Source organism: Actinopolyspora lacussalsi subsp. righensis (assembly GCF_900116555.1).
Lineage (GTDB): Bacteria > Actinomycetota > Actinomycetes > Mycobacteriales > Pseudonocardiaceae > Actinopolyspora > Actinopolyspora lacussalsi.
This window is the reverse complement of the sequence record NZ_FPAT01000011.1, coordinates 115344-173014: the sequence shown is the minus strand read 5'-3', so window position 1 is coordinate 173014 and position 57671 is coordinate 115344. Positions and strand designations below refer to the sequence as shown.

Sequence of the window (57671 nt, the reverse complement as noted above, 5' to 3'; positions counted from 1 at the left end):
ATGGGTGTCCTGGAATCCCTCGGGACCGGTACAGGCGTTGGCACCACCGGAATTGAGCACCACGGCACGCAACTTCCGCTCCCGCAACACCTGTTCGGACCACAGCACGGGAGCCGCTTTGACCTGGTTGGTGGTGAACACCCCGGCTGCCTGCTGCCCGGGACCGTCGTTGACGATCAGCGCGAGGTCGAGGGCGGTGCCGGACTTGATACCGGCGGCAACGCCGCAAGCCCGGAAACCACGCGGACCGGTGACACCGTATCGCCTGTCTGTGGTCGCGTCGTGCACGCCGACGTCGATCGGCTCGTCAGTCGTACTCAATGTTCTCCCTCGAAGTGCTCGACCACGGTGTGCCCGGCTCGGCGCAACGTGTCCACGGCGTCCGGAAGTGCGTTCGCCCCGACCAGGATCCAGTCGGTGTCGAAGGTCGACAACGTGAACACACTGATCTCGCGCTCCGCGAGCGGGGACAGCACAGCGGCCAGGACGCCGGTCAACGAGAAGTCCAGCGGGCCGGCTATCTCCAATGCCCGGAAGGGGCCCTGGACGCTCGACGAGTCGGAGAGCTCGGCGACATCCCGGTAGGCGAACACCAGCGTACGGTCGTTTCCGGTGACGAGCTCGGCGTTGACGGGGCCGGAAGCGGGCAGTTCTGGCTCGGTACCCGGTCCTGGCGTGGCCACGGCGAGGAGCTGTTCGTGCGCTCGCAGGGTCAGTGTCGTCACGGCGCCATCCCCGCTGTGGAAAGCCCCGCGGTCTCGGGAAGCCCCAGGGCGAGGTTCATGCACTGCACGGCACCGCCTGCCGTGCCCTTCGTGAGGTTGTCCTCGGCACCGACGGCGACCAGGCTTCCGGCGTCGTCATCGACGGCTACCTGCAGGTGTACGGTGTTGGCCCCGAGCGTGGCCGAAGTCTGTGGCCACTGCCCCTCCGGCAGCACCCGCACGAAGGGCTCCGCCTCGTAGGTACGCGTGTAGCTCTGCCGCACCCGAGCGGGATCGACCCCTTCCCGAAGTCGCGCGTTGCAGGTGGCCAGAATGCCTCGCGACATAGGGGCCAGCATCGGTGTGAACGAGACGCGGACAGCTTCACCGGCCGCCGCTCCCAGATTCTGGATCATCTCCGGGGTGTGTCGGTGTGCCCCACCGACGCCGTAGACACTGGCCGATCCCATGACTTCCGCCGAGAGCAGATGAGGTTTGAGCGCTCGCCCCGCCCCGGAGGTCCCGGTCGCTGCCACGACCACCAGGTCGGGCTCGACCAGCCCGTCGAGCAGGGCGGGCAGCAACGCGAGCGTGGTCACCGTCGGGAAACATCCGGGTACGGCTATCCGGTCCGCCTTGGTGATTCGTTCCCTCGCCCAGGGCAGTTCGGGCAGACCGTACGGCCAGCTGCCGGGGTGTTCCCCGCCGTACCAACGTTGCCAGGCCGCCGGATCCTCGAGTCGGTGATCCGCTCCGCAGTCGATCACCAGGGTGTCGTGGAGCTGATCGGCCAACACGTCGGAGTGCCCGTGCGGCAACGCGAGGAAGACCACGTCATGACCGGCGAGGACCTCGGCGTCGGTCTCACGGAGCGTCCTGTCGGACAGCTCGGTGAGGTTGGGGTGGTGTTCCCCGAGCGTACTGCCGACGTTTCCCCCCGCTGTGAGAGCGCCGATCTCGACCTGTGGATGTGCCAGCAACAGACGCAACAGCTCCCCGCCCGCATAGCCGCTGGCACCGGCGACCGCCACTCGTACAACCATGCGAATGATTATGCACTCTCATGCAAAATCAATCAACAGGGGGTCCCCCGAAGTACGAACGAGGGCGGAGAGACGAAAAGCTCGGGGTGGGTGGTCGCCGTAGCGACCACCCACCCCGAGCTGAGCCACAACCGGTCGTTCGAAGCCGATGCCGCGGGTATCTCCCGCGCCGAGGTGAACCGAGTCGACACGAGCCCGCTGTGGTTAACCGCGCAGCACCGCTCCGAACCGCTGGTCGGCGGCAGCCACCGCGGCGTCCCGGACCTCGGTCGCCTCCTCCTGGGTCAACGTTCGGTCGGAAGCACGCAGCCGCAACGCGAACGCCAGCGACTTCTTCTCGGCACCGAGCTTTTCACCGGTGAAAACATCGAACAACCGGATGTCCTCGATGAGCTCGCCACCGCCGTCGCGAAGCACTTCCCCGAGCTCGGCGGCCGGAACACCCTCGTCGACCACCAACGCCACGTCCAGCCGCACCGGTGGATAGGCCGAGATGCTCGGAGCGGGGCGCCTGTCCGTCACCGGCAGCGCGTCGAGGTCCAGCTCCATCGCACAGGTCCGTTTGGGCAGTTCGAAAGCCTCCACCACCTTGGGGTGCAACTCACCGGCATACCCGATGACCGTGCCGTCCACCTCGAGCGCGGCACAGCGCCCCGGATGCCACGGCGCCCTGTCCGCGGCGGAGACGGTCAGCGACACTCCGGCCGTCTCGGCGACGAGTCTGGCCGCCGCCACGGCGTCCGACCAGTCCGCCTCCCGGCCGGAACCCCACCAGCCGGAACGCTCCCGCTGTCCCGCGAGCACCACACCGACGTGCTGGGGTTGTGCGGGCAGCGCGGCGTGGAGCGCTGCCAATTGCTCGTCCGAGGGACGTTGCCGAACCCCGAGTTCGGGAACGGAAGGCTGATCCGGCTCGGGCAGCACCACCTGCCCGATGTGGAACAGCGCGAGATCACGCCTGCCGCGGGAAAGGTTGCGCTGCGACGCGTCGAGCAGCCCCGACAGCAGCGTGGTGCTGAGCAACGCACGATCCGATTCGAGGGCGTTGACGGCTCGCAGGGTACGTCGACGCGGATCGTCCTCGCCGATTCCCAGGGCGTCGAGGGTGCCCTCACCGGTGAACGGGAACGGCAGCACCTCGACGTAACCGTCGTGTGCCAGCGCACGCGAGACCGCGCGCCTGCGGCGCTGGGTAGCGCTCAGTCCGCTCCCGGTGGGCGCCGCGGGAACGACGGACGGGATGGTGTGGTACCCCTCAAGTCGGAGTACCTCTTCGACCAGATCTGCCGGCTGCGTGAGATCGGGGCGCCAGGTCGGCGGCAGTGCGGTCACCACACCGACACCGTCATCGGACGTACCCACCTCGATTCCGCAGCCGATCTGGTTGAGCCGCTTGGCGGTGACACCACGTCCGTAGCGGACACCGGCGACCTGGTCCGGCAGTGCCAGCGGCATCGTCACCGGTTGCGGTTGCGACGGTTCACCCACATCGGTGCGCCCAGCGCTGATGGTCGCTTCCCCGTACTCGACGAGCAGCCTGGCCGCGCGCTCCGCCGCCACGGCGGCCACAGCGGGGTCCACACCACGCTCGAAACGCTTGCCCGCCTCGCTGGGCAATCGATGTCTGCGGATCATGCGCGAGATCGCCGTGGGCTCCCAGTTCGCCGCCTCGAGCAGGACGTCATTGGTGTCCTGCCCGATCTCGGTGCTGGCACCCCCCATGACTCCGGCGAGGGAGACTGGGCCGGACTCGTCACAGATCACGATGTCGTCGGGATCGAGGTCACGCCGCACGTCGTCCAATGTGACGAGGGATTCCCCGGCCGCGGCTCGGCGCACGACGATGTCACCGGACAGCTTGGCGGTGTCCCAGGCGTGCAGCGGCTGGCCGAGCTCGAGCATCACGTAGTTGGTGATGTCCACCGGTAGGGAGATGGAACGAATGCCGGCCAGCGCCAGTCGTCGCTGCATCCACCACGGAGTCGGAGCGGTCGGATCGACCCCGGTCAGTCTGCGGAACACGAACCGGGAGCAGGCCGAGGCGTCCTCGATCCGCACCGTACGGGAGGGGCGGTCGTCATCCGGGATACCCCGGTTCGCGGGGTCCCCGAACGGCACGTCCAACGCGTTGGAGAGTTCCCGGGCGAGACCACGCACCGAGAAGCAGTAACCGCGATCGGGCGTGATCGCCAGCTCGATCACCGAATCGTCCAGGCCGACGATCTCGTTGGCCGGGCTTCCGGGATCGGCGGAGCCGGGAGGAAGTACCAGAATACCGTCGTGGTCCTCACCGATTCCCAGTTCCCTGGTCGAACAGATCATGCCCTCGCTGGTACGCCCGTAGGTCTTGCGAGCGCTGATCTCGAAATCACCGGGGAGAACCGTACCGGGCAGTGCCACCACCACCAGCGAGCCGGCGCTGAAGTTGGTGGCGCCGCACACGATGCCACGGGTCTGTTGCTCACCCGTCTCGGACTTTCCGACCTCGACCCGACAGTAGCGGATGGGTTTTTTGAACTCGGTCAGTTCCTCGATCTCGGCTACCCGTCCGACGACGAGTGGGCCGGTGATCGGGGTGAGTCGGGTGACCTCCTCGACTTCCAGCCCGATGTTGACGAACGCCTCGGCGAGTGTGTCTACGCTCGTGTCCTCGGACAGCTCAAGATGCTCGGCCAGCCAGGAAACCGGAATCCGCACTGGATCGCAGCCCTTCTCTCGATCATGTGGGGTCGGCGGTGCGGGCAAGAGCCCGGGCACCCGACCGGACTCAGTATTCGATGCCGAACGCCTCGGTGAACCGGACGTCCCCCTCGACCATGTCGCGCATGTCGGGTATGCCGGTGCGGAACTGCAGGGTACGTTCCACTCCCATGCCGAAGGCGAACCCGGTGTAGGTCTCGGGATCCACTCCGGAGGCGCGCAGCACGTTGGGGTGCACCATGCCGCAACCACCCCATTCGACCCAGCCGGCGCCCCCCTTCTTCTCCGGGAACCAGACATCCATCTCGGCCGACGGCTCGGTGAAGGGGAAGAAGTTGGGCCTGAACCGCGTCCAGGTGTCCGGTCCGAACATGGCGCGGGCGAACGCGTCCAGCGTGCCCTTGAGATGCGCCATGGTCAGTCCCTGGTCCACCGCGAGCCCTTCGATCTGATGGAACACCGGGGTATGGGTGGCATCGAGCGCATCCGTGCGGAACACCCTCCCGGGGGAAACGCGGTACACGGGCAGCTCGCTGGAGAGCAGGGCACGTACCTGGACGGGCGAGGTCTGGGTGCGTAGCACCAGTCCGGAGTCCTCCGGAGCGATGTGGAAGGTGTCCTGCATCGTGCGGGCCGGGTGGTCCTTGCCGAAGTTCAACGCGTCGAAGTTGAACCACTCGGCTTCCAGCTCCGGACCTTCCGAAACGTGCCAACCCATCGCCACGAAGTCGTCCGCGACGCGTTCCATGAGCTGAGTGATCGGGTGCCGTGCCCCCGAAGGAACGCGATCGGTCGGCAACGTGACGTCGACGGCCTCCTCCTGCAGCACCCGCTCGTCGCGTTCGGCGCGCAGTTGCTCGTGACGGGCGTCGAAAGCCTGTTGGATCGCCTGGCGCGTCTCGTTGACCCGCTTACCGGCATCGGCCTTCTCCTCCGCCGGCAACGATCCGATCTCGCGTCGCGCGGTCAACACCGGAGAGCGCTCGCCCAGGTGCGCTGGCTTGACCGCGGCGAGTTCATCGAGATCAGCGGCGCCGTCGAAGGCTTTGCGAGCGTCGTCGACCGCGTTTTGCAACGTCTCCGGCGCGAGCGCGACGACCTCCTTCGGGTCGTACGGGTCGTTGGCTCCAGACATTGTCGCTGTGTAACTCCCGTATCCGACGGCCCGCCTGAGCGAACCGGTCTTGGCGTGTGAACACTGACTCCCTCGGAGAACAGTGTATGTGATTGGGTTCGGCGGAATCGCGAAACGACCCGTACGGGTGTTCGGGGAAACACCGCGGAACCAACGAGCCCGACGAACTCAGGGGTGCCGCGAACTCCGGGGGACTGCCGAGCCGGGAGACGGCACGAGTGGCGGAACGGTCACTCGGGTCACTTGACGTCCGGGCGAATGCGACGGGCCGAGGCGTACAGACAGACGGCAGCGGCGGTCGCCAGGTTCAGGCTCTCCGCTCGACCGTAGATCGGCACGCGCAGCGTGACGTCCAACCGTTCACCGTACTCCCCGAGACCGTGCGCCTCACTGCCGAACACCCAGGCGGTCGGCACGTCCAGCCTGCCGCTCTCCTCAGCGGTGTGCAGATCGGAGTGGGCCGCACCATCGGCTCCGACCAGCAACAGTCCCGCTCCTCGACAGGCCGCCAGTACCGTGTCCGCATCACGTTCCCGAGCCACCGGAAGGTGGAAAAGGCTGCCGGTGGAGGCCCGAACGGCCTTCCCGTTGTAGGGGTCGACGGTCTCGCCCGCGAACAGCACGGCACCCGCACCGGCGGCATCCGCGACACGAAGCACCGTACCCGCGTTACCCGGATCGGCGATGTCGAGCAGCACCACCACCAGGGAGGGCCGGGGAGCCAGCACGGTCGCGGTGTCCGTCGCGGGCGCCTCGCAGACGGCGACCAGCCCTTGCGGGGTAACCGTTTCGGAGAGGCAGGCAGCCGCTCGTTCGGTGATGGTCCACAACGGCACTCCGCTCGCCGCGCAGCGCTCGGCGATCTCCGGAACCCGTCGCAGTCCTTCGGAAGTGGCCAACACCTCGCGAACCTCGGTGCGAGGCCGCTCCGCCGTCCGCGAGTCCAGCGACTCGAGGACGGCGTTGGCGCCTTCCGCCAGAAACATACCGGCACGTTCGCGCCCGGCACGCCGCGTGAGCTTACGAGCGGAAGCGACCCGTGCGGAACGTTCCGTCAACGGCGAACGAGCCGTATCGGGACTCGCCCGCCCTTCCGCGGAATCCGCACCGGTGTGCCGGGCGCCGGCTCGATCCAATCAGACCGTGCCTTCCGGGAGGCTGCTACGCGCCTTGTCACACAGCGCGGTAAAGGCCTGCGGATCGTTGACCGCCAGCTCGGCGAGCATCTTGCGGTCGACCTCGACCTCGGCGGCCTTCAGACCCTGCATGAACTTGTTGTAGCTCAGCCCGTTCTGCCTGCTGGCCGCGTTGATACGCATGATCCAGAGCTTGCGGAACTCGCCCTTGCGTGCCCGCCGGTCCCGATAGGAGTAGACCTGCGAGTGCAGCATCTGCTCCTTGGCCTTGCGGTAAAGGCGAGAACGCTGCCCGCGATAGCCCTTGGCGGACTCCAGAATCTTGCGGCGCTTCTTCTGCGCGTTCACCGATCGTTTGACACGTGCCATTGGTTCCGTCCTGATCGCATCGGGGGCGGAGCCCCGCCCCGGCGGATGAGGCTGTCACTGGTCCGAAGGGTGTGGCGGGCCAAGCTCCCGGCTACACCCGTGACTGAGCGAAGCTCAGCGTCCCAGCATCTTGTTGACCTGCCGGGTGTCGTTCGGCGACACCTCGTCAGTGCCCTTCAATCGACGCTTCACCCTGCTCGACTTCTTTTCCAGGATGTGCCTACGGCCGGCACGCTCGTGGCGCAATTTGCCCGATCCGGTGACCTTGAACCGCTTGGACGCGCCGCTGTGTGGCTTGTTCTTGGGCATTATCATCCTCTTTTCGTGCGAACGCCGGGCAGAATCCCGATGAGAATCCCGCCCGGCATGCGTTCCGGGTGATTCCACGACCTGATGCATTCGGTGGCCCCGGCACCCGATTGCCGCGCTACGGTTATGACGCGTTCGCCTTGCTCTTGTTGCCTTTACCGGTTTTGTGCGGAGCCAGCACCATGGTCATGTTGCGGCCGTCCTGCTTGGGTTTGGCCTCGATGAAGCCCTGCTCTGAGACATCGTCGGCCAGCCGCTGCAACAACCGGAACCCCAGCTCGGGGCGGGACTGCTCGCGGCCGCGGAACATGATCGTCACCTTGACCTTGTGACCCTGACCGAGAAAGCGCGAAACGTGACCCTTCTTGGTCTCGTAGTCGTGCGGGTCGATCTTGGGACGGAGCTTCTGCTCCTTGATGACGGTCTGCTGCTGATTACGGCGTGACTCGCGAGCCTTCTGCGCACTCTCGTACTTGAACTTGCCGTAGTCCATGAGTTTGCACACCGGCGGCTTGGCTTGCGGAGCGACCTCGACGAGATCCAACTCCGCTTCCTCCGCGAGCCGGAGTGCGTCCTCGATACGGACGATGCCGACCTGTTCACCGTTCGGTCCGACCAACCGGACCTCGGGCACACGGATGCGGTCGTTGATGCGCGTCTCGGAGCTGATGGGGTCTCCTCGGTTCGATGGCGTTTCTGTGCTGCACCGCGGCGTGAAGCTCGCCCCTAGAGCATGCAGCCGCCTCGCGGCATCCTGCCGGATCCGCGAGACCCTTTTACTCCAACCGATCGAACCGGTATGGCAATACCGCTTCATTCCGCCGTCGAACGGTGTTCTCGGCGGGATCGGGACCCGGCGGCCTGTGAACCGGCCACGCGGGTGGGAGCGGGGCTCCACTTTACCGCCCCCGAAAGGCCGAGGGCGTTGCGCGCATGTGAGAGTAACAGGCGTGACCGAGTCGCAGCCAACCGAGCCCCCCGAAACAGCCGCACCGCCGGACGGCGACCACTCCGGGGAGGGCCTCGATGCCACGGATACCCCGCACAACGTGCGCGAGTTGAGCAATGTTCCCAGCGTCGAGGTGATCAGCAGGGCCGCCGTGATGCTGATGTCGGCGGCGGCCGAGAAGCTGGGCCTGGCCGAGGAGGACCCGGACGACTCCCCGGTGCGTGACCTCGACGAGGCGCGCCGTCTGATCACCTCGCTGGCCGGCCTGATCACGGCCTCGGTGGAGTACCTCGGGCCCCATGCGGGAGCGCTGCGGGACGGGCTGCAGACACTGCAACGTGCTTTTCGGGAAGCGTCCTCGGAGCCGGATCCGCCCGGCCAGGGCCCGGGTGAGAAATACACCGGCCCCGTTCACTGAACGGCTGTCCGGTCGGTCACCCCGAAGCTCCCGAGCGGCACGCCCGGGATCAGCGCGGACCGCTCAACCGTGCAGCGTCGCCCGCACCGCGCGATGATCACTTCCCCTGGTGTCGACGACCTCCGCGTCGGCAACGCGCACACCCCTGGACAGCACGTGGTCGAGCCGTACGGCGGGAAACGCGTCCGGCCAGGTGAAACCGAAGCCTGCCGTGGCCTCACCGGCGACGTTCGGTAACCACCGGGTGAGCGAACGCAGCGCTCGGTCGGTGGTGGCGGTGTTGAGATCACCGAGCAGGACCACGTCCTCGACGGCCTCACCCGCCACCGCTGTGGCGAGTTTCCGCAGTCCTTGGTCCCGCCGCTCCACCGAATCCGGACGCAGCGAAGGCAGATGGGCGACATAGACCGCCAGCTCCCCCTGGGGAGCGTGCGCGACGGCTCGAACGGCACGGGTCCAGCCCAGGCCGAGGTCCACGGCTCGTACGTCCGACAGTCGGTAACGGCTCCAGAGACCGACGGTCCCCATCGTGACGTGGTGCGGATAGCGTTCCCGCAGTGCCTCGGTCGCCACCGAGCGGGTTCGCGATGTGATCTCCTGCAGCCCGACCAGGTCGGCATCGGCGCGGGAGAGGTCGCGCAGTGTGGCCTTCGGATCGCTGTTGCTCGCGTAGAGGTTCTGGGTGACGACTCCCACTCCCCCCGCCGCGTTCCGATCGTTCGCCGGAACGGCTGTTCCGAAGATGAGCCCCCAGATCAGTGCGGGCACGAGCAGCAGCACCGAGGCACGGCACCGCGACAGCAACGCGGGCAGCGCCACCAGCGGAACCGCCGCTCCCAGCCAGGGCGCGAAACTGTCCACGAGGGTTCCGATTCCCATGGGATTGGGCAGCAGACGATGGCACAGCAGCAGAGCACTGATTCCCGCGGCGAAGCACGCGACAACGGTGTCGCGTGCGCGCCAGGGCCGGAACAATGCGCTCAACGGTCCGGGCACGCTCGGAGCCGCACCACGTGAGTGCGTGGTGCGGTCCGCGTCAAGGGCGTGTCGTGCGGGTCGCCGTGCCATCCCGGACAGTCTGACGTGCCGAGCTTTGAAAAAGCTGAGAGCTCCCGGGAAACGACGCGGGGGAACGTCGTGCGGCCACATGGGAGCCCCACCACCGCGGTGAAAGCCGGTACCGGTGAACGGCACCACCGAATCACTGCCCGCGAACGGCCAGCGCGTCGATCTCGACGAGCAGATTCGCGGGCAACCCCACGTAGACCGTGGTTCGTGCCGGGTAGGGCTCCCCGACCACACGAGCGTAGGTCTCGTTCATCTCCGCGAAGTGAGCCACGTCGGTGAGGTAGACCCGCAGCATGAGCACGTCCTCAACTCCCGCCCCCGCCTCGGCCAGGATGGCGAAAACGTTGCGCAACGCCTGCTCGGTCTGCTCGGCCACGGATTCCGACACCGGTTTCCCGGTGGCGGGATCAACACCCGTCTGTCCCGAGACCTGCACCAGGTTGCCCTTGCACACGGCCTGCGACAGCGGAACTCCCGCGGGCGGGGTCGGGGCCTTCGGAGTGGTCACGACGGTTCTGGACATTGGTATCCACCTTTCGAGAGAAATCAGCTGTCCGGTGACTGCCAACCGAGTTCGACCGAGACGCGGTCGCAGACGCGGGACAGCTCACCGGTCGATCCGAGCAGTTCGTCGAAGTCGAACAACACCTTCGGCGCCGACAGCGAAACCGCGGCGACGATCTCGCCGCGGGGATCGCGCACTCCGGCGGCTATGCAGTGCACGAAGTCCTCGTGCTCACCGCGATCGACGGCATAGCCGGATCGTGATACCCGATCCAGTTCGTCCAGGAACCGCTCGGGGTCGGTGATGGTGTTGTCCGTCAGCGCGGGATAGTCCAGCGCGGCGGCGACCTCCCCGCGGGCGGACTCGTCGAGGCCGGAAAGCAGCACTTTTCCCACCGCCGTGCAGTGCAACGGCGCGCGGGCGCCGATGCGCGAGTACATCCGGACCGCATGGGTGCTGTCCACCTTGTCCACATAGACGACCTGATCGTCCTCGCGAACTGCCAGGTGCACGGTGTGCCCCGTGCTCTCCCCGAGTTCGAGCAGGTGGGAGCGGGCCGTGTCGCGCACGTCGATCCCGTCCAACGCGCGGTTGGCCAGTTCGAACAGTGCGCTTCCGAGCCGATAGCGGTACACATCGGAGCGTTTGACGAACCTGTCGGCCTCCAACGAGCGCAGCAGCCGCATGACGGTGGATTTGTGCACTCCCACCGCCTCCGCGAGCTGGTCGAGGTTGCGGGGCCCGTCGGCCAACTCGGTCAGCAGCGCGAGTCCACGCCGCAGGCTCTGGCTCATTCCGTGGTCCTTTTCACTGTCGTCAACCGTTCCACCAACCATCGGTGCCCTACCTCTTGGAGATCGCGCTGGGCATCCGGAAGAAGCTTCCGGCAGCGGTTCCGTTGACGGCCACCTTGCGAACTGCTAAACAACACTTTATCAATATATGCAATATCTGTTGCATTAGGCGCAATTGGAGATCCGGTGCGAGCAGCGACGATGGATCGGACCGCGGTAGGTGCCCTCCGGGAAGAACGGCTCGACTGGCGGTTCAAGGCTGTGCCGTCCGAAGCCTTCGGGAGCACGATCACGGAGTTCCTCCGAACGGAGCCGGAGATCACCGGAAGCGGATTCGTGGGTCCGCTGTTGCTGTTGGACCGTTCGGCGCTGGAACACAACTTGACGACGATGGCCGACTGGTGTGCCTCGCGAGAGGTGCTGCTGGCACCACACGGCAAGACGACCATGGCCCCGCAGCTGTTCCAACGACAGCTCGACCACGGCGCGTGGGCGATGACCGCCGCCACCGTCAGCCAACTCCGGGTATATCGCGCGTTCGGCATCAGTCGGGTGCTGCTGGCCAACCAGTTGGTCGACGAATCGGGACTGCGCTGGCTGTCGGGCGAACTCGACGACGATCCCGGTTTCTCGTTCGGCTGCTGGGTGGATTCGATGTCGAGCGTGCGACTGATGAGCGAGGTCCTGGCAGCGAAACGCGCGCGTCGGCGGGTCGACGTATTGGTGGAGCTCGGCGGTGAGCACGGCCGCACCGGGGCCAGAACCGTCGCGGAAACGGTGGAGGTGGCGCGGGCGGTGTCGGAGAGTCCGGTGTTGCGGCTCGTCGGCGTCAGTGGCTACGAGGGTGCGATCTCGCACGATCTCAGTGACGAGGATCTGACCGCGGTGGACTCCTATCTGGCTCGACTGCGGGAGTCGGTCACGCGGATAGCCGCGGCGGGGATGTTCGACCGAACGGAGGAAATCGTTGTCACCGCGGGCGGGAGTTCCTATTTCGACCAGGTGGCCGAGGCGCTCACGGCACCGTGGGAGTTAGACTCACCGGTACTTCCGGTGTTGCGGAGCGGTTCGTACATCACTCATGATCACGGCTTGTACCGCACCATGTCACCTTTCGGTCGGGCACACCGTCTCGCCGGACCGGAGCAGCCGTTCCGCGCCGCCATGCGAATCCTCGCTCAGGTGACCTCACGTCCGGAACCGGAGCTGGCGCTGCTCACGTTGGGCAGGCGGGACGCCTCGTTCGACCAGGCCCTGCCACAGCCGCGGACCCTGTGGGCGCGGGACGGCACCACGAGCTCTCTGACCGATTCGCACGTTACCGAACTGGCCGATCAGCACGCCTTCCTGTCGGTCCCGGCCAACTCGGAGATCTCCGTGGGCGACTGGGTCGAGTGCGGACTGTCGCACCCCTGCACGACGTTCGACAAGTGGCAGCTCATACCGCTCGTGGACAACGGGAAGGTCGTGGATCTGGTGCGTACTTTCTTCTGAACGACTCTCCGTGTTCCCGGAAGCCGAACAGGCTGCCGGCCCGGCGCGGCTTCCGACAGGCGCGGCAACGGTGTCGCTCGGGCGATCAGGGCGAACTTTCGCGGCGGTTCTTCCGCCGGGAAGCGGCACGGGACACATCACGTCGGTTATCCGCTCGACGGAAACCGAGAAGGTGTCGGGAACACACCGGAACGGAGGCGAGGATGGACGAGATCCTGATTCGGGGCGCGGTGGTGGTCGACGGCAGCGGAGCACCACCCTTCGAAGCCGACGTGACGATCGGCGCGGGTCGTATCTCGGCCGTCGACAGCCCCGGGAGTCTGCGCGGCAGACGCACCATAGCCGCTGACGGTATGGTCCTTTCCCCCGGATTCGTCGACATGCACGCGCACTCGGACCTGCTGCTGCTCACCGATCACCGGCACACCGCCAAGGTGGCACAAGGGGTGACCACGGAGGTGATCGGTCAGGACGGGCTTTCCTACGCTCCCGTCGACGATCGAACGCTGCGGAACCTGCGTACCCAGCTGGCGGGTTGGAACGGCGATCCAGCCGACTTCGACTGGAACTGGCGTGGTGTGGGCGAGTACCTGGATCGCATCGACCGAGGGGTCGCCACGAACACCGCGTACCTGGTTCCGCACGGCACGCTCCGGATGCTGTGTGTGGGCTCGGAAAACCGCCCCCCTTCGGAAACCGAACTGGCACGGATGCGCGAGGAACTGGCGCGGGGCATGTCCGAGGGGGCGTTCGGCATGTCCTCCGGACTGACCTACGCACCCGGCATGTACGCCACGACATCCGAACTCGCCTCGCTGTGCGAGGTGGTCGCCGAGTACGGCGGCTACCACTGCCCACACCACCGCAGCTACGGCGCCGGCGCCCTTGCCGGTTACGAGGAGATGATCCGGATCAGCCGGCAGTCCGGCTGCTCGTTGCACCTCGCACACGCGACGGTGAATTTCGACGTGAACCGGGGCCGCGCTCCCGAACTGCTGACGATGCTGGACGAGGCACTGGACTCGGGAGTCCGGATCACGATGGATTCCTACCCTTACCTGGCGGGGTGCACCTCGCTGCACGCCCTGCTTCCCAGCTGGATGTTCAGCGGTGGTGTCGAAGCAACGTTACGAAGGCTGTCCGATCCGGACAGCAGGAGCCGTGTGCTGCGTGAGATGGAGGTGGAAGGCTCCGACGGTGCGCACGGCGTACCGATCGACTGGAGCGCCATCGAGATCAACGGGGTACGGCACCCGGACAGAACCGGTCACCTGGTCGGACGCGACATCGCGACCGCGGCCGATGCCGAAGGGGTACCTCCGGGAGAGCTCTACCTGGACACCCTGCTGTCGGACGAACTGGGCAGTTCCTGCCTGATGCACGTCGGTCACGAGGAGAACGTGCGTGCCATCATGCGACACCGAATGCACACCGTCGGCAGCGACGGCCTGCTGCTCGGTGAACGGCCACATCCCCGCGGTTGGGGGACGTTCCCGCGTTATCTGGCGCGATACGTGCGGGAGCTCGGGTTGCTCGATCTCCCGGAGTGCATCCGCCACATGACCTCGACGCCGGCACTCCGACTCGGGCTGTCCGACAGAGGACTCGTACGGCGGGGCATGGTCGCGGATCTCGTGCTGTTCGACCCGGACGAGATCCGCGACAACGCGACGTTCGAACGACCGCGTGCGCGACCCAGCGGAATCAGCCACGTAATGGTCAACGGTGTTCCCGTGCTCGAGCACGGGAACCGCAACGACGCCACACCGGGACGAGCGCTGCGGCACGGCACCGGGGGAACCGCCTGAGAGAGGGGTCCTCCGCTCCCTCCCTCGCGAGCGCTGTCCGGAAAAGACGTTCCAGCGGGTGACCCGAGCGGTACCTCCGGACCCGGTCAAGAAGTTGTCCGGAATCCGCCACCGTGAATTTTGGTCTAGTCCACCGTCGGGAGCTGGGGCACACTGAGTCGACGGAGATCGGCACAGGGGTTCAACCGAACGGTAGGACGCCCGTGTTCGGACCGAGGCGGGGACTCCGCTCCGGCCCGTCGGTTCTCGGCGGAGCACCCCGCGAGGAGACGAAGCGCAGCGGACCGGAGCGAGCGGGCTCCGGGCACCGCGGGGAAACAGGAGAGTCATGTCGACGAACGCACTGAATCGGCGCACGTTTCTGGCCTCGTTGAGCGCGGCGGGGGCAGCGGCGGCCGCTCTGCCCACCGCTGCCGCGGCACGCACCGGAGGTGACCACAGACCCGCCTACCTGGGCAGCTTCAGCTGGACCGACCCCCCGGGCAGGGGCTTCGACGTCGCTTCCCACGACCTGAGTTCGGGACAACTGCGACCGATCCGTTCGCTCGAGGGAGTACCCGACGCCTCGTGGTTGGCGTTCTCACCCGACCGGCATGTGCTCTACACGACCAACGAACTGGTCCCGGACGGTACCGTGACGGCGCTGAGCCTGTGGGATCCGCGGCACCCGAGGATCATCAACACACGCTCCAGCCGAGGCGCGGGGCCGACGCATCTCAGCGTGCATCCCAGCGGACGGTTTCTGCTGACGGCCAACTACACCGACGGCACTGTCGCGGTTCACCGGTTGGAGGTGGACGGCGGCGTCGGGGAATCGACGGATCTGGTTCGGCACACCTCCGAACCGCGCGCGCCCCACGCACATCAGGTCATCACCGATCCGAGCGGACGCTGGGTCGTGGCGGTCGATCTGGGTGCGGACGCGGTCTTCACCTACCGGCTGGACACCGCGTCAGGCGAGCTGCACCGAAACCAACGGCTGTCCGCCCCAACCGGCAGCGGACCTCGCCACTTGGCCTTTCATCCGGACGGCAGGCACGCCTACCTGCTCAACGAGTTGGCCAGCACGGTGACGGTACTGCGTTGGGATGCCGCGGCGGGAACTTTCGAGCTGGGCGAGAGTGTCAGCACTCGCCCACCGGACGCCGCGGGGGAGAACTATCCGGCGGAGATCGTCGTCACTCGCGACGACGACTGCTACGTCACCAATCGGGGCGATAACACCGTCGCTCACTTCAAGGTGAGCGACCGGGGAACACGATTGCACCTGACGGGCACGACCGATACCGGTGGGGACTGGCCTCGGCACTGCACTTTGGACCGGACTCGACGTTGGCTCCACGTGGCCAACCAGAACTCGGGAACGGTTACCAGGTTCTCGCGCGACTGTACGACGGGCTCGTTGAGCCAGGTGGTCGACTCCGTGGAGGTTCCCGGTGTCGCCGTGGTCGCGCTGTAGCGCACCGGTGGCGGCGGCCCGCTCCCCGGCGGGACCAAGGTGTCCCGCCTCGGCGGAGAGGGAGGTGGTGAAACCTGTCTCCCGCCCTCCCGCCGGGCGGCTCGGGTCCTCCCGTCGGACCACGTCGCACCGAGCGGCCCGGACGAGAGCATCCCGAGACATCCCGCTGCGGTGGCGGGCGGAGCACGGGGAGACAGCGGCTGTTCCACCGTGGACCCACCGCACTCCCGGAAGAAGTTGTCTCCTTTTACAGGTCTAAACCTTGTGTCCACTCAGTGGCCCACTTAGCATCGAGCACATTGCACAGAACAGAACAGACGTTGCATTCAACGCAACGGAGGTGTCATGCGGTTCTGGAAATTGGCCACCGCCGCGATCGTGGCGACGTTGCTGGTGGGATGCGGGCCACCCCAGGTGGATCAATCGAACTCCGGTGCGGACAGCCGCACCGGAACCCTTCGGGTGTGGCTGTTCGACGAGGCCAACCGTGACCCGAAGGAAAAGGTGGTCAACGCCGCGGTGGAGGAATTCGAGAAGAACCACCGGGACGTCACCGTCGAAGTCCGCTACATCGCGGTGGACACGCGATCGGAACGTTTCACCGGCGCCTTCAATGACCCCTCCAGCGCCCCCGACGTGGCGGAGTTCGGCAACACCGACCTCGCCAGCTACGTCACGGCAGGCGGAATGTCGGATCTCACCGGCATGATCGAGGACTGGCCCGCGGCGACCGACCTTTCCGACTCGGTGCTCGATACGGCCAAAGTCGACGACAAGGTCTACGGAGTCCCCTGGTTCACCGGCGTACGGGCGCTGTACTACCGCACCGACGTGTTCGACGAGCTGGGACTCGAACCACCGCGCAGTCTCGGTGAACTCGTCGAGACCGCTCGCAGGATCCGTTCGGAACGGCCGGACATGTACGGTATCGCCGCGGGCGGCAAGTACACCTACGCGATGATGCCGTTCATCTGGGCAGCCGGTGGTGAACTCGCCGAGCGCGGGAACGGCTCGTGGCGGTCCGCCATCGACGGCGAGGCCTCCCGTCGCGGAGTACGCACCTATACCAGCCTGCTTGATCCGGCGATCTGCCCACCGGACCAGTGTGCGCAACTGACCGGCACCGAAAGCGTCCAGGCGTTCGCTGGGGGCAAGGCGGCCATGACCATCGGCGGGGACTTCAACCGAACCGCCGTCAACGAGGGGGCCGCCGGGGACAAGTACGACGTGGTGCCGCTTCCGGGGCAACGAACCGGTTCTATCGCGCCCGCGTTCGCGGGTGGCAACCTGCTCGGAGTGCTGCGGTCCTCGGACCATTCCACCCTCGCCCAGGAATTCATCAAGGTGCTGGCGGGCAAGAAATACCAGCGCCGGATGTACGAGGCGATGAGTTATCTGCCCACCTTCGAGGACGTGCAGGACAAGGTAGCAGCCGACGATCCGGCCATCGAGCCGTTCATCGACACGCTGCAGGCCGGAACCCGTTTCGTTCCGAGCACGCCGGCGTGGTCCGAGATCGACGCGCAGGAGATCCTGCCGACGATGGCACAGCGGATCGCTACCGGCGAGGAGGTCCGTCCGGCCACCCAGCGGGCGGCCGAACGGATGAACAGCGCATTCGGCGACCGGTAGGAGTTCGTCGACTCGATTTCCGCGGTGCTCGCTCGGGTCCCCTCGCGGGCGGACCACGAGGGGCCGTTCGGCTCGGTCGCACCGAAGACCCCCGAGCGGCAGCCGCATCCGAGCGGGCACCGCGAGACCTGACAGAGCACCGCGGGGAAGCCGGCCACCACCCGATCCAGAAGGTTCCAGCCGATGACAGCCGAGCTGACCACCGAATCCGACCCGAGAACGCCACCAGGGGACACTGAAACACGACACGGACACCGCCGGCGTCGTTCCGGGGGCAACGGACAGGCCCGCGCCGCGGTGCTCTATCTGGCCCCCGCGGGGGTGCTGCTGATCGCGGTGATGGCCTACCCGCTGTACCAGCTCGTACAACTGTCGCTGTACGAGTACGGACAGGCTCAGGCGAGCGGTGGGGCACCGCTGGAGTTCCTCGGGCTGGGCAACTACGCGACGCTGCTCAGCGACAGTCGTTTCTGGATGGTGCTGGTCAACACCTGTGGGTTCGCCGCGGTCTGCGTGCTGGGCAGCCTGTCGGTGGGGATCGCGCTGGCCGTGCTGGCCGGCAGGGTCCGCTGGCTTCCCCGCACCCTGCTTTTCCTCGCGGCGCTCGGTGCCTGGGCGACCCCGGCGGTTGCCGGTTCGACAGTGTGGCTCTTCTTGTTCGACCAGAACTTCGGGTTGGTGAACGAAGTGCTGAGCGGGCTCGGTTGGCAGGGTATGGAGGGATTCTCCTGGACCTACGACCGGTTCACCGCATTCGGCCTGGTGGCCGGTGAGGTCATCTGGTGCTCGTTCCCGTTCGTGATGGTGACGATGTACGCGGGCATCAAGGCCATACCCGGCGAGATCGTCGAGGCCGCCTCACTGGACGGGGCCTCGACCTGGCGCACCGCCCGAAGCGTGCTGCTGCCGATACTACGACCGCTTCTGATCATCGCCACCATTCAGTCGATCATCTGGGATTTCAAGATCTTCACACAGATATACGTGATGACCGACGGCGGCGGAATCGCGGGACAGAATCTCGTACTCAACGTCTACGCCTACCAGGAGGCGTTCGCCGGATCGAATTACGGACTCGGCTCGGCCATCGGAGTGGTGATGACCGGGTTGCTGTTGCTGATCACGGTGATTTACCTGTGGGCACAACGAACTACGGGGGAAAACACATGACCACAGCGGCACGCGCCCCGAAACGGGGTCTTATCGGCCGCGTACTGCCGGGAAAACGCCCCGGGAGAACACTGGCCGAGATCGCGACGGTGCTCGTGGCGGCCACCATCGCCTTTCCGCTCTACTGGATGGTGCTCACCGCCTTCAAACCGGACGGGCAGATCCAGTCCACCGATCCGCGCCCGTGGACGCTCTCGCCCACGCTGGAAAACTTCCGGCAAGTGTTCACCGTGGACGATTTCGGCAGGTACTTCCTGAACAGCGTGATCGTTGCCGGGGTCGTGGTGCTGATCTCGCTCGTGATGTCGTTTCTGGCCGCTGTGGCACTTACACGGTTCCGTTTCCGCGGTCGAACCGTGCTGCTGATCATGATTCTGGTGGCGCAAATGGTTCCGGTGGAGGCACTGACCATTCCGCTGTTCTTCCTGATGCGTTCGGTCGGTTCGGTAGCCCCCTGGTTCGGGTTGAACCACCTCGGCTCGTTGATTCTGGTGCACCTGGCCTTCAGCCTGCCGTTCGCGATATGGATGCTTCGCGGCTTCGTCGCCGCGGTTCCGGCCGAGCTCGAAGAAGCCGCCACACTGGACGGAGCGGGCAGGTTCCGATTCACGTGGCAAGTACTCTTTCCCCTGGTCGCCCCGGGACTTGTGGCGATGAGCGTACTGTCTTTCATCCACGCGTGGAACGACTTCCTGTTCGCCAAGACGTTCATCATCTCGGCGACGGAGAACCAGACACTCCCGTTGGCGATCCTGGTCTTCTTCAAACCGACGGGCAACGACTGGGGCGCCATCATGGCGGGATCCACCCTGATGACGATCCCGGTCCTGGTGTTCTTCGTGTTCGTACAACGCCATCTGGTCTCCGGCATAGCAGGGGCGGTGAAAGCGTGAGCAGCAATGCCTCTCCCCTTCCGTTGGACTCGGTGATTCCCCGCCCCACAGTGGTGCGCCCCGGCCGGGGCAGCTTCGTGCTGGACGGCGACACCACGCTCGCGGGCGACTCCGCCGCGTGCGACTGGTTTCGCCGACACGTGGGCGCGGCTGTCGGACTACCGCTTCGCGAGTCCGAGCACGCCGACATCACGTTCCTGATAGCCCCGGAGGAAATCGACGCCCCCGAGGGATACCGGCTCGACATCACCGAGCACGAAATCCGGATTCGTGCCCACGACGAGGACGGTGCCCACTACGCGGCCCAAACCCTGCGGCAGCTGTTGGGAGCCGACGCGTGGCGCGCGGCGCCGACGCGCCGGGGACCGTGGCGATTGCCGTGCGGCGAGATCGAGGACCGGCCCCGGTTCTCCTGGCGTGGCTGTCACCTTGATCTCGCGCGGCACTTCATGCCCAAGCGAGAGGTGTTGCGCTTCGTCGAACTGCTGGCGGCGCACAAGCTCAACGTGCTGCACCTGCACCTGACCGACGATCAGGGATGGCGGATCGAAGTCCCCGGCCTGCCCCGGCTCACCGAGGTAGGGGCCTGGCGAAAGGATTCACAGCTCGGTGCCGGCCCCGAAGCGGGACGCACCGAACGCCCGCACGGGGGCTACTACACCGGAGCGGACCTGGCAGAGATCGTCTCCTACGCGGCCGAGCACCGGATCACCGTCGTCCCCGAGATCGACGTACCGGGCCACTGCCAGGCTGCCATCGCCTCCTATCCGGAGCTGGGCAACGAACCACACCGGCAGTTGGATGTGTGGACCGGTTGGGGGATCAGCGAACACGTACTCAACGTGGAGGAAAGCACGGTGGAGTTCTTCTGCCGTGTGTTCGACCACGTGCTCAGCGTATTCCCCTCCCCCGTCATCTGTGTGGGAGGCGACGAGGTGCCGACCGATGAGTGGGAACGCAGCCCACGGTGCGTGCGACGCAGCAGGCAGCTCGGTCTCTCGGAACCCGCGAAGCTGCACGGCTGGTTCCTGCGCCGGATCATCGAGCACCTGCACGCCAGCGGCAGACGAGCGATCGGCTGGGACGAGATGCTCGACTCCGGCGAATCGTTGCCGGCCGGTAGCATCGTCGCCTCGTGGCGTGACGAGCAGGGCGGAGTCCGGGCTGCCAGGGCGGGGTACGACACTGTCATGTGCCCCGAGCAGCGGGTGTACCTGGACCATCGACAGGCAGCGGGCTCCGAGGAGCCGGTTCCGGTCGGATTCGTGAACACTCTCGAGGACGTCTACGCCTACGATCCGGTGCCGGCCGAGTCACCGAGTGCGTTGTCCCGGCGTGTGCTGGGAGCACAGGCACAGGTGTGGACCGAGCACCTCGACTCGCCCTCCAGGGTCGACTACGCCGCCTTTCCCAGACTGTGCGCGTTCGCCGAGGTCGCCTGGTCGTCTACCGCCGTCCGGGACTTCTCGGACTTCCGGACTCGGTTGACCACGGAGCATCTCGCACGGTTGACGGCGTTCGGAGTACAGTTCCGGCCGCTACAGGGACCACTGCCCTGGCAACGGCGCCCGGGCGTACCCGGTAAACCGCGTTGAGCGGACCGCCGATCGACGCGACCGCGGCACCAGCCGGTGGTGTCACCGATCGCCTCAGGTGTCCCGTCCGGCCGGCTCACCTTTCTGCCTGACCCCCCTGTCCGCGTCGGAGGCGTGCGAATCCCGCGAGTCCTCCTCTCCTGTGTTGGCGAGTCCCGCCTCGGCGTCCACGTAGTACGGCCGCGGGGCCCGGGAGCGCAGTACCACGCGGCCGGCGTCGGCCGTCGCACCGAACTGGCGACTCTGTCCCACGTAGATCCCCACCGGGATTTGAACGGCGACCAGCAGGCACAACGAAAGCAACGGCAGTGTCCACGATCCGGTGAGATCGCGCAGCGCACCGGTGAGTATCGGCCCGGTGGCGGCCACCAGATACCCGGCCGTCTGCGACATCGCCGCCAGTGCGGCGGCCCCCCTCGCGTCAGCCGCGCGCAGGACGACGAGCATGAATCCGATCCCGATCGTCCCGCCGAGCCCCACCCCCAGCACCAGCACCCAGAGCAGTGCACCGCTTCGTGGTGACAGGGTCAGCCCGAGCAACCCGATCAGCAACATGGCGGGGAAGGTCGTGGTGATCCAGACCTGACGGCTGCTGCGGGCCGCCATTATGGGTGCCGCCAGCGAGAAGGGAATCCCGACGAGATTGGCCAGTGAAAGCATCTGGCCACCGGTCGTGGGGTCCATACCGTTGTCGGTGAGTATCTTCGGCAACCAGGCGATGACGGTGTAGAACGTCAGTGACAGCAGAGCGAAGAAGCCGGTGACACCCCACCCCAACGGACTCCGCCAGGCTTGTCCGCCCCGGGCGTCACCGATGGCGTCCGCCGTGGAACCCGTCGGATCACGGTGCTGGGGGAGCCACAGCACAACGGCCAGCACGGCGGGAACGGCCCACACCGCCAATGTGGCGCGCCAACCGAGGCCGGTGAAATGCTGCCAGGGAATCGTCAGTCCGGCTGCCGCCGCGGTACCGATACTGATTCCCATCGTGTACAGCCCCGTCATGACGCCGCTCTGCGCGCCGAAACGTTTCTTGATCACTGTGGGAAGGAGTACGTTTCCGCCCGTGATGGCGATGCCCACCAGTATCGTTCCACCGAACAACGCGGCGGAGGCCGGAACCACTCGCAGCAGGATTCCGGCGAACAGCAACAGCAGTGCCACCGCTATGGTGCGTTCCTCGCCGTAGCGCCTTCCCAATCGTGGCGCGGTGGTGGACAGCAGCACGAAGCACAGCAGCGGAACCGTGGTGAGCAGTCCGGTAGCGGTGTTCGACAAACCGGTATCCGACTGGATCTGCCCCACCAATGGCGCCACCGAAGCTATCGCGGGACGCAGATTGATCGCGACGATCAGTATTCCGGATGCGGACAGCAAAAACGAGAGGATGTTGATCTTGTTCCTGTTCGAAACGCCGGAGTGGTTCCCGGCGGATCCAGTAGTGTCATTCAACATGAATCACATTTCATTTTCCGGGAATTGCGAAGCGACATTACCAAATGAATTTTCTTCATAGAACACCCAGAACAAAGAAAACGGCCGGTCAACACTTTGTCATTCTTTCGAGCGACCGTAGATAGAGGGAAAATTCAGTCCGAAATTAACGATTCTTCCCGAGAAGGAAACATCCGTCGACGACGATCAAGATCATCATTCGGAGCCAAAAAATACGAATTATACCGCTCTGTTGTTCGTATTTTCGGGTCGGCTGATCCCGACCCGGGAAACCGGCACACGACCACGGGGGCACGCGAGTGCAGCCATCGCACCGACGGCGGGATTCAAGAAGATCATTTTTATCACCCTTCGGCATTCCGAAACAGGTGATGGAAAACCGGGGATAACCGCGAATCAGGCGTGGAGCGCCAACGGTGGAAATCCTCAGGGAACGACGCGGGCCAACACGGCGCGGAAGGCGTCACGATGCACGCTGGCAGGATCCCGTGCCAGGTAATGCCCGATCTCCCGGACGAACCCCTCGGGGGTCATGGGAGGCGCGGGAGCGCTCGTCGGTGACTCACTCGCCGTGATCTCACCCGCTCGACTCGGATAGAGCACGAGCGCGCCCACGACCTCGATGTCGTCGAGCAGTTCCCGGTAAGCGGCGATGCCTTCCGCGAGCCTGGTTCCCCCACCCCTGAACTTGCCCCCGTTCCGACGCAGCGTGCCGTCGGCATCGGCGGTGTAGTGGCCGGGCAACCACATCTTCGATTCGATCAGAACCAGTCGCTTGCCGCACAACACGGCGTGGTCGATGTCCGCGAAGACCGAATCGGGCCAGGACAGCCCGTGGAATACCTTGGCCCCCGGCAGTCTGGTGAAGTAGTCGGCCAATAACCCCGCGGTGAAACGCTCACCGTACTCGCCACGTACCCCCTCGGGTTGGCCGAAAACCACGGAACGGCCGAACTCGGACAGAAAGACCCGGTCTTCCGAGGCCGGGGGCAGATATTCGGGAACGTGACGATACACCCCGGCCACAGCCACGGCGGGCATCAGCCACAGCACCAACATCAGGGGCCAGGCATCGCTGACCAACACCACGGGCAACAACAAGGCCCACCCACCGATGGTGGTGAGCACTTCGCCTCGGCTGTACGTGGCACGGGGGAAGTAACGCACCGGCTGATCGGGGTTGACCTCGGTCCACCACTGCAGCCGTGCCACGTCGGGCTCGGGAACGGGCGGCACGAAACTCGGGTCGGCACCGAAATCACGCCTGTCGGTGTCCCGCGAACGACGGCGGCGGGCGGTAGGAGCGCCACTGGTGTCACGCCCACCGGCGTCGACGGTGTCGCCACGATCGTATGCCGCGCGACGCACCGGATCACTGAGAGTCTCGTACGCCTCCTGCAGCGAGCGGAAAGTGTCCGCCGTGCCCCCGGCATCGGGATGCATCACACGGGCAAGCGACCGATAAGCTGACTTGATCTCCGCGGCGGAGGCTTCACGAGTCACCCCGAGCAGCTCGTAGTAGTCGACCCCGCTCAAGCTGTCGCGCCCACCTTCCGTTCCGACACTGTGACGATGCGACCGCGCTCGGATGGGCGTCCCGGGGATCGTCGAACGAGAGGCGTTTTCCCCTGAGGGTGCACACCGACACGCGGGGAAAGAGAGTACACAGTAGTCGATCTCGCCCGGGGTCCGGTTCCCGATTTGACGTGCTCCCCGCTGTGGGCGGCGGGGATGCCGGTGGCGGCATCGCGGTCGCGGTCGTGGACCACGCCGCACGGGCATCCCCATGCGCGTACCGACAGTGGTTTGGGCCCGTCGACACGTCGTGCACGCTCTTGGCCAGTCGGCGCGAGCGTCGGCCACCTTCGCGTGCTGCCGGGCGATCTTCCGAGCGGGGAATCGGGGATTGCCGATAACCTGCCCGTGCTGGTCCACCGCGAACGCCGACAGCCCCGGCTCCGGGTCAAGCTCCGGGGCAAGCTCGACGTCGTGGCCGTACTCGTCGGTGGCGGGCGAGAGGATCTCGTCGCCGCCTCTGCGACGGTGCTCCGTTGATCGTCATCCGGCAGTACGTGGCAAACCAACGGCGCCCTACGGGGCATGCCCGACCACAAGCACCACTGATCGACTCACTCCGGCCCGAGGGCCGGAGCGCGCACCGACGAACTACTGGTCAGTGCTCGGTCAGCGCCGGCGCCAGGAACCGGCCGGTGTAGCTCTCCCCGACTTCGGCCAGCTGTTCCGGTGTTCCCTCGGCGACCAGCGTGCCACCACCGTTACCGCCTTCGGGCCCCAGGTCGAGCAGCCAGTCGGACATTTTGATCACGTCGAGGTTGTGCTCGATCACGACCACGGTGTTCCCCTTGTCAACCAGACCGTTGACCACACCGAGCAGCTTGCGGATGTCCTCGAAGTGCAGTCCCGTGGTCGGTTCGTCGAGAATGTAGACGGTCCGGCCCGTCGAGCGCTTCTGGAGTTCACTGGCGAGCTTGACCCGCTGTGCCTCGCCACCGGACAGCGTGGGCGCGGGCTGGCCGAGACGTACGTAGCCGAGTCCGACGTCCACCAACGTCTTCAGATACCTGTGAATCGCGGTGATCGGCTCGAAGAACTCGGCCGCGTCCTCGATGGGCAGGTCGAGAACCTCCGCTATGGTCTTGCCCTTGTAGCGGACCTCGAGGGTCTCCCGGTTGTAGCGAGCCCCCTTGCAGACCTCGCAGGGGACGTAGACGTCGGGCAGGAAGTTCATCTCGATCTTGAGGGTTCCGTCGCCGGCACAGGCCTCACAACGTCCCCCTTTGATGTTGAACGAGAACCTGCCTGGTTGGTACCCCCGAACCTTCGCCTCCGTGGTGGCCGCGAACAGCTTCCGGATCCGGTCGAACACCCCTGTGTAGGTGGCCGGGTTGGAACGGGGCGTACGCCCGATCGGGGATTGATCAACCTGGACGAGCTTGTCCACGTTGTCGATCCCCCTGATGCGCTTGTGCCTGCCGGGAACCGTGCGGGCACCGTTGAGCTTGTTGGCCAACGAGGAGGCCAGTACGTCGTTGACCAGAGTCGACTTGCCGGAACCGGAAACGCCGGTAACGCCTATCAGACAGCCCAGCGGGAACGATACGTCGATCTCCCGGAGGTTGTTTTCCCTGGCCCCGACCACGGTCAGTTGGTTCTTGGGGTTCCTGGGCCTGCGCTCGGCGGGAAGCTCGATGCGCTTGCGCCTGGCCAGGTAATCACCGGTCAACGACTTCTCGTTGGTGAGCAGCTCGGCGACCGGACCGGCGTGTACGACACGTCCGCCGTGCTCACCGGCGCCGGGTCCGATGTCGACCACCCAGTCGGCGCTGCGCACCGTGTCCTCGTCGTGCTCGACCACGATCAGGGTGTTGCCGAGGTCACGCAGCCGGTTCAAGGTGTCCAACAGGCGGTGGTTGTCACGTTGATGTAGCCCGATCGAGGGCTCGTCGAGTACGTAGAGGACTCCGACAAGCCCGGAACCGATCTGGGTCGCCAGCCGAATCCGTTGTGCCTCACCGCCGGAGAGCGTGCCCGCGGGTCGATCCAACGAAAGGTACTCGAGCCCGACGTCGAGCAGGAAACCCAGCCTGGCCTGCACCTCCTTGAGGACTCGTCCGGCGATCATCTGTTCCCGCTCGCCCAGCACCAGCCCGTCGAGAAACGCCGAACACTCCCGCACGCTCAACGAACTCACCTGGGCTATGGACATCTCCCCCATTTCGGGGTTGTGCACGGTGACGGCCAGGATCTCCGGTTTGAGCCGAGTACCCGCGCAGGAGGGACAGGGCACATCGCGCATGTAGCCCTCGTACTTCTCCCGCGCGTAGTCGGACTCGGTCTGGTCCAACCGGCGTTCCAGGAAGGGGATCACGCCCTCGTAGGCGGCGTAGTAGGAGCGCTGCCTGCCGTAACGGTTCCGGTAGCGCATGTGGATCTGGTCGGTGCTGCCGTGCAGCACGGCCTTTTTGACCTTGGTGGGCAACCGGTTCCACGGGGTGTCCATCCGGAAGCCGACCGACTCCGACAGCGCGGTCAGCATACGGGTGAAGTACTCGGCGGTGTTGCCTCCCGCCCACGGCGCGATCGCCCCCTCGGACAACGAGAGATCCTCGTCGGGAACGATGAGTTCCGGATCGACCTCCTTGCGAATACCGAGCCCGGTACAGTCCGGGCACGCTCCATAGGGGGAGTTGAAGGAGAAGGCCCGTGGTTCCAGCTCCTCCACTCCGAAGGGGTGCCCGTTCGGGCAGGCGAAGTTCTCCGAGAACTTGCGTTCCCGCTGTGCGTCGTGCTCCTCGACGTCGACGAACTCCAGCGCTACCAACCCGTCGGCCAGCCGAAGCGCGGTTTCCACGGAGTCGGTGAGTCGCTGCTTGGCCTCGGACTTGACGGTCAGCCGATCCACGACCACGGCGATGTCGTGCTTTTCCTGCTTCTTGAGCGTCGGTGGCGACTCGAGCGGATATACGGCGCCGTCCACGCGCACACGTGCGTATCCCTGTGTCTGCAGCTGCTCGAACAGGTCGACGTACTCGCCCTTGCGCCCCCGTACCACCGGAGCCAGCACCTGGAACCGGGTACGCTCCGGCATCGCGAGAACCTGATCGACGATCTGCTGCGGAGTCTGCTTGCTGATGGGGTCCCCGCACTCCGGGCAGTGCGGTTTGCCCGCCCGGGAGAACAGCAACCGCAGATAGTCGTGGACCTCGGTGATGGTGCCGACGGTCGACCGGGGGTTCTTGCTCGTGGACTTCTGATCGATGGACACGGCGGGGGACAGTCCTTCGATGAAATCGACATCCGGTTTGTCCATCTGCCCCAGAAACTGCCTGGCATAGGCCGACAGCGACTCCACGTACCGGCGCTGTCCCTCGGCGAAGATGGTGTCGAAGGCCAGGCTCGACTTGCCGGACCCGGACAGGCCGGTGAAAGCGATCAGGCTGTTACGCGGCAGGTCGAGGTCGATCCCGGTGAGATTGTGCTCACGAGCGCCGCGGACGACTAGGCGGTCAGCCACTCGAAGATCCCTTCACAAAGTATGTGGTCTGCGGATGCACGTTGTGATGCGGCGGCCGCCGTTGTCGCCACTTCACCACGATCCCGCCCGCGGCTCCCGATACCCGAACAACCGTCGCTCGGTGGGCGCGGGGCGCGGTTCGCGCCCATGCTATTGCAGCGGGACGACAATACGGCTCGACGCGGTCCACCCCGAACGGGGACCCGGACACCTCCGCACGCGGCGAACAACGTCACGAACGCGACGAGCATTCCGAACCGGTTCCGGGGCGGGGAACAACCACGCGAACTTCACTCTGGTGAGTGATATATGCGTATCGGCCCCAGCCACCAGCGGGCTCCGCGCCGACTTCACGGCCCCACGAGACTACCGCCACGGGTGCGGGGACGCCTATCCTCGTCCAAAGCCGGTACTACCACCCCGCCCCGATGACTCGGGACGACGACATCGAGGCCACGCGAAGGCGGGGAAGCATGACCGATCTCGAGTACGAGGAATACGCCGACGGTGAAGTGGCTCGGCGACACCCTCGCCGAAAAGAGCTGCTGACAGCCGTGCAGCAGGCCACTGCCGGGTTGCTGAGCACGGTGGAGGCAATGGACGACGCTTCGGTACACGAGCCCAGCCTGCTGCCCGGTTGGAGCAGGGCACACGTGATCTCGCACCTGGCCCGCAACGCCGACGGGTGCGTCAACCTGCTGACGTGGGCACGCACCGGTGTCGAACACGCCATGTACGCCAGCAGACAGGACAGGGACGCCGACATCTCCGAGGGCAGCCTGCGAAACCACCGACTGCTGCTGGAGGACGTGGCGGCCGCCTCGGGGCGGCTGGCGGAGGCTTTCCGAACGCTGCCGGAGCCGGCGTGGTACGCCGAGGTGGAAGTGGCCCCGGGAAAGTCGATCCCCGCGCACCAGATACCACGGATCCGCCTGTTCGAGGTACGGGTGCACTCGGTGGATCTGAATCACGGCTTCGGATTCGACGACATACCGCGCGAGGAGATCGAATGGCTGCTCAACGACGCCGTCCGGCAGTTCGGCGGGCGCCCCGATGTCCCGCCGCTCTCCCTCGAGGTCGAGTTCACCGACGGAAGCAGCAGTGTGTGGCGGCTCGGCACCCCGAACTCACCGGAGCACCGGGTGCGGGGCACTCCGGGAGCCGCCCTGGGATGGCTGCTGGGCAGAACCGGCCCCCAGCAGCTGGCAGGTACCCCTCCCGAGTTGCCATCGTGGCTGTGACCGCCACCGCGCGGGCCAACGGGTTCGGCCCGCCCGGAACCTCGGCGAACCGGGACGACGGAGTCCTACTAGGCTCTCCGTCGTGGAGATCCAGGAACACTACACCGGACACGTGCAGCCGGGCGGGGCCGCCGCGCGGCGGAGGCTGGACGCGCTGACCGTCACCAAGATTTCCGTGGGACGGATGGACAACAACGCGTACCTACTCACCTGCAGGCGCACCGGGGACGCGTTGCTGATCGACGCGGCCGACGATCCGGAGCGGTTGACCGACCTGCTCGGCCACGACGAGGACCGTCCGCGACTGCGCACCATCGTCACCACGCACCGGCATCCGGACCACTGGCAAGCACTCGGTTCCATCGCCGGTCAGACCGGTTCCTATACCGTGGCTCATCCCCTGGACTCGGAACCGCTTCCGGTCCCTCCCGATCGGGAGGTCGAACACGGCGAAACCATCCAGGTGGGCGAGTCCGCGCTGGAGGTCGTGCACCTGCGGGGACACACGCCTGGTTCGATCGCGCTGCTCTACCGCGACCCGGTGGGGCACCCGCACCTGTTCACCGGGGACTCGCTGTTTCCCGGTGGGGTCGGCAAGACGGGGACACCGGAGGACTTCCGCTCGCTGCTCGACGACGTGGAGAACCGGGTCTTCGGCGTTCTCACCGACGACACGTGGTTCTATCCCGGCCACGGTGACGACTCGACCCTGGGGAACGAGCGTCCGAAACTATCCGAGTGGCGGGCACGTGGCTGGTGAGCACCGATCGGCCGACGAGCCGACGGACGAGGCTCGCCCATCGCGGGTTCCGGCCGGCCGAGAACACCTCGACCGGCCGCGCTCCCGAACGGTAGCCCCCTGTCGAATCGCACCGGATCCGGCGACACACCGACGCTGAGCGCGGTGGACGACGAGCTGATCCCGCAGAGTGGGAGCGTGCTCCGCCACACCGTCATCGTGCTGAGCCTGTTGCTGGCAGCACCAGAGGTCCTGCCGTCACCACAAGCGACGGCGTCCTCGAGCTCGACGTCCTCGAGTTCGGCAGCGGGTTGCGGGCAACCGAGTCCACACTTACGGGTGATGCAGTACAACATCCATTCGGGCCGTGACTCCCAGGGGAGGTTGAATCCGCGACGGACGGCTTCGGTGATCGAGCGATCGGGAGCCGAGGTGGTAGCCCTGCAAGAAGTGGATGTGCACTGGTCACGGCGCAGCGCCTGGCGCGACCAGGCGAGAGTGCTGGCGAGCAGACTGGGGATGCGCGCGTTCTTCGCGCCGATCTACACTCTTCCCCCGCCACGGCCGAGGTATCCGAAACGACGGTTCGGCCTGGCGGTACTGAGCGAACACCCCGTGCTCTCCGCGACCAACCACCGGATGACCAGGCGGAGCACTCAACACCCCTCCGAGAGCACCGTCAGACTGCCGGGATTTCCCGAAGTGGTCGTGGATATCAACGGAACCGCCGTGCACGTTTACGCCGCTCATCTGGACTACCGAAAACGCCCTCGGACGCGACGGATCCAGGTGAGGGAGATCGTGACCGCCCTGGATCGGGACGATCCGGGTACGCCCCGACTGCTGCTCGGGGATCTCAACGCCACCTCGCGAGCTCCGGAACTGGCTCCGCTCTGGAAGCGGCTTCGCGACACGGCGGGACACACCGGCGCGCCAACCTACCCGGCGCGAGGACCGCGGGTGCGGCTCGACCACATAGCGGCGTCCCGGGAGACGGAGATCGTTTGTTCGACGACGGTGGCCAGCACGGCCTCCGATCACCTTCCGGTGCTCGCGGAACTGCGAATCCCGAGTTGAAAAGTTCGGTTTCCCGCTCGGGTCACGGGGTCCACGACACCTCTCGGGAACCCCCGTTCGTGTGACGTTCGGCGACGGTTATCTCACCGCGACACGCTTTGGCGATCCTGTGCCTGCGCCGAATCCGCTCCAACAGCCCGAGGGGACGGGACTTTTCGCCGGGTGTCCCCTCCCCGTGCGAGATTTCGAACCCGCCACGCCGCAACGAACCGGAAAACCGCCAGCTTTCCCATCTTTCGAGGTCGGTACTGGTGTAGTCGTACCCGAATACCATTCCCGTTCCCCCGTCGAGGGGCAAAGCATCATCCAACGAGGTGATTTCCATACGGCCGGAGCTGCGCTCACCGAGTGCCACGGTGCTCACCGCGGCGGTCTCCGACCCGTGAATCAACAACGCGTTTCGCGCGGGATCGTCACGGCGGGCGGATTCGACGGCACGGTTCACTCCGGACAACTCCACGACCACTCGTGGCATCCACCACCAGTTCTCGCGGCGGAGCAGCAGGCTGTCGACGAGCGCACGCGAGGGCGGGTATTTGCGCAACTCCTGTTCGAGCAGCTGTTCGCCGAACAACGAGCCCGACAGATCATCGATCACCCGGACGGGACCGAAGACCACCAGGCCCCCCTGCCCCGTTCGCAGCGAACGTCCGTCCGTAACGGCGAAACCGACCTCGGTCGCCTCCGCCAACAGTCGAACGGTCGCACGATGGGAGTACGGCAGCGCCACACACGGCACCTCACCACGCAGCAACGGTGTCACGGCGATCCCGTTCGGACGCCCCGCCGAGTCCACCCAGCAGAGTTCGCCGGTCACCGCCTTTCGCCACACTGAACGGATTTGCCGCAACGGCTCTGTCCTTTCAACCTGGTGTGTGACCCCTGAATGGGAGATACTCTCCGTGGGTGGCTTATACCACGTTGTCGGACGCCGCAGCCACGCCGGAGGAGTGAGACATGCCCGCGATCGTTCCGGCCCTGGTGGTTCTGGGGATCTTCGCTCTCGGATACCGCTACTACTCGGCTTATCTGGCACGCCGTGTGTACGGTTTGGACCCCGAGTTCGTGACACCGGCCCACCAGAGGGGGGACGGAGTCGACTTCGTACCGACGAACAAGCACGTACTGTTCGGACACCACTTCACCTCGGTAGCGGGTGCCGCTCCGATCGTGGGACCGGCCATCGCGGTGTTCTGGGGTTGGGGACCGGCACTGCTGTGGATCACTTTCGGAACCATCTTCGCGGCGGGTGCACACGATTTCGGTTCACTGGTGGTCTCAGTACGGCACCGAGCCGAGAGTATCGGAACCCTGGCTCGTGACGTGATCAGCAGAAGAGCTCGCACACTGTTCCTGTTGATCATTTTCTTCCTGCTGACACTGGTCAACGCCGTGTTCGCCGTGGTCATCGCCAACCTGTTCGTGGCCAACCCGGCTGCCGTGCTGCCCGTGGTGCTACAGGTGCCACTGGCCATCGGTATCGGCCAGTACGTCTATCACACCAGGTCCTCGGCGTTCCTGCCATCGATCATCGGTGTGATCGTGTTGTATCTGACGATCCTGCTCGGCATGGCCTTTCCCGTCTCGCTGGATCCCCTCGCCGCCACGCTCGGGGCGGAGCCCAGGACACTGTGGGTCGTCTTCCTGTTCGCCTACACCTTCGTCGCCTCGCGACTTCCGGTGTGGGTGTTGCTACAGCCCAGGGACTACATCAACTCGCACCAACTGTTCGTCGGGCTCGCCGTGATCCTGCTGGGCGTCGTGGTCGGCTTCGACCGGATAGTCGCACCCGTGATCAACGACGTCCCCGCCGACTCGCCGAGCTGGTTCCCGTTCCTGTTCGTGACCATCGCCTGTGGGGCGGTGTCGGGTTTCCACAGCCTGGTCTCGTCGGGCACGTCCTCCAAACAGCTGGGCAGGGAAACCGATGCCCGATACATCGGATACATGGGGGCCGTGGGTGAAGGATCGCTCGCGGTCGCCGCGGTGCTCGCGGTTACCGCGGGAGCGGTGGGCTCGACTGTCGAGTGGAACAACCTCTACGCCAGCTTCGCCACCGCCTCCGACGGGGCGACCCAGAACTTCGTACGGGGTGTGGCCGGATTCGCGAACAATCTGGGACTGCCGATCAGCGTCGGCCTGGTATTCGCCACGATCATGGTGATCAGTTTCGCCGCCACCACGATGGACACGGGCGTACGGCTACAGCGTTACGTGGTGCAGGAGATCGGCGAGATCACCAGGGTTCGCCCGCTGGCGCGCAACATGACGCTGGCCAGTACGGTTGCCGTGGTCATCCCGATGGCGATGGCGTTGCTGCCCGGTGGAGGCGAAAAGGGCTACACCTTCGGGGTTCTCTGGCAACTGTTCGGTACCACCAACCAGCTCACGGCTGGGCTCGCGCTGGCCGTGGTGGCGGTGTGGGTGACCAAGAACAGGCGGAATCCGCTGGCGGTACTGGTACCGCTGCTGTTCCTGCTGGTGATGACCACATGGGCTCTGGCGCTGAACCTCGTCGAGTTCGTCACGCAGGGTCAGTGGGTACTCGCCCCGCTGGATGTGATCATCTTCCTGCTGGCGGTGTGGCTGATCGTGGAAGCGGCAGTAGCGCTGCGCAGAGCTGTGCGCAGTCGCGACGAAACCACCGATTCCCACCATTACGCCACGGAAGGATGATGTGACGGGCTCCGACGGCAGGAGCCCGTCATCCGTCCACCCCGCCGGGTACGCGTGGGGAGGCCCGCTCGGGACGGGCTCGACGCGCCGAGACGCCACAACGGAATCGATTCGGCCGATCGGGTGTCGTTCCCGAGTGCGGCTCTCCGGGGGTCGTGAACGGACCAACGGACAGCCACACCACCTGACCAGCATGTTCGCGACACGCCCGGTTGGCACGGGGCCACCCGCTCCGCCCGGCCAAGGCCCTGAACCGGATGGCCAGTACGTGATCAACCGTTGAACACCGGAGGTGGCATCGATCACACTCCAATGATCGTGGGAACTCCACACACGCCCAACCCGACCGGTCGGGTAACACCCGACCGCCGAAGACAGGAGCCGGTGTGTCCCGACGATCAACCGAGTCCACCCCCGTTTCCCGGACACGGGAGACGAACGAACCAAGGGCCCGCCAACGCGCGGCGATACGTCCCGTGCTGTGGCGTGTGCATTTTCTCGGCGGAGTACTGGCCGCCCCGATCTTGTTCGCCATGGCGATTACCGGAATTCTGTACGCCTGGAATCCGCAGCTGGAACACATCCTGCACCGGCAGGCCCTCAGCGCGACCGCCGAAGGCCCGGCGCGACCGCTGGACGAACAGATCTCCTCGGCGCGTGAAACACGGCCCGAACTGCGATTATCCTCTGTGACCCCTGCCGCTCCTGCCGCTCCGGCGGGTGAGGAGACAACGGCGGTAACCCTGGCCCCGGAAACAGCCGAGCAGAACAGGTTCGAAAAGCCGAAAGGCACGGTGACAGTCTACGTCGACCCGGCTTCGGCCGAAGTCACCGGCAGTATAACCGAATCGAACCGGCCGGACGAATGGCTGCGTAACCTGCATTCCAACTTTCGAATAGGGAAATTCGCGGAACCGATATCCGAACTGGCCGCGAGTTGGCTGCTGGTATCGATAATCACCGGACTCGTGCTGTGGTGGCCACGCGACAACCGAGCTCTCGCCAGAAACTTTCTGTTCCGGAAGCCGGGACGTCCCCGGTGGCGTTCGCTGCACGGGCTCGTCGGAGTCACCGCCGCCGCGGGGCTGGTACTGCTCATAGTCACCGGCCTGACGTGGACGACGTACGCGGGTTCCTGGGTCGACGTGGCACGAAGTCAGTTCGACTCGGACTCACCCGAGGTGTCCACGGTACTGCACCCGACCACCGGGACCGAGGAGGCCGGTGGAGCCACAGTAGACGAATCAGCCACGGCCGAGGTGACGACTGCCGGAGCAGACCGGGTGGCGACCGCGGCGCGGGAGGCCGGACTGAACGGAGTCGTGATATTCGAGCCACCCGACTCCCCCGGACACGCGTGGAAAGTCGAGGAGGACGACAGCCGATGGCCGGTGAACCCCACGGCGCTGGCCGTGAACGGCGACACCGGTGAGATCGTCGACCGGGTGGAATGGGCGGAGTACCCTCCGCTGGCCAAGGCCACCTCGCTGGGGATCGACTTTCACCAGGCCCAGTTGTTCGGGCTGGCCACGCAGCTGCTGTTGACCGCGCTCGCGGTCGCGTTGCTGGTGCTGATCATCGCTGGTTATCGGGTCTGGTTGTTGCGCAGGCCCTCCGGCTCACTCGGCGCGCCACCGCGCCTGGGATCAGTGGTGCGCAACGCCCCGTTGCCGATACTGCTCGGATTCGCACTGCTCATGGTGCTGCTCCCCTTGCTGGGCATCACACTGCTGGGATACCTGGCCCTCGAGCGAGCGGTGCACGCGATCCGCACCGGCGGGAAGTAGCACCCGGCTCCGAGGCTGGTCACGTGCGGTCGGGTCGATCGTTCGGCCCGACCGTGGTCCCGCACACCGGGGACGGGGATCCCGCCCGTCCGCGCCGCTCCGCACAACCGGTCCGGAGCGATGCGGTTCGGGTGCCCTTCCGGGCGTGACAATGTGGACACGGCACACTTCGGAGTCCACGGCTGTGTCGAATCATCACATCGATCACGTCGAGATCCGCGTCTAGCCTGATCCGACATGACGACGGAGTTTCCGGACCCTTCCACCGGGTTCGCCGATCTCTCCGGCTCGACCGCGCTGGTCACCGGCGCGGGAAGCGGAATCGGGTTCGCCTGTGCGAAACGACTGGCAGCGGCGGGTTGTCTGGTACACGTACTGGATCACGACGAGCGGGCCGCGACGGCGGCCGCGAACGAAGTCGACGGCCGGACACACGTACTGGACCTGCGGGAGGACTCGGGAGTCACACGATTGCCGACCGAGGTGGACATCCTGGTCAACAACGCCGGGATTCAGCACGTGGCGCCGATCCAGGAGTTCCCCACCGACGTTTTCACACAGATCCAGCAGGTCATGGTCACCGCCCCCTTCCTGCTGATGCGCCACTGCCTGCCGCACATGTACGAGCGGAAGTGGGGGCGCATCGTCAACATCTCCAGCGTCCACGGAGTACGGGCCAGTGCGGGTAAATCGGCGTACGTGGCCGCCAAACACGCGTTGGAGGGACTGAACAAAGTGGCCGCGCTGGAAGGGGGCCCGCACGGTGTCACCAGCAACTGTGTCGAGCCCGGCTACGTGCGAACCCCGTTGTTGGAAGGCCAGCTCGCCGCCCAGGCACGCGAAAACGGCATCCCCGAGCACGAGGTGGCCGACCGGGTCTTCCTGCGACACAGCGCGATCAAGAGGCTCATCGAGCCGGACGAGGTAGCCACAGTGGTCGGTTGGCTCTGCGGGCCGGGCTCCGACTATCTCACCGGCGCCTCGATACCGATCGACGGAGCGTGGACCGCGCGGTGACCCTCACCCGGTTCCGGTTCCGCCGCACCACGTACCGGTTCCCGACCCCCGGGCAACCGGGTATCCGCACAACTCGTGTCCCGGCACAACAGGAGTGAGACATGAACGCGACACGATCCGATTCGCCCTCCGGCACCTCACTGACCCGGATCGTCGGATCGAGCATGATCGGCACCACTGTCGAGTGGTACGACTTCTTCCTGTACGGCTCGGCAGCCGCGTTGGTGTTCAACACGGCTTTCTTCCCCACCGAGGACAAGCTGATCGGTACGCTGCTGGCGTTCTCCAGCTTCGCGATCGGCTTCGTGTTCCGCCCGCTGGGTGGCCTGGTGTTCGGTCACTTCGGCGACCGGTTGGGACGTAAGAAACTGCTGGTGCTGAGTCTGTTGCTGATGGGGGGTGCCACCTTCGCGGTGGGGCTGCTTCCCACTTTCGGGGCGATAGGCGTCGCGGCCCCCATCCTGCTGACCCTGCTGCGAGTGGTGCAGGGATTCGCCCTGGGCGGTGAATGGGGCGGAGCGGTGCTCATCGTGTCCGAGCACACCGACAGCGCACGACGCGGCTTCTGGGCCTCCTGGCCGCAAGCGGGGGTACCGACCGGCAACCTGCTGGCCACCGCGGTACTGGCCGTGCTGTCAGCGGTGCAGTCGGATGAAGCCTTCATGGCGTGGGGCTGGCGTGTCCCGTTCCTGCTCTCGGGACTGCTGGTGCTGGTGGGACTGTGGATCCGACTGTCGGTCAGCGAGTCGCCGGTGTTCCTGGACGCCGCCGACAAGGCGCAGCAGCGAAGCACCCCCGAGCAACCGCCCATCGTTCGGGTGCTGCGCGAGCAGTGGCGTGAGGTGCTGATCGCCTCGGGGGCACGCTTCGTCGAGAACGTCTGTTACTACGTGATCACGGCATTCGTGCTGACCTACATAACCGAACAGTTGGGGCTGTCCGAATCGATCGCGCTCAACGCGGTCCTGGTCGCCTCGGTGGTGCATTTCGTGGTCATCCCGATCTGGGGTGCGCTGTCCGACCGGTACGGCCGCAGAGGGATCTATCTGATCGGCGCCGTGGGAACCGGTTTCTGGATCTTCGCGTTCTTCCCGCTGCTCGGAACCGGGTCGTTCACCCTGATCGCGCTCGGGGTGACGGGCGGCCTGATCCTGCACGCGGCCATGTACGGTCCGCAGGCCGCTTTCATGTCCGAGCTGTTCGGCACCCGCGTCAGGTACTCGGGCGCCTCGATCGGCTACCAGCTGGCATCGGTGATAGCGGGCGGGCTGGCGCCCACGATCGCCACCGGCCTGCTGGCCGCGTTCGACAGCTGGGTACCGATCGCGGTCTATGTGGCCCTGGGCGCGGCGGTGACCTCCGTGGCCATTCTGTTCGCCACCGAGACGCGGGGAAGCTCGCTGCACACCGAGAGCACGGCGGAAACCGAAATCGCGCGGTAAAGGACGGGTGAGCGGCGGTGTCGGCGGGAAGCCCGTACCACCGGGACCAGGAACCGGCGGCGGAAACCGAACCGCGTTCGTCACTCGGTTGCCGTCGGGACCACCCCGCCCCGACCATGACGAGCATGCTCACCTGCTCGGATTACCTGCTGAACCTGTTCGAACTGCTCGCGGGCGACGGCACCAGTGAGCAGCTCGCACAGGTACCGGTGGAAGCGCGTGCTCAGCTCCCCGCCCGGGACCTGCACCGCGTGGAGCGGGCGGGGAAGCTGGCGCTACGACTCCGCAGCACCCTCGACGAACGGCGCCGCCACGAGTCGGAACTGGCCGCCCTCTTCGACACCGCGGGGGACCTGGCGCGGGTCCGCGACCCCGACGCGGTGTTACGGGCGATCGTGCACCGCGCGCGGATGCTGCTGGGAAGCCACGTGGCTTATCTCAGTCTCAACGACTCCCGGGCGGGTACCACTTACATGCGGGTCACCGACGGGTGCGTCTCGGCGCTGTTCCAGCAGGTGCGGCTCGGGATGGGAGAAGGTCTGGGCGGACTGGTGGCCCAGACCGCCCGGCCCTACGCCACCCCCTCCTACTTCGAGGACGAGCGGTTCACGCACACCGACGACATCGACCACGCCGTCGGTGACGAACGGCTCGTGGCCATCCTGGGAGTTCCGCTGTCGGTGGGTGGCTCGGTGATCGGAGTGCTCTACGCCGCGGACCGGTCGACACGCGACTACTCGCACGACGAGATCGCGCTGCTGTCCTCACTGGCCGACCACGCCGCTATCGCCATCGACAACTCACGACTGCTGGAGGAGACGCGGCACGCGTTGGTGGAGCTCAACGCCGCGCACGAGACCATCCGTGAACACAACTCGGCGATGCGACGTGCCGAACGAGCCCACGACCGCCTCACGGATCTGGTACTGCGCGGCGGAAGCCTGGAGGACATCGCGAAAGCCGTGGCAGACGTGCTCGGGGGCGGTATCGTGGTGCACGACGAGGACGGCACCGAGCTGGCGTGCGCGGCGACGGACTCGTTGCCGTGGCCCGGCCGGGCGGTGCGGCAGTCCCGCAACAGCGGGAGATCGGTGCCGTGGCGGACGAACCTGGTGTGCGCGGCGTTGGCCGGCCCCGAACTGCTCGGCAGCCTGACGCTGGTGGGCTGTCACGAACCCGCCGATGCCGATCGGCGGTTGTTCGAACGCGCGGGTGTGGTTACCGCACTGGTGCTGTTGCTCCGACGCAGAACCGCCGAGGCGGAGGAACGCGTGCGGGGAGAGCTGATCACCGAGCTGCTCGGCGCGGGGGAACGCGCGTACGGTGGCCTGTCGGCCAGAGCGAGACGGGTCGGCTTCGATCCCGAGGGCAGCAAAGTGGTGCTGGTCTCTCGCTGCGGAAACGCGGATCGCGAGCGACTGGCTTCCACGGCCTCGCGCTATGTCGGGCAGCACAGCGGGCTCGCGGGTACCCATGGCGACCATCTGGTTCTCGTGCTTCCCGGTACGGATGCGGGAAACGCGGCCCGGCACGCCGCCCGAGCACTCGGCACGAGCGCGGCACGTCCGGTCACGGTGGGCGGTTCCGGACCTGTGGAGGGGCTGGATGGAATCGCGGGCAAGTACGAGGAGGCGTGCCGCTGCCTGGAAGCACTGCTCGCGCTGGGCCGCACGGGTGAGGGGGCGGCCCTGGCGGAGTTGGGATTCCTGGGGGTGTTGCTGGGGGACCGTGGTGATCTCTCCGGCTACGTACGTCGAACCGTGGGGGCGGTACTGGACTACGACTCCCGCAAAGGCACCGATCTGGTCAAAACACTGCGAAGCTACTTCGAGCACGATGCCGGTCTCAGTAGAACGGCTCGAGCGTTGCACGTGCACGTGAACACGGTCGCCCAACGGCTGGATCGGGTATCGGCACTGCTCGGCCCGGACTGGCGGACTCCCGAGCGCGGCCTGGAGATTCAGCTGGCGCTGCGGTTGCATCGGCTGTCCGGCGACGAGCAGTAGGGCTCCCGCCCTGCCGCGACAACCGGCCACGCCACGACAGCTCGACGGGAAGTACCGGGAAATCGGGGGCGCGGTCTTCGAGAGCGGATCCGTCCCGTTCCGGGAGCAGTCCGAGGCGCGTTCGACTCCGAATCCCGGTCATGAACCGTGCGAGTCACCAACATCGGCTGGGTGGTGCTGTTGCCGTACTCATCGCCCTGCTCGCGGTGGCGGCAGCCCTGACGGCGGGACACCTGGTCGCCGCGCTGACCGAACCACTCGCCTCCCCTTACCTGGCGGTGGGCAACACGGCGATCGATCTGACACCACAGCCGGTGAAGGAGCTGGCGATCGACCTGTTCGGCACCGCCGACAAACTCGCGCTGCTGGTTGGCATGGGAATCGTGATCGCCGCGCTGGCGGCGGTGGGTGGACTGGTGTCACGCCGCACCCCGCTGCCCGGCATGACGATGATCACCGGCTTCGGTCTGCTCGGTATGGCCACCACCGTGTTCCGCTCCAGTCTGACCCCACTAGCCCTGACAGCTCCCGTGACAGCCGCGCTGGTGGGGGTGGCTGCCTTTGCCTGGCTGCACCGCACTGCCTCGGCGAACCCCCGGGGAAGCGAACCGGCGTCGGCGCGATCCGGGCAAGATGCCGAGCGGGAGGACGCCGAACGGGAAGAAACGGCGACGGAAGACGCGGCCGGCGGACGCAGGCGCTTCCTGATCTCGGGAGTCGCTGTCGCCCTCGCTTCGGGGACCGCGGGTACTGTCGGACAGCTGCTGAGCGGGGCACGGCGGGTCAGCAGGTCCCGGCAAGCCATCGGAGCACTGGAGCCGGACGTCACGGCACCCCCGGTTCCGGCGGGGGCGGATTTCGCGGACTCGGGAACGCCGACCTTCATCACGCGCAACGAGAACTTCTACCGGATCGACACGGCGTTACGTGTGCCGCGGCTACCCGCTTCGGAGTGGGGGCTGCGAGTACACGGCATGGTCGATCGGGAGTTGAACCTCACCTTCGACGATCTGATGGACCGACGGCAGCTGCAGAAACCGATCACGATGGTATGCGTGTCCAACCCGGTGGGCGGCTCCTACATCTCGACCGCCGAGTTCATCGGAGTCCCGGTCCGCGACATTCTGGCGGAGTCAGGGGTACGGGACGGTGCGGAACAGGTGCTCAGTACCAGCGTGGACGACTTCACCGCCGGAACCCCGATCGACGCGCTCACCGATCCGAACCGGGACGCGCTGCTGGCGGTGGGGATGAACGGCGAGCCACTGCCCACCGAGCACGGCTTCCCGGTCCGCATGGTCACGCCGGGGCTGTACGGCTACGTCTCGGCGACCAAGTGGGTGACCGATCTCGAAGTCACCACCTGGGACGCTCGTACGTACTGGGAAAAGCGGGGTTGGGCGGAACGCGCACCCGTCAAGACCCAGTCACGCATCGATCGCCCCAAGGGCTTCGAGAAGACGCCTGCGGGAAGGGTCACCGTGGCGGGCATCGCATGGGCACCGCACACCGGGATCGAGCGTGTCGAGGTGCGAGTCGACCAGGGGGCCTGGCGAGCGGCGGAGCTTTCCGCCGCCGTCAACACGGACACCTGGCGCATGTGGCGGATCGAGCTGGATCTCCCACCCGGCGGCCACAATGTGGAGTCCCGAGCCACCGACCGCTCGGGCTACACCCAGACCGCGAAACGTGTTCCCACGATTCCCGACGGAGCCACCGGCCGGCACTCGATCTTTTTCACCGCGGAATGACGCGAGTCACCCGATAAGCGGAAGAAAATCCGCCGAGACGCCAATCGATACCTCACCCGACTCCGAATGCCGGGAAGAAATACTTCGGGGCCACCCCGGAAGCGAACCGAAGGGAAACGAGCGATTCCGATGAACAATACGCGAGTGAAAACGGCCGTTACCGGCGCCGTGGCTTCCATCGCCCTGTTGTTGTCCGCATGCGGCGGAGGAGCCGAGAACGACGACCAGAACGAGCAGAACCAGTCCTCGCAGTCGCGGCAGGACGGGGACCAGTCCGGGCAGGAACAATCCGGGCAGGACAGCATGAACGAGCAGGGTGTGACCACGGTCGACGACATCTACGGACCGGCCGCCTCCAAGGTGCCGACCGACCCCGGTAACGAGGGATCGGCCAAGGGCATGGTCGATGATCCCGTGGGCACGGCCGCGAGTAACAATCCGCTGCTGACCAGCCTGACCAAAGCGGTGCAGACGGCGGGCCTGGTCGACACGCTGAACAAGTCGGACGCCAGCTACACCGTTTTCGCACCCGCCAACTCGGCCTTCGAAAAGCTGGATCCCGCCACGTTGGAGGCGTTGCTCGACGATCCCGCCAAGAAGGAGCAGTTGACCAACATTCTCACGTACCACGTGGTTCCCGAGCGGATGAACGCCGAGGAACTCGGCAACGCCGGTGAGGTCGAAACGGTCAACGGAAAGACCGTTCCGATCAGCGGCAGTGGTGAGAACATCAAGATCGACGGGGCGAACGTACAGGTCGGGAACGTTCCCACCGCCAACGCCACGGTGTTCGTCATCGACGAGGTGCTTATGCCTCCGAAGCAGTGATCGGTAAAATTCACCCAGGACTTCGGATCGGTGAATCGCGATTTTTCACCGATCCGAAGAATCCTTTTCGCACCCGCTTCCCGCCCCACGACGACTGGCCTTTTCGTGAGCCGACCGATGCCTTCATCGTCGGACCGCCGCCGAAAACAGTTTCCGACTCCGATCGCGTGCCGTACGAACGGCCCCCACCCCGCGGCCGACGTCCTGAGTCGGTGGATGGACAATCACACACCGTTGTCGCAGTAGTCGTCCGCTCGGGAGGAACGGGTGCGGGTCCTGATCACCGGAGGGGCCGGGTTCATCGGCTCCCACGTCGCGGAACGGCTCATCACCGCAGGGCACGAGGTCAGACTGCTCGACAATCTGCTGCCCAGCGCCCACGGAACCTCCGCGCGGGAAGCGCACACCCACGCGGAGGACCTCGTTGTCGGCGACGTGCGGGATCCCGAGGTGATCGGGCCCGCACTGTCCGGAATCGACGCGGTTTGCCACCACGCGGCGATGGTCGGTCTGGAAACCGGCCCCGCTGATACACCCGCCTACGTCGAACACAACGACCTGGGAACCGCGCGGTTGTTGTCGGCCATGACCGAACGAAGGGTCGAGCGGCTCGTGCTCGCCGGATCGATGGTGGTCTACGGGGAGGGGCGCTATCACTGCGCCGTTCACGGTGTCGTGCGTCCGGGGCCGCGCGCCGCCGAGGATCTGGACCGCGGCGTGTTCGAACCCCGTTGCCCCCACTGCGGCGGACTGCTCGAATCCGGGCGGGTGCCGGAGGACGCACCGACCGATCCGCGCAACGTCTACGCCACCACGAAACTCACCCAGGAGCACCTGGTCGCTTCCTGGGCACGTCAGACCGGCGGACACGCCACGGCGCTGCGCTACCACAACGTGTACGGCCCTCGCATGCCGCGGGACACCCCGTACGCCGGCGTCGCCGCGCTGTTCCGTTCGGCACTCGCACGTGGCGAGGCTCCCCGCGTGTTCGAGGACGGCGGACAGCGTCGTGACTTCGTGAACGTACGCGATGTCGCCGAGGCGAACCTCGCGACGCTCGAACATCCTCCGCGCGGTTTCGCCGCTTACAACGTGTGCTCCGGTGAGCCTCGCACCATCGGCGAAATGGCACGCGAGCTCGCCACTGCCACCGGCGGCCCCGAGCCCGTGGTCAGCGGACAGTACCGGCTCGGCGACGTGCGCCACATCGTCGCGGATCCGGAGCTGGCCGCGAAGGAGATCGGTTTCCGCGCCCGGATCGGCTTCACCGAAGGGATCACCGAGTTCGCCAACGCGGCCCAACGCGGCACATCCGACTGAGCCGAGGAACTCACGGCCGTGCGACGCTACACGGCGCCCTCCCGTTCGACGCTCGCACGCAACGTCGCCGCGAATTCCGATTCGGGAATCGATTCGGCCACGCGATGCGCGTCCGGCACCGTGTCCACGTCGGAGAGTTCAACCAGTTCGTGGACCCGGAGTCCACGATGTTCCAGGGCCGCTCCGGTCAGTTCCCCGGTCTCCGGTCGTGACATCGGGACGTGACCGAGCACTTCCGCGTCATGCGGTTCGCGCAGGCCGAGCGCCCACCACCCGCCGTCCAGCGCCGGTCCCAGAACCGCTTCCGGACCCTCGTGGGAACGCAGCGGCGCGGCCGATTCGGCGAGCAGTTCGGGAGTGACCTGCGGTGTGTCCATCCCGATCTGCAACACGGGCGAGCCGGGATAGCGTTCCGCGACCTCGGCGTGCGCCGCGGCCAGCCGCTCGCCGAAATGCCCCCCGCGCTGCCAGACCAGATCCATGTCGGCCATGGCGTCCGTGATCGCGTCACGACGGCAGGCACGCTCTATTTCACCTGTCCAAGCGATCACCGGATGAATCCCGGGGACACCGCGAACCGCGGTCAGCGTGTCCAACAGGCTCGCGGCGGCCACAGTGGCTGCCTGTTCCGGGGAAAGTGGTGGTGTGAGGCGTGTCTTGGCCAGCCCGGTCTCGGGAGCCTTGGCCACGACCAGTACGACCGTCGGATTCATCGCAGCACCTTGATCATGTCACGTACCGCGCGAGCGGTTCCCTTCATCGAGCCGGACACCTTGGATCTCGTGCCGCTTGTCCGGGGGGAGTACCGGACCGGTAGTTCGCGTACCCGCCAACCCGCGCGTCCCGCTCGCAGCAACAGCTCGAGGGGATAGCCGAACGCGCGATCCTGGATGTCCAGGTCGAGCAGTTTCACACGATCGGCGACCCGAACCGGAGCCAAATCATGCACGGGCAGTCCGTTTCGACGGATCAGTGCCGCGATGGCGGCATTGCCCACCCTGACGTGCCACGCCATCGCCGAGCGTACGGTCGGCACCCGCTTGCCCACCACGAGATCGGCCGCCCCCTCGACCACGGGATTGATCAGCGCGGGAAGTTCGGTCGGCTCCACGGAACCATCCGCGTCGAGTACGCAGATGACCCTGCCGCGCGCGTGCGTCAGCCCGGTGTGCACGGCCGCGCCGTAGCCAGGCCTGGACTCGTGGACGACTCGTGCGCCGTGCTGGGCCGCCACCTCCGGCGAGCCGTCGGTGGAACCGTTGTCCACCACCAGGACGGGCACGGCAAGCCCCTCGACGATCGAGTCCAATACCGCGGGCAGGGCCGCGGCCTCGTCGAGGCAGGGCAGCACCACCTCGACGTCGGCGGTTTCGTTCAGCGGTGGCCTGGGCATGGCTCCGAACTCCGGGTGGGGCTCACTCGCACGATCGTGCCTGATCACTGTGCCTGACTCCTTTCGCGTGACACACGTTCGCTCGTCGCCGCTGGTGGCGACGGCCGGGCGTACTGCCGCACACTGCCACCGAACACTGTTCGTAGGCCGCCGGGGAAGGGACTGGTGGCGAGCGAGGATCCGCTTCCTCGGGCGGCCGACCGTGGAAGCCGCTCGGAGCGAGGCGACCGGTGATCCATCGACTCGTCGTCCCTCGTCGACAAGAACCGGTGATCCCGTCACGATGGCACAACCGTGTATATCGTTCGGAGCACGCGCCCGCCCCGCTCAACCCGAACACCTCACCCGAAGAAGTGATATCGCGAATTTGAAGGGATCCGAGTGGATTTCTAGACTGAGCCGCGACGAGCGGTTCGCCGTGAGAACCGACCCCTCTCCGGGCAACCCTAAGGAGCGACCCGCATGCGGACAGTCACCGGTCCCACCGAGCGTGTTGTCGTCGTGGGCGCGGGACTTTCCGGATTGACCGCTGCGCTGCACCTGCTCGGAGCGGGACGCGAGGTGACACTCGTCGAGGCGGAGGATTTCCCGGGAGGCCGTGCGGGGCGGCTGGACATCGCGGGATACCGCATGGACACCGGGCCGACCGTGTTGACCATGCCGGAACTTCTGGACGAGGCGCTGGCGGCGGTGGGTGAATCGGTACAGGAACGGCTGGAGCTGATACCGCTGGATCCGGCCTACCGCGCGCGGTTCGCGGACGGTTCGAGTATCGATGTTCGTACCGACGCGGCGGCCATGGAACAACAGGTACGGGAGTTCGCGGGACCCGACGAGGCGGCGGGTTACCGCCGGTTACGGCAGTGGTTGAGCAGGCTCTACGCGGTACAGTACGAGACCTTCATCAATGCCAATTTCGACTCTCCGCTGAATCTGCTGGAACCGAATCTCGCCCGATTGGCCGCGCTGGGCGGCTTCGGGGGACTGCACCGCGGGATCGGCCACTTCCTCCGGGACGAACGACTGCGACGCGTCTTCTCGTTCCAGGCCTTGTACGCGGGGGTGGCCCCGCACAACGCGCTCGCCGCGTATGCGGTGATCTCCTACATGGACACGGTACGGGGCGTGTACTTCCCACGCGGCGGCATGCGAGCGGTGCCGGACGCGTTGGCCGCGGCGGCCGCCGGGGCGGGAGCGGTGTTCCGGTACGGCAGCTCGGTGACGGACCTGGAACGTCGTGGACAACGCGTCACCGCTGTGCACACCGATCACGGTGAACGCATTCCGTGTGACTCGGTGGTGCTCACTCCCGATCTTCCCGTCTCCTACCGGTTGCTGGGTCGTGCTCCGCGACGTCCCGTACGACTGCGCGCGGCTCCCTCGGCGTTGCTGATACACGCCGGGACGAACCGGGACCAGCCGGAACTGAGTCACCACACGCTCTCGTTCGGGCAGGCATGGAAGAGCACCTTCGACGAGTTGACACGTCACGGGAAGCTGATGAGCGACCCTTCGGTACTGATTACGAATCCCACTCGCAGCGATCCCTCACTCGCACCTGCGGGCAAGCACCTGCACCACGTACTGGTCCCCTGCCCCAACCTGGACCTCGCCCGCCCCGATTGGGACGCCATCTCGAACGGATACGCGCGAGAAGTGATCGACTCACTGCAGCACCGGATCATGCCCGGATTCGAATCCTCGGTCGAGGTCAGCCGCATAGTTACACCGGCGGACTGGGCGGCGCGGGGAATGCTCGCCGGTACCCCGTTCAGCGCGGCGCACACGTTCGCCCAGACCGGCCCCTTCCGCCCGAGAAACCTGGTCAGCGGCATCGAGAACGCGGTCCTGGCGGGCTGCGGAACCACCCCGGGTGTCGGGGTTCCCACCGTGGTGCTGTCCGGCAAGCTGGCAGCTCACCGCATCACCGGGAATGGCCGAGGTGCACGGGGGGCTCGCCGTGTACCGGGCGTCGGATCGGCCGCACGATGAGCGAGCGGGAGCTGGACGCGGCCGGTATCCACTCGCCGTGGCTCCGAGCTGCCTATCGCCGGAGTCGTGAGCTCAACGCGAGACACGGACGTACCTACTTCCTGGCCACACGACTGTTGCCGCCGTCACGCCGTCCGGCGATACACGCGTTGTACGGTTTGGCGCGGGAAGTCGACGACATCGTCGACGAGCCACGAGGGCCCCTCGAGCAACGGACCCGGCATGCCCGGATCGACGATCTGTGGACGGAGCTGGACCGGGGATTCGCGGGTGAGCGAAGTGAGCTCGCGGTGGTGAGGGCGGTGGTGGACACCGCTAACCGCTACGGGATCGAACAGCGGCGCTTCAACTCCTTCATGGCCTCGATGCGGCAGGATCTGACCGTCGCCGGGTACCGGAACCGCGCGGAACTGGACGAGTACGTCCACGGCTCGGCCGAAGTCATCGGTTTACAGGTGCTCCCCGTGCTGGGTACCCGGTGCCCGCCGGAGGAAGCGGCTCCTTACGCGGCGGCGCTGGGAAACGCGTTCCAGCTCACCAACTTCCTGCGCGATGTCGGTGAGGATCTGCGCAAGGGGCGCGTGTACCTGCCCGCTGACGAGCTGATCGCTTTCGGCGTCGACGAGCCGAGACTGCGGCACTGCCTGGAGACGGGGAGAGCGGATCGAAGGGTTCGCAGCGCACTCGCCGACCAGATCGCCCGTACCAGAGCGATCTACCGGTATGCCGCCGAAGGGATCGAGATGTTGGATCCGATCTCACGTCCGTGTATCGCCACGGCCTACACGCTCTACGGTGAGATACTGGATCGGATAGTGGAATCGGGGTACGACGTGTTCGCCAATCGTGTCTCGGTGTCGCGGTCACGCGGATTCGGTGTGGCACTGCGTGGCACTGTTCCCGTAGTCACTGCCCGGATTCGGGCACGGTTGACGGATAGTCTCGCTCAGGTGTCGTCCAGTTCTATGTTGGGTGGTAGGTAACCGATGGACTCGAGCTCCCCCGCTTCCGACGGGGAATTCGTGGTTCTGCTCGACGACTCGGGTGAGCAGGTGGGTACGGCACCGAAATCCGAAGTGCACCACGGTGACACTCCCCTGCATCTGGCCTTTTCCTGCTATGTCTTCGACGCCGCGGGAGAACTGCTGGTTACCCGTCGTGCGCTTCAGAAACGAACTTGGCCCGGTGTTTGGACCAACTCGTGCTGTGGGCATCCGGCGCCCGGTGAACCGATGGATGCCGCGGTGCGACGCAGGGTGCGGGAGGAGCTCGGGTTCGAGATCGGGACGCCACGGCTGCGGTTGGCGAACTTTCGTTACCGGGCCGTCGACGTCACGGGGGTGGTGGAAAACGAGTGGTGCCCGGTGTACACGGTCGTCACAGACGAACCACCCGCGCCGGACCCGTCCGAGATCGCGGACTGGAAACGGGTGGGCTGGGAGGACTTCGTGCTGCTGGCGACACGAACCCCGTGGGCGATCAGCCCTTGGGCGGTCGAACAGGTTCCGCTGCTGAACACCGTGTTCGAGGATTCCTCGAACACGGTGGAAGCAGGCTCGGAGCCGAAGGGGACGGCGTGAGTTCGTCGACCGCGACCGCTGTTCGGCACGGCGGGCGAATCGGCCCGAAGTGATCGGGATACCTAGCGAGACCGGACCGCTCGCACGGTTACGCGAGAGCCGGTCAACCGCGGCAGGTCGCCGAGTCGAGTGCCCACACCCGACCACACACGCGATGGTTCTGCTACGAGTTCCAGGTAAGGACTGCTGATGTCTTCCCGGTACCCCGTCGTGGATGGTTTCGAGCAGAGCGCTCGACAGTACGACCGGCTGGTCGGAATCAACCCCGGATACCATCGCGCGCTGCGGCGATCGGCACGTCGGTTGCACCTGCCCGACAGTGGCCGCGGACTGCGGTTGCTGGATGCGGGTTGCGGTACCGGCGCGTCCACCGCGGCGCTGCTCCGAATCGCGCCGCACGCGCGCATCGTGGCCACGGACGCTTCCGCGAACATGCTGGCACAGGCCGAACGTAAGTCCTGGCGGGACAAAGTGGAGTTCGTTCACGCACCGTTGGACGGCCTCGAAGAAGCGGGGGTGCGCGGACCGTTCGACGGGATCATGGCGGCTTATCTGCTCCGCAACCTCTCCGACCCCGATGCCGGACTGCGCGTGCTTCGCGAGTTGCTCGCACCCGGCGCTCGCCTGGCCCTGTACGAGTTCTCCGTGCGGAACCGCCCCGTCTCCCGGCTCGTCTGGTCGGCGGTGTGCTGGAGTGTGATCATTCCCGCCGGTGAACTGAGTACGCGGGGCTCGGGGATTCACCCTTACCTGTGGCGCAGCGTGCTGCGGTTCGACTCGACCGAACAGCTCGCCGCGCGGATGCGTCGGAACGGCCTCGTCGGAGTACGTCTCGGCTCGATGTCGGGATGGCAGCGCGGCATCGTGCACACACTGACCGGAAAGCGACCCGAGACGGCGGAAGCATGAGGCGCGGTTTCCCGACTTACCGATCGGCCGGTGACAACGGGCACGGTGGGCACGGGCCTCCCGGGGTGGACCGCAGGGCGGTGCCGCATCCCCCACACGACGGCACGCCGGACACGAGTCATCTCGCGCGTGTCCCCCGGGTAGCGGTGATCGGCGGTGGCATCGCGGGACTCGCGACGGCCACCTGTCTGGCCGAGCGCGGCGTCGGGGTCACCGTGCTGGAAGCACAGGATCGGTTGGGCGGACGTGTCGGTGGTTGGCGGACCACGCTCGCCGACGGCTCGGACGTCGGTATGAATCGTGGGTTCCACGCGTTCTTCCGGCAGTACTACAACCTTCGCGCACTTCTGCGGCGTGCCGATCCGGACCTTTCGGGACTGACCGCGCTTCCGGACTATCCGCTGCTGCACAGTGCCGGATATCGGGACACCTTCGCCGGGCTGCCCCGTACTCCACCGTGGAATGCCTTCGCGTTCGTCGCGCGAAGTCCCACGTTCAACTGGCGTGACCTCCCACGACTCGGAACCCGTGCCGCGTTGCCACTGGCACAGGTGTCTGTCCCGGAGATCTACGAGCGTCTGGACCATCTCGACGCGGACACGCTGCTCAATCGAATACGCTTTCCCGCGGCTGCCAAACATCTGGCGTTCGAGGTGTTCTCCCGCAGCTTCTTCGCCGCTCCCACCGAGCTGTCCGCCGCCGAACTGGCGACGATGTTTCACATCTATTTCCTCGGCTCCAGCGAGGGACTGCTGTTCGACGTGGCGGCGAACTCGTTCCCGGAAGCGTTGTGGAATCCGCTGGCTGAATACCTGGTCGAACACGGTGTAACCCTGCTCACCGACACCCCGGTCAGGGCCTTGGAACGGGGATCCGACCGACGCTTCGCGGTACGTTCGGAGTCCGCGGGAGCACGAGAAGCCGGTATTCCGGAATTCGACGCGGTGGTGCTGGCCACCGACACCGCTGGGCTGCGGAACATCGTCGGCAACTCACCCGACCTGGGGACGTCACGGTGGCGAACACGGATAGCGGAGTTGCGCGAGGCACCGCCGTTTCTGGTCTCCCGGCTGTGGTTGGACCGACCGGTTCGCCGGGACAGACCCGGGTTCCTCGGAACGAGTGGCTACGGGCCGCTGGACAACATCAGCGTGTTGGAACGCTACGAGCACGAAGCGGCCCGTTGGGCGGGAGGTCGCGGGGGTTCCGTGCTCGAGCTGCACGGTTACGCGCTACCGGGTGAACCATCCCTCGACAGCATGCGATCGCGGATGCTGTCGGAACTGGCCAGGATATATCCGGAAACCGGAGTAGCGGGCATCGTGGACGAGCGTCACGAACTGCGAGCCGACTGCCCACTGTTCCCGCCCGGTGGTTTCGCGGAGCGTCCCGGCGTGCGAACGCCCGATCCGGCGCTGATGCTGGCAGGAGACCTGGTGCGTGTCGACCTACCGGTCGCCCTGATGGAACGCGCCGCCACAACCGGGATGCGAGCCGCGAACGAGCTGCTGCGCGGGTGGGGTGTGCGGGGGCACACCCTGTGGAGCGTTCCCGACCGTGGCCGATTCGCCCTGTTGCGCGACCTGGGACGCTGAAGCTCGAGTCGGTGGACCACGAGGCGTACACACCTGCGACGGCCGGGAGCAGTGCGGCTCCCGGCGCACTCAGTCGGGAAACCGCCCGGTGCTGCGCAGTTCGTAGCGCCGTTCGGCGTAGGCGAGGTCGTCGGCCCACAACCGCAGTGCCACCCGTCGCATCAACGGGCGCAGCAAGCCTGCCGCGGGCAGCGCCATCCGGAACCCGGGACGTCGGGAGTAGGCGACAGTGGCCTCGATGACGGCGGTGCGCGGCCCGCCGTCGGGACCGGCTTCCAGCGGTGTGGCGTGGGTTTCCACCACGCTACCGGTCCCCTCCCCCTCAACGATGCGCATCACCACGGTACGCGGGTCCGGGCAGTGGAAAGTGGCGGTTACCGGCACCCCGATCCCGCGGGACAGCCGGAACGAGACGAGCACCTCGAAGAAGTCCTCCTGCTCACTGCTCTCGAAGTCCGGGGCGCGCCGCACGCTGAGGTTGGCGAACGAGTAGGGATGGAACCACGAGCCGTGCCAGGGATCCAGCCGATTGGCCACCACGTCGTCGGGTTCGCAGACACCGGTCGCGGTGGCCACTTCGGAGATGCTGTCCCGCAGTGGTGGGCGGCGTGGCACCACCGGACGCTCCAGCGGCTGTTCCCCACCGGAGTCGTCCAGGCGCACCCAGGCCAGTACACCGTCGTCATAAGTGGGGAACGGCGTCCACCACGGACCACCCCGTTCGTCCAGTCTGAGCCCGTGCCAACGACAGACCAACTGTCCGCAGTCCACCGCTGCCTGCCCGAGCGGCGCTCCCAGATGCGGGCAGGCCCCCGGGCCCGCGCGCAGCGCGCCGTCCTCGGTACGCCACGCGACCACCTCGGTGCCGGCCACGGTACGGGCGAAGGGACTGCGCCGGTCGATCTGTGCGCTACCCGCCAGCACGAACCAGTTACCGGACGGACGTGCCTGGGCGCGTTTGAGGGCGGCCGCGATCAGCGAAGGGCGGGCCTCGCGCCATGTTCCCTCCTGCCGAGCCCAGTCGGAGACCCGCAACCTGCGAAGTGGCAGTGCGTTGCGTACCGAATTCCCGTTCGAGAAGCCGAACATGCTGACTCCGTTGCTCGATTGGGGCGACGTCGCGCGAACCGGACGCCGGGAAGACTAACCTGCTGTCGGAGCCGAGGCACACAGGCTCACCGGGGAGACGTCCTGGTTCGAAAGCACCGCGCCCGCGCGTGGAGCCGAGCTGCCACCGATGAGCGGGACGACTTCGCCGCGAAGCCACGAAACCCTGGAACGAGCCGTTTTCGAGTTGCTCGACCGGAGCTTCCGCCCGGCACGCACGTGCTTCGCGGCACGACTCCGACACACTCGGTAATGTACGGTACGTCGGAACGGCGTGGAGATCGACCCGGTCAGTGTTCGTCCTCCAGAGTGCGGGCCGCACGGCGCGCGCACTCCCCCAGGTCCTCGGCCGCGGCCGCCGCCTGGTCCAGCGCGAGGTGAACGGTGCGTTGCTCTGGCACGCCGGGATTCTCGTGGCGCTTGGCCAATCCGTCCAACAGAGTCGCGAGACGTTCCCCGATCAGCGTAACCGCACGCAGCAGCTCGTGACTGAGCTCCTGACCCGACGACGTGTCGTGTCCGGCGTGGAGCTCGTGTACGGCCTGGTTGAGCCTGTCCGTGTCATGGGCTATAACGCTCCACGACGGCGTGCTGGTCGTTCGTTTCGGCAACGGGCTCTCCAAACAACCGTGCGACGGTGAACGATTCCGATCGGCCACACGATCAGTTCCGCGACCGCGGACGATCCCCGACGAGCCGGTTCGCATCGAACGTGGTCGCGGCTCGACGTCGCGGCACGGCAGCACTCCCGCCGTATCGCCGCGACCGGCCCACGCGGCGTATCCTCGCTCCGCTCCATCGAGGCATCGCGACTCCGGAAGTCGTGGCTTTCCGCCGGTGAGATGAACATACCCGCGAACGATTCAGATCACACTTTCGTATCGAATTCGGTTACCGCACCACACCGGAAAGAAGCGGAACCGAGCGGACAAGGCGGATGAGTGGGACAGTCGAGGGACGCGAGAGCACACGCCGCTGCGGCACACACCACGACGAAGCCGCGATATCAAACGCCGGGGATGGGCGATGCGTGATGAGCCAGGAAAACCGGATCGTGGTCGGCATCGACGGCTCGGCCTCCTCATTGGCAGCACTGGACTGGGCCCTCAGTCAGGCCGAACTCACCGGCGCCACCGTCGAAGCCGTCACTGCCTGGGAATACCCGGCGTTCTACAGCTGGGAGGGTGGTGCGGTGCCACCCAGGGAATTCGAGAACGCGGCCAGTGTCACCGTGGAAGACGCCGTGGACAACGCGGTGGACCGCCGGGCTAATCCGCCCCGGGTGCGTACCCACGTCGCACAAGGGGATTCCGCGCGAGTACTGCTCGACACCGCGGAAGACGCCGAGTTGCTGGTGGTCGGAAGTCGCGGGCACGGCGGCTTCGTCGGAGCGTTACTCGGCTCGGTGAGCCACAAGTGCACCCATCACGCCGAGTGCCCGGTGGTCATCGTGCACGCTTCAACCGAGCGGCAATAGCTCTCCGCACGCGCTTATCCGGCCAAACGCTCGACCCTTCGGCCACGTGGTCGACCCGATACGACCGCCACCGCGTGTCGAGCACGCCGAGTGCGGTACGTCGGGTCGACCACGTTCGTCGACCACCTCGTCAGCGCCGACGGCGCATCATCACCAACGTGCTCAGCCCCACACCGAGCAGCACGATCAGGCCGCCCGTGATCACATTGCTGAGCAGCATCCCCAGGCCGACTCCGCCTCCCAGGATGACGAACGGAGCGATGACGGCCCAAGCTCCCAGCAACGGGACCACCCAGGCAACGGTGTGGGTCCTGCTGTAAGCGGAGGCGAACCCGAGTGCCAGCACGGCCACTGTCAGCCCGACGACCAGATTGCCGAGCGCCACGTCGAAGCTGGTGGCGCTGAACTGGACAACCCACGGTGAGATCGCCAGATAGACCCCCGCGAGCAGGGTGGCCCCCTCCAGGAGTTGTCCCTGCGGGGTTTCGCTCGCCTCCTCGTAGCGTGCCCGCATCTCGACGAGATCGGGATGCCTCTCGATCGAACCGGCTTGTGTCATCTCGATCACCTCTACCGTTCGCTGTGGCAACCGGCCCCCCGCCGGCCACGTCGAACCCCTTGCGGCGCCGCGCCGTTCGTCCGGGAAACACGGGCTGCCCTGCGCGGTCCGTACGGAAGGTCCGCACCAATACTGTGGACCCGACTCCCGGAGATGTCCAGCGACGATGGTCCCTTGTATCGGGGAGGCCCCACAGGCGGAACCGGGGCGAACCCACTCCCGAGGTATCACTCCGTCACGTCGCGTGGCCGCCCACTGGGCAGTTCCGGTTCCCTCGGTTGCGGGCGTTCCGGCTCCTCGGCCTCACGGCGTTCCGCCTCGCGCAACTGCTCGGTCTCCTCCGGAGGGTCGGGCCACAGCAGGCTGCCGGGAAGCGGACGTCCGGCAGCACCGAGCTTGTTCATCTTCTTGGGAATCGGCGCTCCCTGGTAGGAGAGCGGTTCGGGGTGGCCGTGTTCGTCGGTGGGCCCGAGTGGCTGATGCAACTCGATGACCTCACCGTGCGGCAGTCTCTTGACGATGCCCGTCTCGATACCGTGTTCGAGCACCTGCCGATCGGCTCGCTGCAGCCCGATGCAGATGCGATAAGCGATGTAGTAGGCGGCCGGTGGGGCGAGCAGCACACCGATACGCCCCATCCAGGTCGTGGCTTCCAACGCGATGTCGAACTTGAACGCGATGATGTCGTTGGCACCGCTGAGCAGCACGATCACGAAGAAAGTGATCGCCATGGCTCCGAGGCCGGTACGCACCGGAACATCCCTGGGCCGTTGCAGCAGGTTGTGGTGTGCCTCGTCACCGGAGAGCTTGCGCTCCAGGAAGGGGTAGGCCAGTGCCAGGGTGAACACCGCTGTCATACCGCCGATCAGCGGGAAGAACGGTGCCGGGATGGTTGCCTGTCCCCAGAGATAGACCTCCCACGGTGGCCACAGTCGACCCAAGCCGTCGGTCCATATCATGTACCAGTCGGGTTGCGAGGCGGCCGAGACCATCGAGGCGATGTAGGGTCCGAGGTTCCAGATCGGGTTGATCTGGAATACCCCACCCATTATGGCGGTGACGCCCACGACCACCGCGAAGAAACCGCCCGCCTTCACCGCGAAGATCGGCATGATCCGCACTCCGACGACATTGCTCTCGCTGCGGCGCACGCCGGGAAACTGAGTGTGTTTCTGATACCAGACCAGAGCCAGGTGAACGGCGATCAACCCGAGAATGATACCGGGGAGTAGAAATATGTGGATCATGTAGAAACGCGGAATGATCTCGTCCCCGACGAACTCGCCGCCGAAGAGCAACCAATGCAGCCAAGTGCCGATCACCGGAATCGAAAGCGTGATCCCGGAGGCGATACGAACTCCGGTTCCGGAAAGCAGGTCGTCCGGCAGCGAATACCCGGTGAAGCCCTCGAACATTCCGGTGATGAAAAGCAGGATTCCCAGGATCCAGTTGGTTTCGCGTGGCCGGCGGAAGGCACCGGTGAAAAAAATGCGGAACATGTGCGCCACGATCGCCACCAGGAACAGCAGGGCGGCCCAGTGGTGGATCTGCCGTGCGAACATGCCGCCACGCACCTCGAAGGAGATGTTGAGTGTCGACTCGTAGGCACGTGACATCTCGACACCGCGCAGATTGGTGAAAGCGCCCTGGTAAGTCACCTCGGCCATCGAGGGATCGAAGAAGAACGCCAGGTACGTGCCGGTCAACAACAGCAGAATGAACGTGTAGAGCGCTATCTCGCCCAGCAGGAAGGACCAGTGCGTGGGGAACACCTTGTTCATCTGTCGTCGCATGCCGGATGCCAACTGCAACCGTTGATCGGCCTCGTTCGCCTGGGCCGCAGCGGCGCGGTACGCCCTGCTGGACTGCTTCGTAGGCCGCGTCAATCTGCTCATGGCGACGATCACGCCTGCCTTTCGGGCCCGTCCGGCGATTGACCTGACACTCGCTCGCCAGCGTAAACAGCCCTGTTCCACTACGCGAGCCAGGAGCGGCACCCCGCTCGTCCACACCGCACGGTTGCCGGTGCTCTTCGGCACGGGCGACGCCGAAAGGAGCACGCACCGCCCCTGACGGGGCGAGGGAAGCCTCGACGAGTTGCGGAGCGGGATCGTACGGGTAGCGTCGGCGATGTGACTCGCAAGTCGGCCCAGCTCGACGAACAACTGCACGAGTACCTGCTGCGACACGGACCACGCCCCGATACCCTGCAGCTGGAGTTGATCGAGGACACCCAGCGGTTGCTGCCCGACAGCGCGGACATGCAGATCTCACCGGAACAGGCTTCGCTGCTGACGCTGCTGGCCAAGGCGATTCGGGCGGAGTACGCGGTGGAGGTGGGGACGTTCACCGGTTATTCGGCACTGGCGATCGCGCGCGGCCTCGGCAAGGACGGCCGGTTGTTGTGCTGTGACGTGAGTACCGAGTACACCGATGTGGCACGGCACTTCTGGCACCGGGCAGGTGTATCCGAACGCATCGAACTACGGCTGGCCCCGGCGCTGGACACCCTGCGCGCGCTGGAGAACGCGGCCGTGATCGACCTGAGTTTCATCGATGCCGACAAGACGGGCTACATCGCGTACTGGAACGAGATCGTGCCGCGTACCCGCTCCGGGGGCTTCATCGTGGTGGACAACGTGCTGGCCGGTGGACGAGTGCTCCACGAGCGACAGGACGAGAGCGCCCACGCCATCCACGAGTTCAACCGGTACGCGCTGCGGGACCAGCGCGTCGAGTTGACCATGCTGCCGATCAGCGACGGGATCACGTTGGCAAGGCGGCGCTGAGCGTTCACCGCCCCGTCCCCTGTACGGTCCGAACACGACAGACCGGCGCGGCGGCACTCGTGTTCCCCGACGCGGGGACTCCGCCGTGGGGTTTCGATCTCCGGTGAACCGGGTACGAAACGCTGAACGGTCACAGACAGTGGAAGGACGAGGATGGCACATCCGGAACCGGCCGGTCCGACCATGGCCAGCTTCCTGGAACAAGTCCGGCAGCGGGCCGAGTTGTCCGACGGCACCGAGGCCGACCGACTGGCGCGTGCGTCGTTACGCGCTCTTTCCGAGCGGCTTGCCGCGGGACAGCTCTACGATCTCGCTCCGGCGCTGCCCCCGGAACTGCGGGAAGAGCTGTACCGGTTCGAGGGGCAGGCGGTCGCCTTCGACAGGGAGACCTTCCTCGACCGGGTCAGCGGTGAAATCGACACGGTCGACCTCGACGTGGTGGAACGGCGGGTCGAGGCGGTGTTCGCGGTGCTGCTGTACTGGGTCCCCGAAGAGGAGATCGAGGACACCGTCGCACAGCTCCCTCCCGACCTCGCCGAGATGCTGCGCGCCGCGGGCGAGTAACGCGTCCCGGGACCGATGGTGTTCGCTCGTCGACCGTAGTGAGGTTGCCACGCGTGGCCTTCGTTCCGGTCCTGGGACCACCCGAACTTCGGGTCAGACGTTTCCGGTGGGTGCCACGGCCACATCGATCACGTCACCGGCGGCGGCGAGC

The 57671-nt window shown here is 66.2% G+C and carries 51 protein-coding genes (2 of these 51 cut by a window edge); 28 read left to right on the top strand and 23 right to left on the bottom strand.

Going from position 1 to position 57671, the window contains the following annotated elements:
• The 9 genes from argJ to infC all read right to left on the bottom strand — a co-directional run.
• On the bottom strand, positions 1 to 288 hold the start of the coding sequence (argJ, locus tag BM394_RS18375) for a bifunctional glutamate N-acetyltransferase/amino-acid acetyltransferase ArgJ (RefSeq protein ID WP_092980203.1). 900 nt of this gene lie to the left of the window's left edge; only the first 288 of its 1188 coding nucleotides appear in the window; its start codon is at positions 286 to 288; the stop codon falls past the left edge of the window.
• Positions 289 to 317: 29 nt separating this feature from the next.
• On the bottom strand, positions 318 to 725 hold the full coding sequence (locus BM394_RS18370; RefSeq protein ID WP_092980127.1) for an ACT domain-containing protein: 408 nt from the start codon (positions 723 to 725) through the stop codon (positions 318 to 320).
• Positions 722 to 1747, bottom strand: coding sequence for an N-acetyl-gamma-glutamyl-phosphate reductase (argC, locus tag BM394_RS18365; RefSeq protein ID WP_092980125.1), 1026 nt, complete (start codon positions 1745 to 1747; stop codon positions 722 to 724). Before argC ends, BM394_RS18370 begins: the two co-directional genes overlap by 4 nt.
• 204 nt (positions 1748 to 1951) lie before the next feature.
• Complete coding sequence (gene pheT / locus BM394_RS18360) at positions 1952 to 4444, bottom strand: phenylalanine--tRNA ligase subunit beta (RefSeq protein WP_092980123.1); 2493 nt, start codon at positions 4442 to 4444, stop codon at positions 1952 to 1954.
• 70 nt (positions 4445 to 4514) lie between these two features.
• The gene (gene pheS / locus BM394_RS18355) at positions 4515 to 5582 is read right to left on the bottom strand and encodes a phenylalanine--tRNA ligase subunit alpha (RefSeq protein WP_092928445.1); all 1068 of its coding nucleotides are present in this window, start codon (positions 5580 to 5582) and stop codon (positions 4515 to 4517) included.
• A 239-nt stretch (positions 5583 to 5821) separates the two neighbouring features.
• Complete coding sequence (locus BM394_RS18350; RefSeq protein ID WP_425427670.1) at positions 5822 to 6640, bottom strand: TrmH family RNA methyltransferase; 819 nt, start codon at positions 6638 to 6640, stop codon at positions 5822 to 5824.
• Positions 6641 to 6718: 78 nt separating this feature from the next.
• Positions 6719 to 7087 carry a 50S ribosomal protein L20 gene (gene rplT / locus BM394_RS18345; protein WP_043571586.1) on the bottom strand — a complete coding sequence of 123 codons (369 nt, stop codon included), beginning with the start codon at positions 7085 to 7087 and terminating at the stop codon, positions 6719 to 6721.
• A 114-nt stretch (positions 7088 to 7201) separates the two neighbouring features.
• A complete protein-coding gene (gene rpmI, locus BM394_RS18340; RefSeq protein WP_092928447.1) occupies positions 7202 to 7396 on the bottom strand; it encodes a 50S ribosomal protein L35 in 195 nt (64 codons plus the stop codon).
• Positions 7397 to 7520: 124 nt separating this feature from the next.
• Positions 7521 to 8135: a translation initiation factor IF-3 gene (infC, locus tag BM394_RS18335; RefSeq protein WP_092632001.1), complete on the bottom strand. Its 615-nt coding sequence runs from the start codon at positions 8133 to 8135 to the stop codon at positions 7521 to 7523.
• Between the two features lie 211 nt (positions 8136 to 8346).
• Here infC and BM394_RS18330 point away from each other — a divergent pair, with 211 nt between their 5' ends.
• Positions 8347 to 8763 carry a DUF1844 domain-containing protein gene (locus BM394_RS18330; RefSeq protein ID WP_245780281.1) on the top strand — a complete coding sequence of 139 codons (417 nt, stop codon included), beginning with the start codon at positions 8347 to 8349 and terminating at the stop codon, positions 8761 to 8763.
• A gap of 63 nt (positions 8764 to 8826) precedes the next feature.
• On the opposite strand, the gene BM394_RS18325 is transcribed toward BM394_RS18330, so the two are convergent.
• The 3 genes from BM394_RS18325 to BM394_RS18315 all read right to left on the bottom strand — a co-directional run bounded on the left by BM394_RS18325 (position 8827) and on the right by BM394_RS18315 (position 11130).
• Positions 8827 to 9747: an endonuclease/exonuclease/phosphatase family protein gene (locus BM394_RS18325; protein ID WP_245780280.1), complete on the bottom strand. Its 921-nt coding sequence runs from the start codon at positions 9745 to 9747 to the stop codon at positions 8827 to 8829.
• A gap of 217 nt (positions 9748 to 9964) precedes the next feature.
• The gene (locus BM394_RS18320; RefSeq protein ID WP_092980121.1) at positions 9965 to 10354 is read right to left on the bottom strand and encodes a RidA family protein; all 390 of its coding nucleotides are present in this window, start codon (positions 10352 to 10354) and stop codon (positions 9965 to 9967) included.
• A 23-nt stretch (positions 10355 to 10377) separates the two neighbouring features.
• On the bottom strand, positions 10378 to 11130 hold the full coding sequence (locus BM394_RS18315) for an IclR family transcriptional regulator (RefSeq protein WP_092980119.1): 753 nt from the start codon (positions 11128 to 11130) through the stop codon (positions 10378 to 10380).
• Between the two features lie 201 nt (positions 11131 to 11331).
• Here BM394_RS18315 and BM394_RS18310 point away from each other — a divergent pair, with 201 nt between their 5' ends.
• From BM394_RS18310 to BM394_RS18280, 7 genes are all read left to right on the top strand, one after another.
• The gene (locus BM394_RS18310) at positions 11332 to 12624 is read left to right on the top strand and encodes an amino acid deaminase (RefSeq protein WP_175530166.1); all 1293 of its coding nucleotides are present in this window, start codon (positions 11332 to 11334) and stop codon (positions 12622 to 12624) included.
• Positions 12625 to 12827: 203 nt separating this feature from the next.
• Complete coding sequence (locus BM394_RS18305) at positions 12828 to 14432, top strand: N-acyl-D-amino-acid deacylase family protein (RefSeq protein ID WP_092980115.1); 1605 nt, start codon at positions 12828 to 12830, stop codon at positions 14430 to 14432.
• Positions 14433 to 14760: 328 nt separating this feature from the next.
• Positions 14761 to 15891 carry a lactonase family protein gene (locus tag BM394_RS18300; RefSeq protein ID WP_092980112.1) on the top strand — a complete coding sequence of 377 codons (1131 nt, stop codon included), beginning with the start codon at positions 14761 to 14763 and terminating at the stop codon, positions 15889 to 15891.
• 345 nt (positions 15892 to 16236) lie between these two features.
• Positions 16237 to 17523, top strand: a complete 1287-nt coding sequence (locus BM394_RS18295; RefSeq protein ID WP_092980110.1) for an extracellular solute-binding protein — start codon at positions 16237 to 16239, stop codon at positions 17521 to 17523.
• 183 nt (positions 17524 to 17706) lie between these two features.
• Positions 17707 to 18693, top strand: a complete 987-nt coding sequence (locus tag BM394_RS18290; protein ID WP_092980107.1) for a carbohydrate ABC transporter permease — start codon at positions 17707 to 17709, stop codon at positions 18691 to 18693.
• The gene (locus BM394_RS18285; protein WP_092980105.1) at positions 18690 to 19586 is read left to right on the top strand and encodes a carbohydrate ABC transporter permease; all 897 of its coding nucleotides are present in this window, start codon (positions 18690 to 18692) and stop codon (positions 19584 to 19586) included. The genes BM394_RS18290 and BM394_RS18285 overlap by 4 nt, the downstream gene beginning before the upstream one ends.
• Positions 19583 to 21181 carry a beta-N-acetylhexosaminidase gene (locus BM394_RS18280; RefSeq protein WP_092980102.1) on the top strand — a complete coding sequence of 533 codons (1599 nt, stop codon included), beginning with the start codon at positions 19583 to 19585 and terminating at the stop codon, positions 21179 to 21181. Before BM394_RS18285 ends, BM394_RS18280 begins: the two co-directional genes overlap by 4 nt.
• 54 nt (positions 21182 to 21235) lie before the next feature.
• On the opposite strand, the gene BM394_RS18275 is transcribed toward BM394_RS18280, so the two are convergent.
• Both BM394_RS18275 and BM394_RS18270 read right to left on the bottom strand, forming a co-directional pair.
• Entirely contained in the window at positions 21236 to 22633 is a 1398-nt protein-coding gene (locus tag BM394_RS18275) for a CynX/NimT family MFS transporter (RefSeq protein ID WP_217643583.1), read from the bottom strand.
• 429 nt (positions 22634 to 23062) lie between these two features.
• Positions 23063 to 24172 (bottom strand): J domain-containing protein, encoded by a 1110-nt coding sequence (locus BM394_RS18270; protein WP_092980096.1) that lies wholly within the window; start codon positions 24170 to 24172, stop codon positions 23063 to 23065.
• Between the two features lie 387 nt (positions 24173 to 24559).
• On the opposite strand from BM394_RS18270, the gene BM394_RS23560 reads away from it, so the two are divergent.
• On the top strand, positions 24560 to 24691 hold the full coding sequence (locus BM394_RS23560) for a hypothetical protein (protein ID WP_281246459.1): 132 nt from the start codon (positions 24560 to 24562) through the stop codon (positions 24689 to 24691).
• Positions 24692 to 24809: 118 nt separating this feature from the next.
• Here the strand turns inward: BM394_RS23560 and uvrA are convergent, their stop codons facing one another.
• A complete protein-coding gene (gene uvrA / locus BM394_RS18260) occupies positions 24810 to 27671 on the bottom strand; it encodes an excinuclease ABC subunit UvrA (RefSeq protein ID WP_092980091.1) in 2862 nt (953 codons plus the stop codon).
• 428 nt (positions 27672 to 28099) lie between these two features.
• Between uvrA and BM394_RS18255 the strand changes: the two genes are divergently transcribed.
• From BM394_RS18255 to BM394_RS18245, 3 genes are all read left to right on the top strand, one after another.
• Positions 28100 to 28912: a maleylpyruvate isomerase family mycothiol-dependent enzyme gene (locus BM394_RS18255; protein ID WP_245780279.1), complete on the top strand. Its 813-nt coding sequence runs from the start codon at positions 28100 to 28102 to the stop codon at positions 28910 to 28912.
• 82 nt (positions 28913 to 28994) lie between these two features.
• Positions 28995 to 29672 carry an MBL fold metallo-hydrolase gene (locus BM394_RS18250; RefSeq protein ID WP_092980088.1) on the top strand — a complete coding sequence of 226 codons (678 nt, stop codon included), beginning with the start codon at positions 28995 to 28997 and terminating at the stop codon, positions 29670 to 29672.
• Positions 29673 to 29816: 144 nt separating this feature from the next.
• Complete coding sequence (locus BM394_RS18245; protein ID WP_217643582.1) at positions 29817 to 30728, top strand: endonuclease/exonuclease/phosphatase family protein; 912 nt, start codon at positions 29817 to 29819, stop codon at positions 30726 to 30728.
• 22 nt (positions 30729 to 30750) lie between these two features.
• Here the strand turns inward: BM394_RS18245 and BM394_RS18240 are convergent, their stop codons facing one another.
• The gene (locus BM394_RS18240) at positions 30751 to 31545 is read right to left on the bottom strand and encodes a hypothetical protein (protein ID WP_217643581.1); all 795 of its coding nucleotides are present in this window, start codon (positions 31543 to 31545) and stop codon (positions 30751 to 30753) included.
• 140 nt (positions 31546 to 31685) lie between these two features.
• Here BM394_RS18240 and BM394_RS18235 point away from each other — a divergent pair, with 140 nt between their 5' ends.
• The 8 genes from BM394_RS18235 (at position 31686) to BM394_RS18200 (ending at position 43555) form a co-directional block, all read left to right on the top strand.
• Positions 31686 to 33404 carry a carbon starvation CstA family protein gene (locus tag BM394_RS18235; protein WP_092980083.1) on the top strand — a complete coding sequence of 573 codons (1719 nt, stop codon included), beginning with the start codon at positions 31686 to 31688 and terminating at the stop codon, positions 33402 to 33404.
• A 386-nt stretch (positions 33405 to 33790) separates the two neighbouring features.
• Entirely contained in the window at positions 33791 to 35191 is a 1401-nt protein-coding gene (locus tag BM394_RS18230; RefSeq protein ID WP_092980081.1) for a PepSY-associated TM helix domain-containing protein, read from the top strand.
• Between the two features lie 237 nt (positions 35192 to 35428).
• Positions 35429 to 36208, top strand: a complete 780-nt coding sequence (locus BM394_RS18225; protein ID WP_092980079.1) for a 3-hydroxybutyrate dehydrogenase — start codon at positions 35429 to 35431, stop codon at positions 36206 to 36208.
• Positions 36209 to 36309: 101 nt separating this feature from the next.
• Positions 36310 to 37650, top strand: a complete 1341-nt coding sequence (locus BM394_RS18220; RefSeq protein WP_092980077.1) for an MFS transporter — start codon at positions 36310 to 36312, stop codon at positions 37648 to 37650.
• A gap of 116 nt (positions 37651 to 37766) precedes the next feature.
• Complete coding sequence (locus tag BM394_RS18215; protein ID WP_092980186.1) at positions 37767 to 39656, top strand: helix-turn-helix domain-containing protein; 1890 nt, start codon at positions 37767 to 37769, stop codon at positions 39654 to 39656.
• 140 nt (positions 39657 to 39796) lie between these two features.
• Complete coding sequence (locus tag BM394_RS18210; RefSeq protein WP_092980073.1) at positions 39797 to 41407, top strand: molybdopterin-dependent oxidoreductase; 1611 nt, start codon at positions 39797 to 39799, stop codon at positions 41405 to 41407.
• A 144-nt stretch (positions 41408 to 41551) separates the two neighbouring features.
• Positions 41552 to 42235, top strand: a complete 684-nt coding sequence (locus tag BM394_RS18205) for a fasciclin domain-containing protein (protein WP_245780277.1) — start codon at positions 41552 to 41554, stop codon at positions 42233 to 42235.
• 267 nt (positions 42236 to 42502) lie between these two features.
• Entirely contained in the window at positions 42503 to 43555 is a 1053-nt protein-coding gene (locus BM394_RS18200; protein WP_092980067.1) for an NAD-dependent epimerase/dehydratase family protein, read from the top strand.
• A 26-nt stretch (positions 43556 to 43581) separates the two neighbouring features.
• Here BM394_RS18200 and BM394_RS18195 read toward each other — a convergent pair whose 3' ends face one another.
• Positions 43582 to 44268 carry a TIGR04282 family arsenosugar biosynthesis glycosyltransferase gene (locus BM394_RS18195; RefSeq protein WP_092980065.1) on the bottom strand — a complete coding sequence of 229 codons (687 nt, stop codon included), beginning with the start codon at positions 44266 to 44268 and terminating at the stop codon, positions 43582 to 43584.
• Positions 44265 to 44948, bottom strand: a complete 684-nt coding sequence (locus BM394_RS18190; protein ID WP_092980184.1) for a glycosyltransferase — start codon at positions 44946 to 44948, stop codon at positions 44265 to 44267. Before BM394_RS18190 ends, BM394_RS18195 begins: the two co-directional genes overlap by 4 nt.
• Positions 44949 to 45410: 462 nt before the next feature.
• Here BM394_RS18190 and crtI point away from each other — a divergent pair, with 462 nt between their 5' ends.
• The 5 genes from crtI (at position 45411) to BM394_RS18165 (ending at position 51024) form a co-directional block, all read left to right on the top strand.
• On the top strand, positions 45411 to 46940 hold the full coding sequence (gene crtI / locus BM394_RS18185; protein ID WP_092980062.1) for a phytoene desaturase family protein: 1530 nt from the start codon (positions 45411 to 45413) through the stop codon (positions 46938 to 46940).
• Positions 46937 to 47923 carry a phytoene/squalene synthase family protein gene (locus tag BM394_RS18180; protein WP_092980059.1) on the top strand — a complete coding sequence of 329 codons (987 nt, stop codon included), beginning with the start codon at positions 46937 to 46939 and terminating at the stop codon, positions 47921 to 47923. Before crtI ends, BM394_RS18180 begins: the two co-directional genes overlap by 4 nt.
• Before the next feature lie 3 nt (positions 47924 to 47926).
• Positions 47927 to 48520: an isopentenyl-diphosphate Delta-isomerase gene (idi, locus tag BM394_RS18175; protein ID WP_092980057.1), complete on the top strand. Its 594-nt coding sequence runs from the start codon at positions 47927 to 47929 to the stop codon at positions 48518 to 48520.
• Between the two features lie 189 nt (positions 48521 to 48709).
• Complete coding sequence (locus BM394_RS18170) at positions 48710 to 49429, top strand: class I SAM-dependent methyltransferase (protein ID WP_092980055.1); 720 nt, start codon at positions 48710 to 48712, stop codon at positions 49427 to 49429.
• Positions 49426 to 51024, top strand: a complete 1599-nt coding sequence (locus tag BM394_RS18165; RefSeq protein WP_175530164.1) for an FAD-dependent oxidoreductase — start codon at positions 49426 to 49428, stop codon at positions 51022 to 51024. The genes BM394_RS18170 and BM394_RS18165 overlap by 4 nt, the downstream gene beginning before the upstream one ends.
• A gap of 69 nt (positions 51025 to 51093) precedes the next feature.
• Here BM394_RS18165 and BM394_RS18160 read toward each other — a convergent pair whose 3' ends face one another.
• Together BM394_RS18160 and BM394_RS18155 are read right to left on the bottom strand one after the other, a co-directional pair.
• Positions 51094 to 52113, bottom strand: coding sequence for a Rieske (2Fe-2S) protein (locus tag BM394_RS18160; RefSeq protein ID WP_092980051.1), 1020 nt, complete (start codon positions 52111 to 52113; stop codon positions 51094 to 51096).
• Between the two features lie 308 nt (positions 52114 to 52421).
• The gene (locus BM394_RS18155; RefSeq protein WP_092980182.1) at positions 52422 to 52742 is read right to left on the bottom strand and encodes a hypothetical protein; all 321 of its coding nucleotides are present in this window, start codon (positions 52740 to 52742) and stop codon (positions 52422 to 52424) included.
• 422 nt (positions 52743 to 53164) lie between these two features.
• On the opposite strand from BM394_RS18155, the gene BM394_RS18150 reads away from it, so the two are divergent.
• On the top strand, positions 53165 to 53608 hold the full coding sequence (locus BM394_RS18150) for a universal stress protein (protein ID WP_092980180.1): 444 nt from the start codon (positions 53165 to 53167) through the stop codon (positions 53606 to 53608).
• Positions 53609 to 53738: 130 nt separating this feature from the next.
• On the opposite strand, the gene BM394_RS18145 is transcribed toward BM394_RS18150, so the two are convergent.
• Together BM394_RS18145 and qcrB are read right to left on the bottom strand one after the other, a co-directional pair.
• Positions 53739 to 54167 carry an SPW repeat protein gene (locus BM394_RS18145; RefSeq protein ID WP_245755579.1) on the bottom strand — a complete coding sequence of 143 codons (429 nt, stop codon included), beginning with the start codon at positions 54165 to 54167 and terminating at the stop codon, positions 53739 to 53741.
• A gap of 227 nt (positions 54168 to 54394) precedes the next feature.
• A complete protein-coding gene (qcrB, locus tag BM394_RS18140; RefSeq protein WP_092980178.1) occupies positions 54395 to 56062 on the bottom strand; it encodes a cytochrome bc1 complex cytochrome b subunit in 1668 nt (555 codons plus the stop codon).
• 237 nt (positions 56063 to 56299) lie between these two features.
• Between qcrB and BM394_RS18135 the strand changes: the two genes are divergently transcribed.
• A complete protein-coding gene (locus tag BM394_RS18135) occupies positions 56300 to 56956 on the top strand; it encodes an O-methyltransferase (protein ID WP_092980049.1) in 657 nt (218 codons plus the stop codon).
• Positions 56957 to 57109: 153 nt separating this feature from the next.
• The gene (locus tag BM394_RS18130) at positions 57110 to 57520 is read left to right on the top strand and encodes a DUF2267 domain-containing protein (RefSeq protein ID WP_092980047.1); all 411 of its coding nucleotides are present in this window, start codon (positions 57110 to 57112) and stop codon (positions 57518 to 57520) included.
• A 93-nt stretch (positions 57521 to 57613) separates the two neighbouring features.
• Here the strand turns inward: BM394_RS18130 and BM394_RS18125 are convergent, their stop codons facing one another.
• Positions 57614 to 57671: the final stretch of a DeoR/GlpR family DNA-binding transcription regulator gene (locus BM394_RS18125; protein WP_092980045.1), read on the bottom strand. 737 nt of this gene lie beyond the right edge of the window; only the last 58 of its 795 coding nucleotides appear in the window; the start codon falls outside the window, past its right edge — the gene reads right to left on this strand; its stop codon occupies positions 57614 to 57616.

Bases quoted from the DNA above. Each gene is read 5' to 3' on its own strand.
- BM394_RS18320 (WP_092980121.1), bottom strand. From the start codon at position 10,354: ATGTCCAGAACCGTCGTGACCACTCCGAAGGCCCCGACCCCGCCCGCG.
- BM394_RS18285 (WP_092980105.1), top strand. From the start codon at position 18,690: ATGACCACAGCGGCACGCGCCCCGAAACGGGGTCTTATCGGCCGCGTA.
- crtI (WP_092980062.1), top strand. From the start codon at position 45,411: ATGCGGACAGTCACCGGTCCCACCGAGCGTGTTGTCGTCGTGGGCGCG.
- BM394_RS18190 (WP_092980184.1), bottom strand. From the start codon at position 44,948: ATGCCCAGGCCACCGCTGAACGAAACCGCCGACGTCGAGGTGGTGCTG.
- BM394_RS18195 (WP_092980065.1), bottom strand. From the start codon at position 44,268: ATGAATCCGACGGTCGTACTGGTCGTGGCCAAGGCTCCCGAGACCGGG.
- BM394_RS18315 (WP_092980119.1), bottom strand. From the start codon at position 11,130: ATGAGCCAGAGCCTGCGGCGTGGACTCGCGCTGCTGACCGAGTTGGCC.
- idi (WP_092980057.1), top strand. From the start codon at position 47,927: ATGGACTCGAGCTCCCCCGCTTCCGACGGGGAATTCGTGGTTCTGCTC.
- BM394_RS18225 (WP_092980079.1), top strand. From the start codon at position 35,429: ATGACGACGGAGTTTCCGGACCCTTCCACCGGGTTCGCCGATCTCTCC.
- rpmI (WP_092928447.1), bottom strand. From the start codon at position 7,396: ATGCCCAAGAACAAGCCACACAGCGGCGCGTCCAAGCGGTTCAAGGTC.
- BM394_RS18170 (WP_092980055.1), top strand. From the start codon at position 48,710: ATGTCTTCCCGGTACCCCGTCGTGGATGGTTTCGAGCAGAGCGCTCGA.
- qcrB (WP_092980178.1), bottom strand. From the start codon at position 56,062: ATGAGCAGATTGACGCGGCCTACGAAGCAGTCCAGCAGGGCGTACCGC.
- rplT (WP_043571586.1), bottom strand. From the start codon at position 7,087: ATGGCACGTGTCAAACGATCGGTGAACGCGCAGAAGAAGCGCCGCAAG.
- BM394_RS18255 (WP_245780279.1), top strand. From the start codon at position 28,100: ATGACTCGGGACGACGACATCGAGGCCACGCGAAGGCGGGGAAGCATG.
- BM394_RS18290 (WP_092980107.1), top strand. From the start codon at position 17,707: ATGACAGCCGAGCTGACCACCGAATCCGACCCGAGAACGCCACCAGGG.
- BM394_RS18130 (WP_092980047.1), top strand. From the start codon at position 57,110: ATGGCACATCCGGAACCGGCCGGTCCGACCATGGCCAGCTTCCTGGAA.
- argC (WP_092980125.1), bottom strand. From the start codon at position 1,747: ATGGTTGTACGAGTGGCGGTCGCCGGTGCCAGCGGCTATGCGGGCGGG.
- BM394_RS18165 (WP_175530164.1), top strand. From the start codon at position 49,426: ATGAGGCGCGGTTTCCCGACTTACCGATCGGCCGGTGACAACGGGCAC.
- BM394_RS18215 (WP_092980186.1), top strand. From the start codon at position 37,767: ATGACGAGCATGCTCACCTGCTCGGATTACCTGCTGAACCTGTTCGAA.
- BM394_RS18235 (WP_092980083.1), top strand. From the start codon at position 31,686: ATGCCCGCGATCGTTCCGGCCCTGGTGGTTCTGGGGATCTTCGCTCTC.
- BM394_RS18305 (WP_092980115.1), top strand. From the start codon at position 12,828: ATGGACGAGATCCTGATTCGGGGCGCGGTGGTGGTCGACGGCAGCGGA.
- BM394_RS18300 (WP_092980112.1), top strand. From the start codon at position 14,761: ATGTCGACGAACGCACTGAATCGGCGCACGTTTCTGGCCTCGTTGAGC.
- BM394_RS18295 (WP_092980110.1), top strand. From the start codon at position 16,237: ATGCGGTTCTGGAAATTGGCCACCGCCGCGATCGTGGCGACGTTGCTG.
- BM394_RS18180 (WP_092980059.1), top strand. From the start codon at position 46,937: ATGAGCGAGCGGGAGCTGGACGCGGCCGGTATCCACTCGCCGTGGCTC.
- BM394_RS18310 (WP_175530166.1), top strand. From the start codon at position 11,332: ATGGATCGGACCGCGGTAGGTGCCCTCCGGGAAGAACGGCTCGACTGG.
- BM394_RS18210 (WP_092980073.1), top strand. From the start codon at position 39,797: ATGAACCGTGCGAGTCACCAACATCGGCTGGGTGGTGCTGTTGCCGTA.
- BM394_RS18160 (WP_092980051.1), bottom strand. From the start codon at position 52,113: ATGTTCGGCTTCTCGAACGGGAATTCGGTACGCAACGCACTGCCACTT.
- pheS (WP_092928445.1), bottom strand. From the start codon at position 5,582: ATGTCTGGAGCCAACGACCCGTACGACCCGAAGGAGGTCGTCGCGCTC.
- BM394_RS18220 (WP_092980077.1), top strand. From the start codon at position 36,310: ATGAACGCGACACGATCCGATTCGCCCTCCGGCACCTCACTGACCCGG.
- BM394_RS18145 (WP_245755579.1), bottom strand. From the start codon at position 54,167: ATGACACAAGCCGGTTCGATCGAGAGGCATCCCGATCTCGTCGAGATG.
- BM394_RS18150 (WP_092980180.1), top strand. From the start codon at position 53,165: ATGAGCCAGGAAAACCGGATCGTGGTCGGCATCGACGGCTCGGCCTCC.